Here is a 57,671-nt window from a genome sequence, read left to right as displayed (position 1 = left end):
TTTATGCTTTTCTCTTCAAAAAATCTGAGTTTTATGATATCCTGATAATTGGCATCTAAGGATTCAATTGTTTTAATGATTTTCTTTTGCTCTTCATCAGAAATCATCAGTTCTTCCGGAGATTTGGCAAACTGGTTCTTCACTTCATCCAGGTTTTCTGTCGGATCCTGATTTTCACGGCTTCTCTTCCTCCAAAAATCAATAACCGTATTCTGAGCAATTGTCAGTATCCATGTTTTAAACTGAAAATGAGGATCGTACATATCCAGTTTAGACAAAACCTTTGAAAAAACATTGACCGTAATTTCATCTGTATCATTTTCGTCACGGACTTTTTTCATCACAAAAGAAAAGACATCCACCCAAAAAACATTAATGAGTTTTGTCTGGGCCTTCTGGTCTTTTTCTTTAGCTTTCTGAATAAGTGAAAATAACTGTTCGTCGTTCATTAGTAACAAATATAATTTATTTTCAGGGAAATGACAATAACGCTGAATGGCAAAATCGCAAAATCCAGGTTTAGTAAAACAGTTACTCGACAGCTTTTATATGATAAAATGATTATGCCGTCACCAAGAAATCATGAAAGGTAAATTGACCAATATAGTATGGGATTCTTGTCTTTCAGTTTTTTGGCTTTTCGCTTTTTAGCCCTCACACTTTACCATCCGTACTTCTGAATTTACTATCTTTGCACAGTTAAATTTTAAAGAAAAATTATAATATGAATTCCTTTATTGAAGAATTAAAATGGCGTGGTCTTTTTGCTGATATGATGCCAGGAACCGATGAACAACTGAATAAAGAGGTAACTACTGCGTATATCGGTTTTGATCCAACTGCTGATTCTTTGCATATTGGAAGTCTTATTCAAATTAAAATTTTAGCTCATTTTCAACAGCATGGCCACAAGCCTATTGCATTAGTAGGAGGTGCTACCGGGATGATCGGGGATCCTTCAGGAAAGTCTGCAGAGAGAAATCTTCTGGATGAGGAAACACTTTTACATTATGTCGACTGTTTGAAAAATCAGCTTTCTCAGTTTCTGAATTTTGATGGAGATGGAGCCAATAAGGCTGAGTTGGTAAACAATTACGACTGGATGAAAAACATCTCGTTTTTAGACTTTGCCAAAAATGTGGGAAAAAACATTACTGTAAACTATATGATGGCTAAAGATTCCGTAAAGAAGAGATTCTCAGGGGAAGCCGGAGCTGAAGGGATGAGTTTTACTGAATTTACTTATCAGCTGATTCAGGGGTATGATTTCCTGCACTTGTACCAGAATAATAATGTAAAGTTACAAATGGGAGGTTCTGATCAGTGGGGAAATATCACCACAGGGACAGAACTGATCCGCAGAAAGGCACAAGGAGAAGCTTTTGCATTAACGGTTCCTTTGATCACGAAAGCAGATGGCTCCAAATTCGGAAAATCCGAGAGTGGTGAAAATTACTGGTTAGATAAGAAGAAAACATCACCGTATAAATTCTACCAATTCTGGCTGAATGCAACCGATGCTGATGCCGAAAGATTTATTAAATTTTATACATTTCTGGGTAAAGAAGAAATTGAAGCATTAATAGAAGAGCACAAAACAGCTCCACATGAAAGAAAACTTCAAAAGAAATTAGCAGAAGAAGTAACCGTATGGGTTCATGGAAGAGAAGAATATGAAAAGGCTTTAAAGGCTTCAGAAATTCTTTTCGGCCGCTCCACTGCTGAAGATTTGGTAAGTCTGGATGAGGAAACTTTTCTTGAAGTTTTTGACGGAGTTCCACAAAAAGAAGTAGCAAAAGCAGATGTATTGGGAATCAACATTATTGATCTTCTTTCAGAAAAATCAGGATTTCTAAAATCTAAAAGTGAGGCCCAAAGAGAGATCAAAGGAAATTCAATTTCCGTAAACAAGCAAAAAATAAATGATACCTTTACAGCAAACGAAAGTGACCTGATCGATGGTAAATTTTTATTACTGCAAAAAGGAAAGAAAAGTTACTTCATTATTAAAGTTCAATAATAACATTTCAAATAAAAGAAAAACACTTTGGCTTGCCAAAGTGTTTTTCTTTTACAACAAAATTTTTAAACTTTGACTAGACGTTCCTACGAAAAATTCAACAGAACCTATTACACTTGCCATCAACAGAATATATCAAAAAAAGACCGCCTGGTATAAGCGGTCTTTTCTTTATTTATAATTTATACTTTTATAATTCCAAGAAGCTGTGAAAAACAGCAGCACTTAAAACACCTTTACCAACAACGGTATCACTCTTTGCCACTTCTCCATCAATCCAAATGCTTACAATAAGTTTAGAATCATCGTCAGGCATCGTTGCATTAGCTGAAAGATTTAACTGGGCCTGGCTGGAGTTAACAAAAAATTCACCGCTTGACCAAGGAAGGGTAATGGGAGTCAATGTAGTATTATACATATTATTTACCGTAGTTCCAACCTGAGTAACGATGGTTTTTGAAATAACACCTGTACTCCCCTTTACTTCAAATTGTACGATATGATCTTTAAAGTCTTCATCGTCGTCATCTTTTTTACAAGAATTTAATATAGAAATTACCGAAAATAATACGATGAATAAAAAAGAAAGTCTTAATAAACTTTTTGATTTGTAAAATTGCTTCATTTCTCCAAATAGATTTTTTAATGTTTCAAATATAGGTTTTTTATCAATATAAAAATAACTTTTATGAAAAATTTCCAATAAAGATTTCCAAACAATATCAAATCAACAAAAACAATATTTATGTCTGATTTTAAGCATTATTCATATTTTATAGTTAAAATTAAAGCCGTGATTATTCAAAACATAAAAATTCAGCAATTTGATTTATTACTTATCTTTGTAGTATGAATTTAGATTATATTGTAAGAGAACCAGAACATATTACTTCTTCTACTCCAATACTTTTTATGCTTCATGGCTATGGAAGCAATGAACAGGATCTTTTTAGTTTCAGGGAAACCCTCCCAGCCGACTGGATCATCGTTAGTTTCAGGGCTCCAAAGAATACTCAATTCGAAGGATATTCATGGTATGACATTGATTTTAATAATCCAGAAAACTTTATAGATGTCCATCAGGCAAAAGAATCTCTGAACAGTGTTCTGGAGAATATTCTAAAAATAATTAATCAATACGGAATTACTGAAAGCAGGGCTCATTTATGCGGCTTCAGTCAGGGTGGGATTTTATGCTATGCGCTGGCATTACAATATCCTGATTTGTTTAATTATGTAGCGTGTTTGAGCAGCTATCCTGAAGAGAAAATCTTAGGTGATATCGTTAGAGATAAAAAGAAGTTGGAAAAGCTTAGATTTTTTGTCTCCCATGGAACCGATGACGCTGTAATTCCATTAGAATGGGGAAGAAAGGCTGCAGATCTGCTGTATGAATTGAGTTGTTATTTTACTTTCAGAGAATACATGAGTGGACATGGAGTAAATCAAAAAAATTATATTGACCTCATGGATTTCTTTTCGAAATAATTTACGGATAATAAAACATATCAGACAAAACACTAAAAATTACATAAACATTCTCAAAATAGAGAATGTTTTTTATTTTGCATAGCGATAAATTGCTTATATTCAGTAAATGAAATATCGATGTTTTATCTGGCTTTTATTGATTAGCATTTTTATCAATGCTCAGAACTCTTTTGAGATTAAAGATGCTAAAAAGACGGTAGTTCCATTTAAGCTGATTAATAATCTGATTTTCATTCCGGTCAATATTAATGGAGCAGATCTAACCTTTTTGTTAGATACAGGAGTTGCTGAAACATCAATTTTCAGCCTCGAAAACAAAGAAGTAAAACTAACAACACTTGAAAAGATCAAATTTTCAGGTTTGGGTGGGAACGCAAGTATAGATGGATTTCGTTCTGATAATAATACAGGTACAATAGGAAAAAATTTCATCAATAAATCTCTGAGCCTTTTTATTATCGTTAATCAGGAATTTAATATTTCTTCTCATGTAGGAATCCCTGTTAACGGCATCATAGGATATCATTTTTTTAAAGATCATGCTGTTTCTATAGATTACGTTTCCAAAAAGATTACCATCTACAACGATATTGAACTGCTTAGGAAAAAAACCAAAAGATTTGAGGAGTTTCCCATTTCTATTGAAAAAAATAAACCGTATATTGAAGCAGAGGTTGAAATGACCAATGAAAAAAAGACATCCAAACTCCTTATAGACTTAGGAAACAGCGATCCCATATGGCTCTTTCCTACTCTTATAAAGAATTTTGTGTACAACCGTCCCAATATTGATGATTTTTTAGGCAGAGGATTTAACGGAGATGTATACGGAAAAAGAAGCCGTATTCACAACTTTTATCTGGGGGATTTTAAGTTTGAAAAGCCTCTTACTGCGATGCCGGATGAGTTTTCTATTCAGCATGTAAATCTTGTTGAAAACAGAAGGGGTTCAGTGGGAGGAGAAATTCTCCGCCGATTTACTATCATTTTTGATTATCCTGACCAGAAAATCTACTTAAAGAAAAATAAAAATTATGACGACCCCTTCCACTTTAATATGAGTGGTCTTGATTTTCAACAAGATGGATTATCCTGGGAAAAAGATTTTGTAGCCCTTGAAACCGGTGCAAAAAAGGCAAGTAACGAAATCGAGGTGATTAATAATAACTTACAGTACAAATTTGTACTTAAGCCTTTATTTTCTATTGCAGGTGTACGTAAAGATTCTCCCGCAGATAGAGCAGGACTAAAAAAAGACGACCGGATTATTACAATCAATGGTAGAAAAACCCTTGATATGACTTTGGAATACATTATGGAACTGATGAAATCTGAAGAAGGAAAAACCATTACCATGCTTATAAAAAGGAAAGACCAGCAACTTACACTGAGCTTTACTCTGGAAGACCCAATCCCCTATCAGGAATAATATGAAAACAGAAGAAACCACATTAGATAAGATACGCACACGACCGAGGTTTAAAATGTTTACCCATCTCAGTAAGGAAGAATATGCTGAAAACCTTAACAAATACCTCAAGGAACACAAAGGAGAATTTTCCGGCAATGTCAATAAGGAGGTAGCTACCATCTGTGTAGAAACACCTTATGATAATTACTGGAAACCCAGACTTTCTCTTCGCGTGGAGGCAGAAGATGATGATATTGTGATCCGTGGGGTATTCGGGCCAAGCTCGGCTGTGTGGACCTTCTTTATGTTTCTTTATTTCTCTTTTTCGATTTTATGGATGACCTTTTTCACCATGTACTATGTAGAAAAACAAATCAAAAGCAATGAATTTCCTTGGGCACTCAATGCCTCGTTTATCATGCTGCTTTGTATTGCCGCAACATATGCTGCGGCCAGATTCGGACAAAGTAAAGCTAAAGATGAAATGCAGAAACTCAGAAAATTTGCAGAAGAATCTACTTTACAATTTGAAAAGAAGTCTTAAGGAGCAAGCACTTGTGGCTTCACTGCAGGTTCCTGAATCTCAACAGCCTTCGCCGCCTTGATAGAATCTGCTACTTTTTCCCTGTTCTCCTGCTCTTTTATTATTTTTTCAATATGGGGCTCTATGAGCTTATTCATTTCTTCTACAGAAATATTATTTGCATTAGGATCATCCAACAGATTTCTCCACGGTTTCCTGTGCCCCCATTTGTAATCGCCAAAAACCATTACTGCAGTTCCTTTTGCTTTAGTGGTGGCTCCTCCCGGATTCAGGATCCAGGTATCTGCATAAGAATATAACCATTGGGCATCATTTTTCAATAGCCGTAAGCAAGAATGCGATGCCGGATAGCCGGGTAGGTCATATTGATGCCATCCGATTCCTCCTGTGTTAAAAATATTGAAATTATAAGGTAATTTCCATTCACTACTAACCGTTGAAATGGAAAGCTTCTTTTTCCAGTTGGCAAAAGTTAATCCTCTTGTGGTCTGTGCGGTTTTTTTTCCCATACTGGTTGGCCCCCACTTTACAAGACTCCCGTTGGAATACACTCCATACGCCTGAATCGGATATGAAAAAATAACAAATTTCTTTACATTACTCAATACATCCAATTGCATTGGAAAAGGTGAATAAGCCATCAATGTGGTATCTATTTTGGCAGGAACTACCAATGTATCAGAATTCCATTTATTTTTAGAATCCAATCTGTTCAGTGCTAAAATAGCATACCGTTCTCTTTCATTATATTTTTTGCTGAATGCAGCATATACAGAATCTCTAAGCTTTTTATCTTTTGGAAGTACAAAAGCATTATAAAAGCCGGTTTCCTGCATTGCCGGAGGTACAGATTCCTTTTTAACCACTGAATCTTTTTTTATTGAATCAGTTTTTTCCTTTGGACTTTCTGTGGTAGTTGTATCGGTTCCTAAAGTATCATTTATTTTTTCAATTTCCTTTTTACATGATACTAAAAATAAAACCAGTATAAGACTGTATAAAAAAGATTTTTTCACAATTACGTTCATAAATTTAAAAGGTCGATTAGTTTTGCTACTCAGTACAAATATCAGACCTAAAACGGAATAATCATAATGATGGTTAAAAATATCGTAAAAATACGGTTAAGAACGATTAAAGTATCAGTATAAAAGCTGAGTGACACTATTATTATCTATGAAAAATCAATTTGTTTTCATTAATAAAAACAAACCTACCGGGTTTGAGAAATGAATTCAACATAAAAACAGATATAAAAAAAATACATTACTGTGATATTGCTACCACAAAACTTATTTTTACTAATATTGCATTATTAAATATTTAACAAAAGACACAAAACCTATGATTAAAAAACTAATTATTCCGTTTCTAGCCTTGCTATGTACAATATCCTGCAGCAGAGATAATGAATTCAGCAATGATTCATCAGATTACAACCACACACGTCCTGTTGGAGCGTCAGCCAACGACCTTTTAAGCAATAACCGGTATAATTCATTATTGATCGAAATTCAGTATATGCCGGGATATGCCCCGAATTCGCAAGCTGTTGATCATTTGAAAAATTTCCTATCCACTTTTCTCCGCAAAGATGGTGGTATAACCGTTATTCAAAGAGAAATTCCAGGAACGTCCTCCTCCACTTTATCTGCGGATGATATAAGACAAATTGAGAATACAAACCGAACTGTATTTACCAACGGATCAACTCTTGCAGTAAACATTCTATATACCAACGGGAAATATAGCGGCAATTCTAATACGTTAGGAATTGCATACCGCAATACCTCAATTGCTTTATTCGGAAAAACAATTCAGGAAAATTCCGGAGGATTTGGGCAGACCAGCAGAACAAAACTTGAAGCTACAGTGCTTGAGCATGAACTGGGACATTTGATGGGATTAGTAAATCTAGGATCACCGATGCAGACAGATCACAAAGATTCTTCCAATGGAAACCATTGTAATAATCAAAATTGTCTGATGTACTACGCTTCTGAAACCACAGATATTTTAGGCTTTATTATAAATGGAAATGTTCCTCAACTGGATAATAATTGTAAAGCTGACCTTAAGGCAAATGGCGGAAAGTAAATAACAAAAGGATAACATTATATAAATACATTGTATAGTATAAGAATATACCATACAATGTATTTTATTTCTCTAATAATTAAGCTAATATCCTTATAATTCCATTATAGATCTTAAATTAAATGATAAGAATGCATTTCAGCTAAAATACTATACTTTAATGATTCAATTCTTACACAGATTTTTTTCTTGTTATCTATTTTTATTATTTCACAGTCATAATTTTCAAAAGGCCCTGAAGTGATTCTCCTCTTCTCCCCAACTTTAATATCTAATGAATTTCTAAGTTCAACATCTGAGAATTCATTAAGAAATACTCTTATTCTATCTATTTCTTCATCAAGAACACGAACCAGTCGGTTTCCAAACTTGATAAATATGACCACACCTTCAATCGCAAGAGCTCGTAAGTAATCTTTTATTGTTTCTAAATAAATAAAAACGTAAGAACTAAAAAGCGGTTTTTCAACCTTCTTTTTACGATCACTCCATTGAGAGATTGTTTTATTGAGAGGTAAATACACTTTGAAATTTTGCTCAGTTAGGATTTGAGCAGTTTTTTTTTCGTAACGTGATTTGGTATAAATAACATACCATCCTTTCATGAAATTCATTTCTATATAATTATAATCATTTTACATCTTCTCCTTTCAAGTCACACCTGTTAACTTAAATTTTTCTTGAAAACTATAAGGGACATGAAATAACAGAAAAAGACATTTGCAGTACTTCTACTTTTCCTTACCATGAAAAATAAAACGTTAGTAGATATGGTCACAATTCTTCTATCTGTAGAGCAAAGATGCATTAGCTTTACACAGGTAACAACTAAAGCATATCTAGATTTATAAATCTGGGGTAAGTTATTATAAGAAATTTATACGTACGGATAATGCGATAAAGATTTAGCCATATGATTATCAATAATTTATAAACACAAACTAATCATATAATTAGGAAGGAGTTTAAAATATGTATTTTGCTTTTTAAAGCATAAAGTTCAAAAGAAACTGTTACTTATCTCCTGATTTATTTCAATATTTTTTGTTTTTCGCACCGTATAAAATAGGTTTCATTTACATGATTCTTTATAAACGGAATTGAATGATAAAAAAACTTTACATAAATAAAGTAAGGCTGAAATTTATGCTAATACTATCCTTTAAAAAGAAAAGTAAAAAAATGCTCATGTATATTTGATATTACTTCGAGTAAGGATAAATTAAAAAGTAATTATACTTAGATAGCATGATCAATCTATCACAAAAGATGAAATTTCTGATTATTGACAGGGAAGTAGTTTTTGTGTGTAGAACTCCATTATAAGCTCACATTCTTTCTTTATGCCAACCACAAATATCTATAAAGTAAATCAAAAGTAAAAAGGAAATCTTTCCGATTATATTTACTTTAAAAACAAAAAATGCTGTAAATAATATTTACAGCATTTTATATTGCGATCCGGACGGGACTCGAACCCGCGACCTCCGCCGTGACAGGGCGGCATTCTAACCAGCTGAACTACCGGATCAGTAGTTCTGAGTTTTTTAATCAAATTTGATATGCGATCCGGACGGGACTCGAACCCGCGACCTCCGCCGTGACAGGGCGGCATTCTAACCAGCTGAACTACCGGATCAGTAGTTCTATAATTTCAAATAAATTTGATTGCGATCCGGACGGGACTCGAACCCGCGACCTCCGCCGTGACAGGGCGGCATTCTAACCAACTGAACTACCGGATCAAATTTTGTTAAAGAACTTGTTTCTTTTTTGTGATTGCAAAATTACACCTTTTTTAATTACCTGCAAATTATTTGTTAAAAAAATGCCTCCCAAAAGCGGAAGGCATTCATTATCAAAGTTATTTTTTTTATAAGTGTGCGCTTAATTTTTCTGCGATCACTTCTTTTGGTGTTACTCCAACTAATTTATCAACAACTTCACCATTCTTAAAAATAAGAACTGTAGGGATATTTCTGATGCCATACTGCATAGAAATTTCCTGGTTGTTGTCTACATCTACTTTTCCTACTACAGCTTTTCCTTCAAAATCTGTTGCTACTTCTTCAATGATTGGTCCCAGTGTTCTACAAGGTCCACACCATACCGCCCAAAAGTCTACCAATACTGGTTTATCAGATTTCAAAACCGTTTCCTGAAATGAGCTATCCGTAATTTCTAAAGCCATTTTTTTTATTTTATTTAAATTAATATTCTATTGTTTTTTTAATCCTTAATTGGATCATCAAAATTACTACTTTTCAGCAATAAGGTTATCTATGCTGAACATTTGTTTTTTCTATAACCAAATCATCTGAAATTTCTTTCAGGGCATTTACGAAAACATCAATATCCGCTTTTGTGGTCATATGGCTAAATGAAATACGTAAAGGTGTACAATTATCCATTTCATCTTCTGAAAGAACCATCATCATAACCATTGAAGGTTTTGATGCTCCTGACGAGCAAGCACTACCCTGAGAAATGGCGATCCCTTTCATATCCAACTGCAAACCTATTAGCGGATTTTTATATGGTAAAAGGGCACTTAAAACAGTGTATAAACTATTTTCAGTTTCAGCACTTCTTCCATTGAACTTAATCCCTGCTATTTCAGCAGATAATCTTTCAATGGTATAATTTTTTATTTCCTGAATATGATGGGTATATGCTTCCATATGATTAAGAGAAAGCTCTAAAGCTTTTCCAAGCCCCACAATACCCGCAACATTCTCAGTACCTGCTCTAAGACTTCTTTCCTGAGGTCCTCCTGTGATAATCCCCTTAAGACCTGTCGCTTTTCTGATAAAGGCAAAACCTACTCCTTTTGGTCCATGGAATTTATGTGCACTGCATGAAGCAAAATCAACCGGAATGTCAGAGAAATCAAGATCGATATGCGCCATGGTCTGAACAGTATCAGAATGTAGAAGTGCATTATTTACTTTGCATATTTCAGCCATCTTTTTAAGGTTGGTGATATTTCCGATCTCATTATTGGCATGCATTAAGCTTACAAGGGTCTTTTTATCTGATGCCTTTAAAAGTTCTTCCAATTTATTAAGATCGATATCTCCTTTTTCATTCGGACGGATATAAACAACCTCTACCCCTTTTCTTGCCTTCATATCGATTATACTCTCTGAAACACATTTGTGTTCCAGTGGAGAGCTGATGATTCTTTGTACTCCAAGGTGTTCCACACTGGATTTAATGATCATATTGTTGGACTCTGTCCCACATGATGTAAAAATAATCTCAGCGGGCGTTACATGAAGATAATCAGCCACCTGCCTTCTCACATTTTCGATCAGGATTTTAGCTTCCTGCCCAAAGCTATGTGTAGAAGAAGGATTTCCAAAGTTTACCTTCATGGTACCTACCATTGCATCAATAACTTCTTCTGAAAGGGGTGTTGTTGCTGCGTTATCTAAATATACTTTATTCATTTTATTTTGAATATTTTAATACGACGGAATTGAATTGATAATTGGAAGGAACTGTAAAAACCACCCAAGGATTGGATATCACCTGGATCTCCATTCCTCCGGACTCACGCTGTGGAACTTCTACATACAAAATATTATCCTTCACAGAAAGACTTTTTATCTCACTGATCTTATGGTCTCCTGACCTAAAAGTTCCAAGGTTGTATAAAACAGCTTTTTGATTTTTTGGAAAGGCAGGGTATTTAATTGCTGCATCCTGTCCTAGTTCAGCAAGGCTGGAATTACCTTTTATAATTTTCTGAAGCTCTTCTTCACTTTTAAGAATTTTGAAGCCAGCGGTTTCAGTGCCACCCTGAGATTCAGAAACAAGGATTTCACCTCCTTTTTGTGTATCATTAGATACTGAAGACGGTGCACTTGTACAGCTCATGAAAAAAGCAAGGAACCAAATAAACAGTTTATTCATTGTTACATTTTTACCTCCCAAAATTAGTGAAAAAATTGGTAATGTCCTTCATTTGCCCATTTCAGCATTTGCTTATCTCCTGAAGTATCGCCAAAAGCGATTATTTTATCGTATTTTGAATTGTTGATCTGCTCCTGGATTCTTATGAGTTTTTCTTTTCCGTTACAGTTTTTCCCTATAAAATTCCCTGTAAAAATACCGTTTTTAAACTCTGCACGCGTGGAAACCAGCTGCATTTTCAATTCCTCTGCAAATGGTTTTACCCAGATATCCAGAGAAGCCGTAACTAATAGACTCTGAGTATTATTACGATCTATATTTTTAATAAAGTCGAGTGCATTTTCACGCACAATCTTAGGATAGTGCTGCTCAAAAAACTGTCTCGATTTTCGTTCTATTTTTTCTTGTGATTGTCCTTTCAGTATTGAACCGATGAAGCTTTTTTTGACCTTTTCCGTTTCCGCCAGTTTTAATTTCAATAAAATAAACAGAGGAACATGTCTCAAAAATTGTATATGGTATTTCGTAGAATCATAAAATTTCAGATACATAAACATTGTATCCTTATAGGTAATCGTTCCATCAAAATCAAAACAATACAATTTTTTCATTTTATCAGAGCTTTAATTTTTTAAATACAAATTCAGGAATATTCCTGATAATCATCATAATAATCCCCCAGACAGGCAATACATAAGCTACATTTTTTTGTTTTTTATACGCATTGTAAATGGAAGCTGCAGCCTGTTTTGGCTTGGCCGTTAACCTTGGATTTAACGGAAGCCCTTCTGTCATTTTAGTTTCCATAAACCCTGGTTTAATCGTCAGCACATGCACTTTCTTATCAAACAGATAATTCCGTAGCCCGCTTAAATAGGCTGTAAAAGCTGCTTTTGCACTTCCATAAATGAAGTTACTCTGCCTCCCTCGATCTCCTGCCACAGATGACAATCCTATGATTGTACCTGATCTTCTGCTTTCAAATTTCTGGGCAAAATAATTCATCACAGGAACCAGTTTTGAATAATTGATATTAATTATTCTTTCCGTATTTTTATTATCATACAAACCTTCTTCTGTTCCATCTCCTAAATATCCCGTTGCACAAAATAATACATTTGAATTGACATGATCAAATCGGGTGTAATCTATTTCTTTCATTAAATCCAACTCAATCACCTCAGCCTGTTGCAGAAATTTAACATCAATATGTCTTGCGAACCTTTCCGTGGTTTCCTTATTTGAGGTCAGAAGATAGATTTTCTCATATTTTTCACCTTCCTGCAGAGCCTTTTCAACAAAGGCTTGTGCTACTTCAGAGGTACTTCCCAGAACTATCATTTATGAATTATTATTTATGATTCTTTTGTGCTGTAACGACACAAATTTAGGATTTTGAATATTTTTAAGGTAATTCGTCAAAGAAGATTTACTCATGCTGTCTTTGGTCAAATAAATTCTACCTCCGAATTCCTGAACAATATCATCAAGCTGTTTTACCAACTTTTTAAGTTTCGAATTTACTTTAAAATCAAGTGCCAAAGTGTACCCTTCTATAGGAAATGAGTTGTAAGCTTCCTCGTTATTCTTTCCAAAGAGTTTTAAAACAGCCAGAAAGGATCCGTTTCCGCTATTGGCAATGGTTTCCAGGATCTTCTTCATCCCCTCCTTTCCGGAGTCTTTAGGAATTACCATCTGATATTGGATAAAACCTGATTTACCATAAATTTTATTCCAATCAGTAACAAAATCCAGAGGGTAAAAGTATGTTTCATAATCTATAAAGCTTTTAACTTCTTTTTTAGACTGCTTTTTATAATACAGCAGATTAAATATTTTTACCGTTAAAGCATTCAGAACAAAGCCCGGAAAATAAAAAGGGACAGTTGGTTGAAACTTTTTCTTAAGCCGTAGAGGGCTTTTTGCCATATTCTGAGGAAGTTCATGCTGAAAAGCATGTTCTCCCCTCATCAAAATGCTCCTTCCAATATTTTTACCCTTTTGTAAGCAATCGATCCAGGCAACAGTATATGTCCAGTTTTCACTTTCTTCAAAAAGCCTGAATATTTCATCAAGGTTTTCAGCTTTAATACTTTCCTGGCGAATATAAGCTGATTCTATATTTTTAAGCTTAAACTTTGCCGTCAGAATAATGCCCGTAAGTCCCATTCCGCCGATAGTTGCCCAGAATTTATCTGAATTCGTCTCTCTTGAACATGTTATGATCTCCCCATTTTCATTCATGAGTTTAAACTCAATGACATATTCTGAAAAACAACCTTCTGAATGATGGTTTTTACCATGTACATCTGATGCGATGGCACCTCCAACAGTAACAAACTTGGTTCCCGGAGTTACATAAAGAAAGTATCCTTGCGGAACAGCTATTTCCAAAACATCTGAAAGCAGCACTCCGGATTCGCATTCTATAATACCATTCAACCGGTCAAAGCTGATAAATTTATTGAGTTTTTTTGTCGAAAATATATGTTCCCCTAATGAAGCATCTCCATAACATCTCCCATTCCCTCTCGCGATCACTTCATTATGGTTCAATACAAATTCCCTTATATTTCTGAAGCTGTCTTCAGACTTCATTTCTTTTTCCACTACAGGAAAATTGCCCCAATTGGTAACTTTTTGTATGAAATTCGGCTTCATTTTTTAAAATAAATTTGAATTAAAAATGTTGCAACCCACAATAGTAAGGTAACCTGTATATACCTGTCCCTGTACACTATTTTTGTAGGGGATTCCGTTCTGTTATACACTAGAGTCTGCTGCAGGTATCTGAGAAAGGCAAATACTACAAAAATAACGGTATAAAAAACCCTTTCATGAAATTTTGCCTGTACCTCCGGTGACAGTGTAAACATTAAATAACACATAATGGCCAATGTAACAGAAATAGACAGTGCTATATCGGCAAACTGTACGTTATAACCGTCCAGAGCACGTCTCGTCTTACCCGAAACCTGCGCATTGATTAATTCACCTCTTCTTTTTCCTATCGCCAATACCAATGCCAGAACAAATGTAAGCAGTATAGCCCACTGTGAAATACTGATTCCGGTAATGTAACCTCCTGCAAGAACCCTTAATACAAACCCTGTGGCTATGATAAAAATATCAATAATAGGAACATGCTTCAACCTGAATGTATAAGCAAGATTCATTACAAAATAAAATGCAATAATGGTTGCAAATTTCCAGAGAAGCTGCTCGAAATAGAACTGAGCAAAAAGAACAAGGAAAATATCTGTGATTGCGAGCCCTATTAAAATTCCTATAGCTTTTGATTTAGAGATAGCACCACTCGCCAGCGGTCTTCTTCTTTTTTCAGGATGCCTTCGATCTGCCTCTATATCATTGTAATCATTCAGAATATAAACCATGCTGGCAGCAAGGGAAAAGATAACAAAAGCAAAAATACTCTTGGTAAGCAGGTCAAGGTTTTTGATATTGCCGGAAAAAAATAATGGCACAAAAACAAATAAATTTTTTACCCATTGTTCTACACGCAGCAGTTTAAGATATTTCTTCATTTATGTTATTTCAATTGCAAAAATAGTAATTTCAAGATGAGCAGCATAAAAATACAAAAAAAACCGCCGTGGCGGTCTTTTAAGAAAATATTTATATAATAAATTAATTACTTGCCTTGTTTGGCTTCATTAATCATTTTTTCATTGGCTGTAATGGCAAACTCTACCCTTCTGTTTTTAGCTCTTCCTTCTTCTGTATCATTGCTAGCTACAGGCATATTTTTACCTTCTCCTTTCGTAAACATTCTGCCTGAAGCGATTCCTTTACCTGCTAAATATGCTTTAACCGCATCTGCTCTTCTCTGAGAAAGGGCCATATTATAAGCATCTTTACCAACGCTATCTGTGTGTCCGTAGATATTGATGTTCGTGTCTGGGTTATTGGCCAATACCTGAGCTAATTTATCAAGGTTGGTCTGAGCTACAGAGGTAAGGTTAGATGAATCGAATGCAAAGTTTACTATACTTTCATTCATCGTCACTTTAATACCATCTCCTACTCTTTCTACTTCAGCACCAGGTAAAGTTTCTTTAATTTCTTTAGCCTGCTTATCCATTTTGTTACCGATAACGTTACCTGCAACACCACCAATAATACCACCTAATACAGCTCCTAAAGCTCCGTTTCCTCCTTTACCTACGTTGTTACCTAAGATACCTCCAAGTACAGCTCCCGATGCAACACCTACTGCTGTACCTCTTTGCTGGTGGTTAGAATTCTGAACTGCTTCACAACTAGACAACAATAATGTTGATGATAGGAAAAGACCTGCGATATATGTTTTATTAAATTTCATCTTTTTATTTTTTTTGTTACTTAAATTATTTTACTCCTGTTCTCTGGAAATTATACACAACTCTTACTGTGCTTCCGTCAAAAGGAACATTCTGTTCAAGGGAAAACTGATCTGTTGATTGGTTGATCAGGTTTAAAGAATATCCTACTGTATTTTGCTTAGCTTTTGTTCCTGTAGCAATCTTTTTGAACATAAAGGTATTTCCGTTCTTTACTTCAAACTTAATTGGCTGTGTAAGGCTAGGGCATGAACCACCTCCGCTTAGAGTATACGCTCCGGTATAGTTATTGGGAATCAATCTCCAATGACTTCCTACGAAACATTGTGCATCTGCTCCTTCATCAAACGGTTTAATTTTAAATCCTTTATCATAATCGATACTAACAATCTCCCAATCTCCTTTAATCTTTAAAAAATCAGATTTTTGGTTTTGTGATGTTTGTGCATTTTTCACTGAGGAACAAGACACTGCAAAAAGTGATGTTCCCAACATTCCTGCAAGTAGTAACTTTTTCATTTTGTCGTTTATTTTTTGTTACATTAAAGTTACAAAAAACCGTGCCAAAATTGAAAAATAAAAACAAAAAAGTCCGAAAAATTCGGACTTTTTATCACATACACTGTAATACAGTGAAATATATTATTTTTTAACGGCCTTTTTTACGGATTTCGTAGCCTTTTTTACAGATGATATCTTACCGTTATAGAAGTTAGTATAAGCATATTCAGCAGCCTTCTTTAGATCGATAACACCTCCGGCTTGAGAAAGATCAGCAAATCCATTTTCCGTACTTGGATTACTTGACTTTACAAGAGCTTCAATAATCTGGTCAGGTCTTAAATTAGGCATATAAGCTAATAAAACCGCAGCAGCACCGGCAACAACAGGTGATGCCATTGAAGTTCCCTGAAGATATTCATATTCACTTGTTGGAACCGTAGAATAAATCTCTTCACCCGGAGCAAAAACATTTACCATTTTCTTATTAAAGTTAGAGAAGCTCGCTCTCAACTCATTGTTTCTATTAGTACTTGCTCCTACAACAATCACGTTATTTACGAAAGGTTTTTCGTCTGTAATATTTTTAAAGTTGGTAGGATATGCAAGGTGCTCAGCAACATCTTCATTTTCATTTCCGGCTGCCTTTACAAGGAGAACTCCTTTATCTTCGGCATATTTGAATGCATCCCAAACAACATTTTTACCCGGAGACACTGGTTTTCCAAAGCTCATATTTAATACTTTAGCTCCATTATCTACAGCATATCTGATGGCGTTAGCAACATCCTTATCTCTCTCATCTCCATTAGGAACAGTTCTCACAGACATAATTTTTGCTACTCTTGAAGCTACCCCGTACTGAACTTCTTTCCCTTGAGGTAATCCAGCAATAATACCGGCAACGTGAGTGCCGTGTTCTGCATCAGGCCCCTCATAATGATTATTACCGTAATTTTTTTGAGAATAATCATCATAGTTATCTCCAACAATTTCGGCTCTTGTATCATAGCTTAGATCATATTGTTTTGCTGCGGGAGCAAAATGATCGATAGCGCCTTTCATTTCTTTCTTCATTGAAGTTTCGAAATCTGCAGAAGATTTCCCTGCAAATTCAGGACTATGGGCAACCTGAGTCAGAATATTAAGTGCAATTGCATCTTTTTGTTCTGTTGGAGCCTTTATAGCAGCAATATTTTCAGAAGTCACTGATTTCCCTCCTAACAATTTAATCATGTTCGGAATCAGATCATTGATCATTGTGTATTGCTGGAGACTTTGCTTAGCTTCAACACTTTTCTTTGTGAAAAGTTCTTTAGCCTTCATATACATGGCAAACTCTTCAGGCATTTTAGCTTGATTGGCTTTATTCTTAGTAGAATCATCTCCTTCGAATACAGGCTTATATTTAGCTACGACCCTTGTCACCTCCATATTATCAACGTCTACATCACCATTCTTTCCTCCGATAAAATTCCATCCGTGAACATCATCGATATAGCCATTACCGTCATCATCTTTTCCGTTACCCGGAACTTCATTCGGGTTTGACCAGATATTTTTGATCAGTCCCGGATGATCCACCTGCACTCCACTGTCCAGAACACCTACAACAACAGTCTTAGGCTTCAGACCTTTAGATTCTAAATATTTATATGCATTTTCTGTATTGACACCATATACTTTGGTTGTTCCAAAATCTTTATGGTACCAGGTCATTAAATCTTTATTTTCTTTCGGGTCAACGCTCTTCGCCTGTGCTTCCTGTGCAAAAGCAGAATTAAAGCCTGCTAAAAAGACAGCAGCTAATAATACCTTTTTCATGCTAGTATGATTGTTTAATATTTTTTATATAAGTCAAAGATTCAGGCCCTTTGTTACAAATAAGGTCCAAAATTGACAGATCACTTAAAAATCCCATTTTATCAGAAAATGTCTGATAGTAATCATCCATTTTATATTCGGAAGCAAATTTTGCAGAAAATTTTTCTCTGAAATTTACTTCTTCAGGATTTTTGATATACTCTTCATTCAAAGAGTATGCCTTTTCCGTTTTTAGGATTTGTTGTATGATCTCTAAACCTTTAAGATTGAAATCCAAAAGATAGTTTTCTTTTAATTCAAATAATCTGATCAGTTTATCTTCATAAAATTCGAAATAAGGAGAACTTTGATAAGCTGTCTTGATAGATTTCCAGTGGAGCTTTCTCCAATCTTCCCTGTTGGAGATCTCTATTTCTTTGAATTGTCTTTTACCCGTATGACTGATCGGGATGATCAAAGAAAGTTTTCCGTTTGCCCCATAAATATTCGCCCGGTTTCGGTACGTCTGTTTGGGAAAATTTTCGAATTGTTCAAAAGTAACCTCATTTTCAGGATCTAAAAACACTGAAAACCAGGAAATCGGTGGTAAATAAAACACCGGTAATAATACATTCTTCATATTCATAATACAAAAATGAAGTATTTTTTCAAATACTTCATTCTATTTTAAAATTTATTTTACTTTATAAATCCTCCTCAGTTTTTTTCTTTCTGAATAGTTTAACAAAATAGTCCCATCCGAAGAATAGAATAAGAATCATCGCTGCAATCCACCAGTATGAAGTTTTATTGGCTTCTCCTGTATTTGTAGCTTTAAACATTCTCTCCCATCGGATCTTGAAAGGCGCCTGATATGTAGAGCTGGCATCTTTGAAAACACCTTGCAGACTCATCCATGTAAACATTGGCTTTCCTACAATATTTTCTTCAGGAACAAAACCAAAGAATCTTGCATCAAGTGAAGCATCTCTGTTATCTCCAACCATCATATAATAATCCTGTTGGATTGTATACTGATTGGCTTCTTTACCATTGATTAGAATTTTTCCGTCTTTATTTTCCAGGCTATTGTGTTCATACTCCGAAATAATCCACTGATACATCGGAAGCGTTTCTTTATTAATTGCGACCACATCACCTTTCTTAGGTATTCTAAGAGGTCCGTACCAGTCCTGATTCCAAGGCTTATTGATAGGAAATATAGATTGAGTGGTATCGATACTTTTTGTGTAAGCCGTTCTGTCGGCGTTAAGCTTGTGCTGAACCGTAGCTGAATCCTTAGGAAAAATACTTTCTTCCATATCAATTACGTTCGGCAATGCTTTGATCTCTTTAGCCGTTTTATCGGTTAATCCCTGGAACATGTATACAAATCCTTTATCCGTCTGCATTTCTCTTACGGGCAAGAATCCATATGTATTGTATAATCCTGGAATATCCAATTGAGTACCTGTGTTAACTGTATATGCGTGCTGAACTTCCTGATCCCCTAAAACCGTTTCTGGTTTTCCGTTTACAAAAAGTCTTCCAGCTCTCATTTCAAAAGTATCGCCGGCAGTTGCCACACATCTTTTTACATAAGGGTCTTTCCTGTCAATAGCTGTATGCACTGAATCCTGAGGATAGTTGAAAACAAGAACATCATTTTTCTGAGGTTTGCTGAATTGCATTATTCTGGCGTAAGGTAGCTTCACTCCATCAACATAAGATTTGGGATCATCCTTCGGGTTTCCTTTTTCTCCGGAATCAAAGATTGTTCCCTGTAAGAAAGGAATTGCAAGCGGACGCATCGGCAATCTGTATCCATAGCTCCATTTATTTACAAAAAGGAAATCTCCTACTAAAAGGGTTCTTTCCATGGATCCTGTAGGGATACCGAAAGGTTGTGTTACAAAAACGTGAATAATCGTTGCAAATACAACAGCAAAAGTCACTGAACCTATGAAGGAATCTTTCTTTTTAGCATTTTTCTCTTCATCCGTAAGGAATAGCTCATTTTCGTCTTCTACCTCTGTATCTTTAGAATAATTGACCGTAGCCATGTATATGAACGGCAAAATAACAGTTAGAAGCTGGTGCTGGAAAAGATTTTTTCCAAACTTTTTCATAAGATAAATATGAAAAACCGACATCATAATCGGACCTACGATCGGCAAATATGATAAAATAGCCCACCATTTAGGGTGTTTGGTCTCTTTTAAAACAATAAAATAATTGTAAAAAGGTATAAAAGCAAATAAAGGGCTATACCCTAATTTTTTGAACAGCTTCCATGTTGAGATCCCCATTAATACGGATAAAATGAGAACGTATACTGTATAAGTTAAAAAATAATTCATAAATTTCGTGCCTTATTCTATTGATTTGTGTTGAGCAACTGTTTTTATTAGTTTACTATTTGGAGCATTTGTTACAAGTTAAAGCCCTAAAACATCTTTCATTGTAAAGTTTCCTTTCTTGTCTTTAATCCATTCCGCAGCTACTACGGCCCCTAATGCAAAACCGTTTCTGTTAAATGCGGTATGCTTTATTTCAATTTCATCCACTTCACTTCTGTAAAAGACACTGTGCGTTCCCGGAACTTCATCTTCACGAATAGCGAAAATACCCAGCTGATTCCCCTGAGTTTCTTCAAGCTTCCAGGCATCAAATTTGGGATTATTTCTAAAAATTCCTTCTGCCAGAGAAATTGCCGTTCCGCTTGGAGCATCCAGTTTATGAATGTGGTGAATTTCTTCCAACTGACAAGAATATTCGTTAACATTTTTCATCAGATCAGCCAGCTTTTCATTTAAAGCAAAGAATAAATTAACGCCTAAACTAAAATTGGAACCATATAAAAATGCCGTCTGATTTTCCACCGCAATTCTTTCTACTTCAGCCTTTTTCTCTAACCATCCTGTTGTACCGCAAATCACCGGAATTTTATTTTCCAGACATGCTTTTATATTATTAAAAGCTACTTCAGGTAACGAAAACTCGATAACAACATCGGGATTATTAAGGTTTTCAGCAGTTGGAGTTTCTTTAAGGCGGGCAACTACTTCATGTCCTCTATTTGTTGCAATCTCATCAATGATCTTGCCCATTTTTCCATATCCAACTAATGCTATTTTCATGTAATTTATTTTAGATATACCTACTTACGATCTAGAACCTGTAGCTCAGACTTAATCCGGTCTTTGGAGGTTCTGTACTAAACTGGTCCTGAATAACTGTAGGTTTAAAAGTTAAATCAGGGTCATGGCGGCTTTCATAAAGGTGTGCATCTACAACAGCATCTACTATACTCAGGATATAGATCAGCCCGGTAATTGCGATTGCATAGTCCCTTTGTCTTTTCGCTCTGTCCTGAACGTTCGCCAGTGCAACTTTATCAAGCCATGGACGACTATCGATAAATTCATTGGGAGTTCCGTTCAATTTAGCAATATAGTACTCTCTGTACTTCTTGTATTGTTTATCATTCCACATGGCTATTCCTACTCCGGTACCTACAGCACCCCAAACGATAGGAATTTTCCAGTATTTTTTGTTGTAAAATTGCCCTAGTCCAGGGAAAACAGCTGAGTATAAACCCGCTTTTGTTGGATTTAATTTTAATGTTTTTGCTGTGGGACCGTTGGCCTTTTCCAGATCAGCCACCACTTTAGCTTCAGACTTTTGAGGCTTTGCGGCAGGGATACTATCCTTCGGGTAGTGCTCTACCCGAATGGTATCATTAGGATTTACTTGTGAGTAAGCAGCAGCATACAGGCACAAGAAAAAAGTGAACAATAATTTCTTCATTTATTTAATGTGGGATAGAATATATTCCAATTCATCCTCATTCTTAAAGTCAAGAACAATTTTACCTTTTTTACCATTTCCGGTGGTTTTGATCTCCACTTTTACATCTAAAATGTCAGCAATTGTTTTCTGAGCTCTTTTATAGTTATTGGAAAGTTCAGCTTTTACCTTTTTGGCAGCAGGTGATTTTGGATTTTTTAAAGCTGTAGCAGCCTGTTCAGCCTGACGTACATTCAACTGTTCTTTAATGATAAGGTCAAACAAAATTTGTTGTAGCTCCTCATTTTCCATACTGATAATAGCACGGCCATGTCCTGCAGAAATCTCACCACTTCTGATAGCATTCTGAATATCCGGGCTTAGTCTCAATAATCTGATAGAATTGGTAATCGTACTTCTGTCTTTTCCTACTCTCTGGCTAAGGTTTTCCTGAGTCATTCCGATTTCGTCCAAAAGTCTTTGATACGTCAATGCAATCTCAATAGAATCAAGATCTTCCCTCTGGATATTTTCAACAAGAGCCATTTCTAAAAGCTCCTGATCGTTTACCAAACGGATATAAGCAGGAACAGAAGTTAGTCCGGCAATTTTACTCGCTCTGAAACGTCTTTCCCCTGATATAATTTCAAATCTCTCGCCTTCTTTTCTAAGAGTGATCGGTTGGATCACCCCTAAATTTTCTATAGACTGAGCGAGTTCATTGAGTGCTTTTTCGTCAAAATAAGTTCTTGGCTGGGTTGGGTTGGGATAAATATCTTCAATCGCTACTTCTACGATATTTCCAACAAACTTATCTGCTCCTTCATCAGTAGCAGAGTTCACTGTAGCTTTGGATTCAGCACTTAAAATAGCCCCCAAACCACGTCCCATAGCTCTTTTTTTGTCCTTCATAGATATTTTTGATAAATGATGACAATTACAACCAAGATCAGCTGATCCACATTGCAATTATCTATTATTTACTCTTAATTAATTCTTTACTAAATTTTCATTTTTCAACAGAACTTCTTCTGCTAACTGAATATACTGAATTGCTCCTTTACTTTCGGCATCATAATTCAGGATGCTTTCTCCGAAACTTGGTGCTTCACTTAATCTCACATTTCTGCTGATGATGGTTTCAAAAACCATTTCCGGGAAGTGTGCATTTACTTCTTCTACCACCTGATTGGATAATCTTAACCTGCTATCATACATCGTTAGAAGTAAACCTTCAATGTCCAGATCTTTGTTATGAATCTTTTGAACATTTTTGATGGTATTCAAAAGTTTTCCTAAACCTTCCAATGCAAAATATTCACATTGGATCGGAATGATTACAGAATCAGCGGCTGTAAGCGCATTTACAGTAATCAATCCCAAACTCGGAGCACAGTCAATAATGATAAAATCATACTCATTTTTTACGCTTTCCAATGCTTTTTTCAGCATATACTCACGATCTTCCTTGTCTACCAATTCAATTTCAGCTGCTACAAGGTCTATATGAGACGGTACGATATCTAGATTTGGTGTTGCTGTCTTTTTAATACAAGTGGCAGTATCCACACTGTGTTCTAAAAGATTGTACGTAGAATACTGGACATCTTCCACACCCAATCCTGAAGTAGCATTAGCCTGAGGATCGGCATCGATGATTAATATTTTCTTTTCCAATACCCCTAATGCCGCAGCAAGATTTACAGCTGTTGTCGTTTTTCCAACTCCCCCTTTCTGATTAGCGATACCTATGATTTTTCCCATTATTAGAACTTTAAGCCTCAAAAATACACATTTTTCTTTGCTCTGAATGAATGATGAAAAGTAAAAATGAGTTAAAATATTGTTAATAAGGAAATTAACCCTAAAAAAAATTATCCACAAAAAATAGTATTTTGTGGATAACTGTCAAGATTTGTTTGATATAGATTATTCAAACTTCATAGAAATCGGAAATTTGAAATAACTTCTTACGGCTTCACCTTTTTTATTTTTTCCAGGAATCCATTTTCCTCTGATCGATTTTACTGTTCTGATTGCTTCACTATTGAAATCTGCATTTCCTCCATTGGCTTTGATACCGGAAATAGTTCCATCAATTTCAACAATAAAAGTGATCGTTGTTTTTACTACTCCGTCGCTCTCAAATCCGGAACTATCAAAGTTATTCATTACTTTATTTCTGAAGGAATCGATTCCACCTACGAAATTAGCTTCAACGCTAAGTTCTCCAGAATCCAAAACTGAATTCGCTGGTTTCTCTGCAGGAATTTCAGATTTTACCTGTGGTATAGTTCCTGTCCCAATATTCTGAGGAAGAGCCGGAATATACTTTGTATTCTCAATTTCTTTACCAGGAGAGGTCTGTGTACTTGCTAACGCATTCTCCTTGTCTATTATTTCTTTTTTCTCATTTCTAACAATTGCTTTTGGCTCTGGTAGTCTATCATCATAAGTTTTTACCTTTTCACCCCGAGGAGGTTCTGGCTTAATTTGAGCTGGTGGGTCTTTTACTGGAGGATCATTTGGAATATCCATAGGATGATAAACTGGTGCAATAGGCGCTTTTATCGGTGCCTCACTTTTAAAAGCCGATATAACTATCGGAGTAATTGAAATAGCTGCCAACAAACTTACACCTACGAACAGTGCTTTTGTTAGTATTTTGTCTGACTCATTTCTTAAAACATAAGCGCCATATTCCTTGTTACGATGCTCGAAAAGAACTTCATTGAAGCGAAATTCCTGATTAGTGTGTAGGTGTTTCATCACTTAAAAGATTTAAACGGTTAATAAAAAATCTGATTATTAGTTTTTATAGCACTTATCGATAAGTAATGTTACACCATCAAAACATTTGCCATTTTATTAACAAAACACTAATATTTTAAAAAAATTTATGACAATCGATAAAATTAACTACGCAAGCAATAGTAAAGTATTAAAAACACCATTATAGATATTAAAATTATTCAACAATATTATATTTTTAACTAATTAAATTCATTAATATTTTAAAAATAGTAAAAACCACATCTTAAAACAGGAAAAATACTGAGATATTGAACCCAGAGTCAAAATACATTTGTACCATACCAAACCGGGGATGCTGAAAACCGAAAAGAGTAAGCAAAAAAACAAAAACTTAATAATTATGCCAACTTTAACTCAAGAAGCAAAATCAAACTCATTAATGAGCATGCTTTTAAAACAAGTGTATGACACCGTAACCAATGGTGGAGACCCCGACTCTCTGGGACCTAATGATTTCATTTCATTTGACCCGGTAGGGATTACTCTATCGGAAGACACCTTTGATTACGCACTCAACGGACTATTTGGGGACGCCCCGTCACCAAAACCAATGCTGGACGCTAAAGGAGAACCTATCCTGGATGCTAACGGAAATCCGAAAATTGACATGGAGGCTTACCAGAACGCCCTGTCAAACAGTAAATTCAGAAAATATCTTCAAATGGAGCAATTTGCTGCAATGGTGGATGTCATTCCTTCTCAGCTTCCTCCACTTACCAGTTCAGGCAACGGAAGGGTAATGTCGATCATGAGCATTATGAACGATTCCCAGAAAAGAGTATCTAAAGTATATGAAGATCTTTTACAATGGTCCGTAGTCGTTGATACTCAATTCGATGAAAAAGTTGAAAAAAAGCTGAATACGTTAAGGGATAAGCTTTTCAAAATTAAGAAGGTAAAAAACACAGACTTTGATCCTAATTCACCTATAGACGACACAAACAAACCTGAGATCTTCCACACTTTCGTTTCTCCGATGTATTCTAAATATGTAGAATATCAGATGAAATATTACGATATCGTAGACGCCAATAATGAAATCAGAACTGCTGCCGATAACGGAGATGCGGAAGCAATGGCCAAATTATCGATCGATGGCAAGAACATGAAAAAAAGAGAAGATGCATCCCTTAAAGCGTGGCAATCTCTTGGATACAAAGAAGCCGTCGAGAAAATACAAAATTATTTAAGTGAAGTAGAGCAGAAAAACATGCTCGTCATCAAAAAAAGGATGGAATCTGAGTTCAGAAACAGTCAGAGAACAAGGGTTCTGGACTATACAAATTATTCACCATCCGTTCCGGTTGCCGCTAATGCATTAAAAGAGTCTAAAGGATGGCCCACAGTTACCATCGTAGAAGGTGAATCTAATTATGATTATTCAAAATCAGTTCACAACTGGGGTGCAGCCGCAGGATTTAGCATGGGCATTTTCTCTATCGGTGCAAAAGGTGGCGGAAAGCACGAAAAAACAAAGATCAATACAGATTATACGAATATGAAGGTCTCTTTCAAGCTTGGAAAAGTAAGAGTGGAAAGAGGATGGCTTAATCAGAACTTTATTGAATCCAAATACTGGAAATTACATGAGCAATCTCCTCAAACTTTAAGTGGCGATGTCATCAGCGACGGAAAAGGAAAAGGATTAATGCCTTCTATCATTACCGAGCTTATCATTGCTAAAGACGTTTGCCTTGATTTTACAAACAACAGTACTGCTTTTACAGATGTTAAAAACTCTGTCAGTGCGGGGGCTGCAGTTGGAATAGGACCGTTCGTTTTCGGCGGAAGCTATAGTTACGATAACCAGGATGTACAATCCAATGCCAAATGGAATGGAAAGAAACTGAATTCTGACGGAATCTACATTATCGGTTATAAATGCCATGTGATTCCGAAATCACCGGATCCAAATCCGGAGATCAAAAAATGGACTGACGGAAAATCATAATATCTTCTCATCAAGAATAGCCGGCAGATTTTTTCTGTCGGTTATTTAAAAAACAAAAACTAATGCCATGAAATATTTTATTGCCGTCTACCAGAAACTTAAAAACACTTATCTATCCCAAAGCTCGATGGAAAATGACCTTCCCATGATATGTCCTTCCCTCAGGGTATATGAAAATGAAGAACTTGAGCTTTTAAAGCCACAAAACCAGCTCAACGATGATCAGAAAAAAGCCCTTTCTATTATTAAAAAGCAGAATATGGCCTACGAACTTAATTCAGTTCCTATATCTTCTCAGTTCTGGGACCTGAATCCTAACAATTCCCTGTTTGACATTTATCGTGATATTCTAGATAAAAACAATTTAAAAAATCTTGAAGAAAGCCTTGATAAGACATTGGCAATTGAAAGTTCCATCCTTTTCGATGCTAAAAAGAATGACACTAAAGAATTTAAAGCTTACAAAAAATACAGACTGGCTCATGAGCAGGTAATTGATAAGATCACAGCTCATCTCGAGCTTTTTGACGGTCTGGACAGCGATGAGGAAAGAAACAATTGGAATGATCAGCTTACTCATTTAAACGGAACAAAAGAGATCGCCTTTTCAGATTGGAAAATAAAAGGAAATAAAGATAACATCGATAAAGAATTGACAAGAATCAACAAAGCTTCTGATGCAGATGTCTATCTCGCAATGGCCCAAAATGCTAAAAACACCTTTGAAGCTGCTGAGAAAACCGACGTAATCACTAATGCCTCTATTCATGATATTAATTTTATCCCGTATGATTTCATGGAAAATGAATCAGGATGGAACAATATAAGAATTGAAAAAAAGGAACTCGAAACCTTATATACGGAAGCAAAAAGCTCCCACGAAAACCTCCCCTCAGAAATTCTTTCGATTGACTATGACGAGGGCGTTATTCAGGCGGTCGAACTGGATTATTCTTTTGTGCATTTAAAAAGAAACTGGTTCAGCAAAAACTTTATGCTTTCGCAACTATTTGAATGGAATGAGCCAAAAAAAATATCGGACGGACAAACAATTTCCAGTGATTTTAAACTACCCGCTTTTCCCAAGACCATGATTTTAATAAAGAATCTGAAAATAATTTTAGATCCTTCAATTACAAATGATGCAATCAACAACCCGGATCAACTTATTTATTTTGGTCCTCTGATCATGAAGCAGCAGCTTTTTGTCAATAAAAACAATAATCAAAAGTTCTTAAAGGCCATTACAAATGTAAAAACCATTAAATCCGACCAGCTCAGCAACTTAACCAGAAAAACAGCCCTTTATGAAAACTCAAAGATTACTGCCACAGAATTCATAACAAAACCTGAATCTGAACCTGTTGCGGAAACAGCCAAAGTACATCCGATCCCTGCATTCAACAGGATTAATATGAATGTTCTCAATAGTGTAAGGAATGTAAGATCGGTTACTCCCGTTTCAACACCACAACCCGTAACTCCGGCTCCACCAGTAAAACCTGTAATCCCCATTAGAAATACAGGAATCTTTGTCCCCATAAAATACCCTATTCAGGTTCCATCATCAGGAGCAAATATACAATTCAGGGTCCTGGATAAAATCAATAACGATCCTGTTTATAAATGTTCAATCTCCATTAAAGGAACCAACAACAGCAGGATTTATGAAATAGAAACAAACGAAGCAGGAATTGTCAATCAGGTTATCGCATTAGGCGAATACAGTATTGAGCTGAGAATAGATGATTACTCAGTTTTGAACCAAAACTTCAGTGTAACAAGTACAACTCCTATTAATTTACAATACAAACTTCAGAGAGAGGAAGTTAAATTCAAGTCATTTTTTCTTATCGGAATGATTTGTGAGAAGATGCCAAAGATTCCCGTTAGCTAACTTTCGTGAATATATGGACGAACCCTACTCAAAAATAGTTTAATCTTTTAATAAACAAAAAGCACCATGAAACTCTTAAAATACAATACGAAAGCGCCTGAAGTTCTCACATTATGTGAACTTCTTTATAAGCTGGGATATCCAATTAAAATTTCAGATTCTTTCAGCCTGGAAGTAGATGCGGCAGTTAAAGATTTCCAAAGCAAAAATGCTTTAGTAATAGACGGAATTGTCGGAATAAAAACATGGGCAGTATTACTGCAGAAAAATTCTAATCCGATTATCTCAACGGATAAATTCCTTAAAGAAAGTGACCTTATCTCGTTTGCTGACCAGTACGATCTTGAATTAGCAGCTGTAAAAGCCGTTAATGAAATTGAAAGCAGTGGAAAAGGTTTTTTAATCAACAATAAACCTAAAATTCTTTTTGAAGGGCATATTTTCTGGAATGAACTCGAAAAGCGAGGAATTAATCCAAACTCTTATTACAACGACTCAAGTAAAGACATTCTTTATCCTAAATGGACCAGAACCTATTACCTGGGTGGGGTGAGAGAATATGACCGATTAAATGAGGCTATAAGTTTAGGGACTGATGTTAAATTTAAAGACGCCGCATTATCTTCAGCATCCTGGGGAAGCTTTCAGATCATGGGATTCCATGCTAAAAATTTAGGTTATACCGATGTTAATGATTTTGTGTCCAAAATGGAGATCAATGAAGGAGAACACCTGAAAGCTTTTGGAAAGTTTTTAGAAAAGAATGGACTTTTGGTTCATTTGAGAAATAAAAACTGGGGCAATTTTGCAAAAGGCTATAATGGTACGGGTTATAAGCAAAATAAATACGATGAAAAGCTTGCTAAGGCTTATACAAAATATTTGAATTAGAGGGTTAAAAGCAGTGCACTGATTTCAAAAGTTCCCTTTGTTCTGCAATTAAGACTCTCACAGAAAAAAAATTGGATTAATCGATGAAATCTGTGGGAGTTTTTTTAATATATAGCCCAATTTACATTAATACATGGATTGACTAACTATTTTTACCACAAATAATCCTCACAGCGAGAAGAATAAACCTTATGGATCAAAAAAAGAGACCATCACATCTGACAGTCTCTTTTTTTATAAATGATATTCTATAATATTAGAATAATTCTTTTCTGATAATGTTCTGACTTCTTTCCGGTCCAACAGAAACCAAGTACACATTGATTCCTAAATACTGCTCGATAAATTCGATATATTTCTGAGCATTATCAGGAAGTTCATCATAGCTTCTTACCTTCGTAAGATCTTCACTCCATCCTGGTAAATCCTGGTAGATAGGCTCATAATTGTATAACTTTTCTGTAGAAGAAGTGAAGTAATCGATTACTTTACCATCTTCTGTTTTATACTGAGTTACAATTTTTAGGTTTTCAATTCCTGTAAGAACGTCAAGTTTAGTAATTACAAGGTTATTGATACCATTGATCATACAAGCATGTTTCAACGAAACAAGATCCAACCATCCGGTTCTTCTTGGTCTTCCGGTAGTCGCTCCGAATTCACCACCGATCTGTCTGATTTTTTCTCCTAATTCGTTATCCAATTCAGATGGGAAAGGTCCGTTTCCAACCCTTGTGCAGTATGCTTTGGCAACTCCAATAAGGTTCTGAAGTGAAGTTGGCGGAACACCAGCTCCCGTACAAACTCCTCCTGTAGATGGAGAAGATGAAGTAACGTATGGATACGTTCCGAAATCAATATCCAACATCAATGCCTGAGCCCCTTCAAAAAGAACGTTTTTACCATCTCTGATCGCCTCATTCAATTCAACTTCTGTATCTACAATTCTGTCCTGAAGCTGTTTTCCTATCTCTAAAAATTCGTTGTAAATTTCTTCTACGTCTAAAGTCGGTTTTCCGTAGTATTTTTCAAAAAGAGAATTTTTAATTTTAAGGTTTTTCTCTATTTTCTCTCTTAAAATCTCAGGATTCAGAAGATCAATCATTCTGATTCCAACTCTTGCAATTTTATCTTCGTAACAAGGGCCGATTCCTTTTTTAGTGGTCCCGATCTGAGTTCCTCCATGCTCTTCTTCACGGTAAGTATCCAAAAGAATGTGGTAAGGCATGATCACATGCGCTCTTCTGCTGATAAAGATGTGGTCGGTTCTTAAACCTTTGCTCTCAATCTGGCTAACTTCTTTGATGAAAGATTTAGGATTCACCACTACTCCATTGGCAATGATGCATTTTCCTTTGCACTGCAAAACTCCTGAAGGAAGAAGGTGTAAAACAAATTTTTCATCACCCACATAAACCGTATGACCTGCATTGTCTCCACCCTGGAAACGTACTACATAATCCGATTTAGCGGATAAAACATCCGTGATTTTCCCTTTACCTTCATCTCCGTACTGAAGACCTACAACTACGTAAGTTGACATATTTTACTATTGTTTTTAGATTCATGCAAAATTACTCTGAAAAAATAGGGTGGGCAAATTATGTGGAAAATTTATTTTCATTCTAGTTTAAAATCATAGAATTACAGGCATTTTTTACGACATCATTGATCTATCATCAAACCAAAAATCTTTTATTTATGTGTATATTTGAGTAGCGTTTGAGAATAATAAAGATAGTTTATGATATGAGAACATTACATCAAACAGGATACTTGTCTAAAAATACCAGCGATCAGCCTAAACTTTTTTACAATGTATTTACCCCTGAGACGAATGAGATAAAGGCAAGTCTTTTAATTATCCATGGAATGCAGGAACATAGCGGAAGGTATAAAGAAATAGCAGAATATTTTGCCGGTCACGGATTAGCCGTAATCACTTACGATCATCTGGGACATGGAAAATCAGTGAAAGAAAAAAAAGATATCGGATTTTTTCAATTGAACCGACCGGATAAAAAATTGATCGATGATGCGGAAATGATGAGTGATCACTTGAGCGATCAATATCCTGATGTCCCCCATTTTGTCCTCGGTCATTCGATGGGTTCTTTTGTTACACGGTGTCTTCTTCAAAGAATTAGCAACCGGCTTACAGGAGCTGTCATCGTTGGCACCGGAGGTACTTTAGCGGGTATCTGTCTTTTGAATACCTATTTTTCAATCGCCAATAAAATAGCACCCAAACAAAAAACATTTTTCAATTCACTTTTTAATTTTGTAAACAACAACCATTTCAGAAAAGATAAAAATTTTGGCGACACAAGCTGGCTAAGCCTCAATGAAGCCAATAGAGATGCTTTTACTCAGGATGAACTTTCTGGAATTCCTTTTACCAACAATGCATTTTATGCATTATTCAAACTGTATAAAAAAGCAACTAAAAGAAACTGGGCAAATCCCATTTCCAAATCCTTCCCTTTTTTATTTGTTAGTGGAAAAAACGATCCTATCGGGAATTTTGGAAAAGGAGTTATGCAAACAGTAAATAATTTAAAACAGGATGGATTCATTAAGGTGGATTACAGTATCTACCCTGAAATGAGGCATGAAATTATGAATGAGGAAATCCGGGAAGAGGTTCTGGATCACATTTACAAGTGGATTGAGAAACTTTTGTAACAAATATCCTTATAACTCTTTCATTTTAGGCATTTTGATTATTGTATATTTGATCATCAATACCAACACAAAAATTAAAAGCAAACATGTCTAAAAAATCACTCCTTCTTATTATCCTGTTTCTATTCCCTTCCCTTTCTTTAGACGCACAAAATAAAATTAATGAGTATCTGAGTATTCCCGGACCTATTAAAATTGATAATACATTCTATAATCTAATCTGGAGCTCTCATCCTAATGAGAATTACTACAAACAAGAATACCTAAGCCCAACCGAGAAAATCGAAAAATACGGCACATTAGTTATGATCGATTATATTCAGGGAACTCTTAAAATTGAAGATGCAATTAATCGAAAAGTAACTGAACTTGAGAACCTGAAAAAATCCAATCCGGTCGTCAATTATAAAATCTATGAAAACGGCGAAGAATATATCTTAGATTTTTTCATTACTGAGAATTCGAAAGATGGGAAAGAAATACTCATCGCAGAAAGAAATGTTTACCGTTATAAACTTATTTCAAACAATAAAAGTAAAGGAGTCCTACTTTTCGGCGTTAGTGAAAGGGGATATAAAGAAAATATAGAAAGTTTCTTCAATAATTTGAAAAATAACTCTTCCAAATTAATAGAAGTAGTTGGAAATTATCAATTACCGAACATTGAAATAAAATAGGTGCTAAATAATCATTCCGAAGGATTCCAAAGCCATTATTCACATTTAACAGTTAGATTCCTTCGGAATGATTATTCCAAAATATTATCGACCCTAAAATCCCCGCAACTCAAAAAGTATCATTCTTAAAATACTTATCGCTGCATTAATCCAGCACAATTTCACTTTCTATACCAATCTCATCCAGGAAGATTTCATCATGAGAAATCACTAATAACGTCCCCTTATAATCTTTAATGGAATTGGTAAGAATCTCTACATTTTGCAAATCCAGATTATTTGTGGGCTCATCGAGAACAATGATATCGGGAGCCTTATTACTGATGGAAAGCCCACACAATAAAAGCCTAAGGCGCTCTCCTCCACTTAACATTTCTCCTTTTTTATCCCATGTTTCTTTTCCAAATAAAAATCTGGACAATATGGTTTTTACTTCGGACTCCTGTAACGCATTATCATTAAACCTTTGGGCAAATTCATAAATGGTTGCCTCCTGAGCAATTAACGAATATTCCTGATCAATATAAATACTATTAAAATCAGTTCTTGAAATAGTTCCAATGGAAGCATCCAAATCACCAATTAAAAGTTTAATTAAAGTCGTTTTTCCGGAGCCGTTCGGTCCTTTCACACAAATACGATCCCCACTTCTGATTTCGAGATCCAGATTTTTAGCCCATAAGAGTTTTTCATGATATCTGAAATTAATATCATCCGCTGTCATAAGAATTTTCCCTGTGTGAAGATCAGAATCGTTGAAATTTACTTTCATTTGTTCTGTATTTTTCACAGATGAACGCAATCCCCTAAGTCCTGCGGAAAGATCACTAATCTTTTCGGCATGAATATTCTTGAGTTTGGAGGTATTCTTTTCAGCATTATTCCGGAGGGTATTCATCATAATTCTTGCAACTCCTGATTTTTCCTGCTTTTTCTTTCCCCGGGCATCTAATTTTTGTTTTCTTTCCAAGGTCTCCCTTTCTTTTTCCTTTGCCTTTTTCAAAGCCCGCTCCTTGGCATGAATATCATGATGCAATGCCTCCTCCTCTACTTCCTTTTGTTCAACATAAAAATCAAAATTTCCACCATACGTTGAAATGCCCTGATTGCTCAATTCGTAAATTATATCAACCAGATTTAATAAAGTTCTGTCGTGACTCACAATAACTATTGTAGCACTTGTTTTCGCGATATAGTCATATAACAGACTCCGTCCTTCAAGATCGAGGTGGTTAGTGGGTTCATCCAGCAATATGATATCCGGCTGATGAATCTGTAAACATGCAAGAAAGACTTTTGTCTTCTGTCCTCCGCTCAGGCCCTCTAGTTTTTGATTTAAATCCAGGTTCTCAAGCTGCCAGTATTGTAAAGCCATTTGGCAACGATCTTCAATATCCCAATCATCGTTGAGAATATCAAAATAAATGTCGTCTACTTCGCCACTGCTAATCTTCTGTAAAGCATTTAGTTTTTGGTCAATTTTCAGGCTTTCTGCAATGGTAAGATGATTAAAGTTTCCAAACATTTGCGGAACGTAATATAAATTTCCTTCAATATGTAAGTTCCCTTCCAAAGGTTGGATTTCATTTGCTATAATTTTAAGCAGGGTAGATTTTCCCATGCCATTACTTCCGACCAAAGCCGTTTTTGAAGATGTTGGGATCGTTACATTGATATGATTAAAAAGCAGGTCTCTGTTGGGAAACCTATAGGATATATTTTGTAGAAAAATCATGATTTCTTTCTAATTAAAGTTAAACATCAATAATCCAAGGGGATTATCATCTGATCAAATCTGAAAGAAATTATATCCTACATGAGCGTATTTTTAGGTTTTGTGTATGCAAATATAATGCAAATAATAGATTAAACATAAAAACATTTTAATCAAAAATCAAAAATCCGTAACTTTGCCAACTACTAAATTTTTTTATGGAAAGCATTAAAGTTCACGACAAAACTTTTGTTCCTTATCTAAAGGACGCGGAAATTCAGGAAATAGTAAAAGCGACAGCGCTGAAAATTTATGAGGATTACAAAGATGAAGTTCCTGTCTTCATAGGAGTTTTGAACGGAGTTATCATGTTCTTCTCAGATCTTTTAAAGCATTATCCGGGAAACTGTGAGATTGCTTTTATCCAGATGAGTTCTTATGTAGGAACGGAATCTACGGGAATTGTTTACCAGAAGATGGAGCTGACGAAAGATGTTAAGGACCGTCATATTATTCTGGTTGAAGATATCGTAGATACAGGAAATACTGTTGAAAGCCTTTTCAAATATTTCAAAGAAACACAACGACCAAAATCTGTAAAACTGGCTTCTTTCTTACTAAAACCTGAGGTTTACAAGAAGGATTTTAAACTGGATTATATTGGAAAGGAAATTCCAAATAAATTTGTTCTGGGTTACGGATTAGATTACGATGAATTGGGAAGAAATCTTTCGGATTTATATCAGTTAGAAGAAGGTAAAATCAACCATTAATTTCAAAACCTGAAATTTAAACTTAAAATATCTAATTAAATAAAAATGATAAACATTGTTCTGTTCGGGCCTCCAGGAAGTGGAAAAGGAACACAAGCTCAGAATCTCATCGAAAAATTTAACTTAAAGCAAATCTCTACAGGTGATCTATTCAGATTCAATATGAAGAACGACACGGAGCTTGGGAAATTAGCTAAATCTTACATCGATAAGGGAGAATTGGTTCCGGACCAGGTGACAATCGACATGTTGGTGGACGAATTGAGAAAACCAACCGATGCGGCAGGGTTTATTTTCGATGGATATCCAAGAACAGCTGTACAGACAGCGGCTTTGGAAAAAATCGTTAAAGAGGAACTGAATGACGAGATTGATGTTTGTCTTTCATTAATCGTTGAAGATAAAATTTTGGTTGAAAGATTGCTGAAAAGAGGAGAAACCAGTGGAAGATCTGATGACAGCAACGAAGAAATCATCCAGAACAGGATTAAAGAATATTATGCGAAAACAGCTGAAGTAGCTGAATTATATAAGCAACAAGGAAAATATGTAGAGGTAAACGGAGTTGGTGAGATCAATGAGATTTCTGAGAAATTGTTTGCTGAAGTAGAAAAAATTCAAAAATAAATTTTTGATTCAAGGTTCAAAGTTAAATATTCAAGGTTTAAACTTTGGACCTTACACATTAAACCTTGAATTAAAATTATGTCAAATTTTGTAGATTACGTAAAGATTCATTGTAAAAGCGGTCATGGAGGTGCAGGTTCTGCGCATCTTCGCCGTGAAAAATACATTCCCAAAGGTGGCCCTGATGGTGGAGACGGAGGTCGTGGAGGCCACGTTATTATGAAGGGGAATGCTCAGGAATGGACTTTACTTCCACTTCGTTATACCCGTCACGTGAAAGCGGAGCGTGGAGAAAACGGAGGAAAAAATCAGTTAACAGGAGCTTATGGTGCCGATGTTTATATAGAGGTACCTATCGGAACCATTGCCAAAAATGAAGAGGGTGAAATCATCGGGGAAATTTTAGAAGATGGTCAGGAAATCATCCTGATGGAAGGAGGAAAAGGAGGACTTGGTAACGAGCACTTTAAATCTTCAACGAACCAGACCCCACGTTACGCACAGCCGGGAATGGAGGGACAGGAAGGTTATGTGGTTTTTGAGCTTAAAATTTTAGCTGACGTAGGGCTTGTAGGTTTCCCGAATGCCGGAAAATCCACATTGTTGGCTTCCGTATCCGCGGCAAAACCTAAAATTGCCAATTACGCATTTACAACATTGACGCCTAACCTGGGAATCGTAGACTACAGAAATTACAAATCATTTGTAATGGCTGATATCCCGGGGATTATAGAAGGAGCCGCTGAAGGAAAAGGCCTTGGCCATAGATTCCTAAGACATATTGAGAGAAATTCAATTTTGTTATTCCTTATTCCGGCAGATTCCGAAGCTCATTTCCAGGAGTTTAAAATTCTTGAAAATGAGCTTAAAGAATACAATCCGGAATTATTGGATAAAGACTTTATTATTTCCATTTCAAAAGCAGACCTTCTGGACGATGAACTGAAAAAAGAAATTTCAGCAGAATTTCCTGAAAACAGGCAGCCGCTGTTCTTCTCGGGTGTAACCGGTGAAGGACTTACGGAACTTAAGGATGTTATCTGGAAAAAACTACATGGATAGAACACTGTTCTTCATATTAGTTTTATTTTACCAATCCTGTTTTTCACAAAGCAGTAAGACTTTATCAAAAATTGACAGCCTCAAAACAGACATTGAGGCTGTCAATTTTATACGGTCATGTTCACAATCAAAAGATGATTTTTTATCTGAGTTTAGGTTAAAAACGATCAGGAGCTTTGAAGATGATAATTTGTCACCCCTTATAAAAAGGACTGCTGATAGTCTGGGTGTTGACAAAAGTTTTTATAAAGGAGACTTTGATCATAATGGAAAAACGGATTTATTATTTATCGGGGATGACAACAGCTGTCAATCATCCAGAGGCAGTTGTAGTGCAGTTGTAAAGGTTATTTTCGATATAGACAATAAGTATATGACCAGGAGTTTACTTCTGAATCATTTTGATTTTGTAATCCCGAAATTGTCTACTATAAATGGCAAAGATTATATCTCTGTTTTCTACGATGAAGTTACCGAAGATTTTAATTCTGAGAAATACAATTTTTACCACAAAATCGTCAATAAGATTCTGACTTATAAATTTGATAATTTCATAGAGTATAATCCGGAACCTCAAAAGTATACTATTGAAAAAATATTTTTTGAAACAGAACCCTGTTTTGGAACCTGTCCGGTGTTTACGCTTGAATTGAGTAAAAACGGCACCTCTCAATTTATTGCCAAGACTTACAATTTCATCAACCGTAATGATTCCTTTGAAAAAATAGAAAGGAAATCCCGTAAAACTTTTGAAAAAGGTGAAGGAAAATTTACAACCCAAATAAAAGCATCGGATTTTCAAAAAATTGAAACAATTCTTGGCTATATTAATTTTCCGGAGCTTAAAGATGATTATTCCGTAAGTTGGACCGATGATCAGTTGTCAACTTTAACAATTACCTATGACAACGGGAAGATCAAAAAGATTAAAGATTATGGTTTAGTTGGAAGTTATGGATTAACAACTCTTTATAAAACCCTGTTCGACCTAAGATTCAATCAGGAATGGAAGAAGATAAAACATTAAGTCCCATGATCATCTGATACTCGTTGATCCTATTTCTGTGCATTTCACAGATTAAAAATATCGATAACAGACCTTAATTGCGCAGGTATGGAAGTAAAATAATAAACTTCAAATATTTTAACTACCTTTGTAGCATATTTCGCGGCATTCTCAGCCCTTTCGGTAATTAATTTTACTTAAAAATTCTGTTAATCAATTTTAGCAGATTCGCTAAAAATGATGAAGTATACTACTTCGACCGCATTATTTTTAATACGCAATATATTTTGTTATTTACAGATTTAAAAATCATCAAGCCCATTTTAGATGCGCTTCAACAGGAAGGTTATGAAAAACCAACTCCTATACAGCAAAAGGCTATTCCCTCTATTTTAGAGAAAAAAGATCTACTGGGAACGGCGCAGACCGGAACCGGTAAAACTGCAGCTTTTGCTATTCCCATTCTCCAGAACCTTTCGGAACGTCCAAAGACTAATCAGATCAAAGCTTTGGTTTTAACGCCTACAAGGGAACTGGCTATTCAGATTGAAGAAAGCTTTAATGCTTACGGAAGAAATCTTCCATTAAGAAAATTAGTTATTTTCGGAGGTGTAAAACAGGGCTCACAAGAAGCAGCTTTAAGAAAAGGAGTAGACATTCTTGTAGCAACACCGGGGAGACTCCTTGACTTCATTGCACAAGGAATTATCAGTCTTAAAAACCTGGAGATATTTGTTCTGGATGAAGCTGACAGAATGCTGGATATGGGATTTGTACATGACGTTAAAAGAATTATTAAGCTTTTACCTCAGAGAAGGCAAACTTTATTTTTCTCTGCAACTATGCCTCCTGAAATACAAAAGCTTGCCAATTCCATCCTTAGCAATCCGGTACAGGTAGAAGTAACGCCTGTTTCTTCGACAGCTGAAACCATTAAACAATCTGTCTATTTTGTTCAGAAAGAAGATAAATTGGGATTACTTACACATATTCTTAAAAATCATATCTCTGAATCTGTTTTGGTTTTTTCAAGAACCAAGCACGGAGCTGATAAGATTGCAAGAACATTACAAAAAAATGGCATTTCAACGGAAGCGATTCATGGGAATAAATCTCAAAATGCACGTCAAAATGCGCTAAACAACTTCAAATCCGGAAAGACCAGAGTATTGGTTGCTACAGATATTGCAGCAAGAGGAATTGATATTGATGAGCTGAAATATGTAATTAATTACGAGCTTTCTGATGTTTCCGAAACCTATGTTCACAGAATCGGAAGAACAGGAAGAGCGGGTTCGGAAGGGACTTCTTTATCTTTTGTAGATGGTCTGGACTTACTGAACCTTAGAAATACGGAAAAACTTATCGGACTTAAAATTCCGGTGGTTAAAGACCACCCGTTCCACACCGAAAATCTGGTTGCACAAAAAAGGGATTCAAATAATAAACCTATGAATCCGGGACAGGGAAAACCTAAACCTACTCAGAAGAAAGACATTGGTTTCAAAAAGCCAAAAAATAAAAGTTTCTTTAGGAAAAAATAAAAAAAAAGCTTTCAGGGTTATTCCTGAAAGCTTTTTTATTCTCGTTATTTTTCTTTTAGCTTATAAATCGTCACCGAGTCATACTGCGCCTGCCAGGTCTTTGCAGGATTTAAATACGTTTTCACTTTAATTAACTCATTTTCATCAAGACTGTCTATGACCTTCTTACTTAAAGTATTCCTAAAGTAAAACATATTACGATTATTTTTCTTTTTAACATCCATGCCCATAAAAGTGATTGAATCCCTTCCTTTTTCCAGTTGACTTGGAAAGAGCATATAGTTAATTTTATTTTTTTTGAGATAATCTTTAAAACGGAGCGTATTTATTTCATTAAAAAAAGTAGAGTTGGCTACCAAAGCATCTGCCGGTATAAAATTAAAATCTGAGTAGAAAGCAAATTTACCCGGAAAATCATAAACATATATTCGAGACTTTCGGGGAACTACTTTAACCAGATCTTCTGCCAAATTCTTTACCAGATCCTTTGTTTTCTTTTCAAATTTTGACTTGTCATCAAAAACGTTATGAAATATGCTTAGGTTGGTCTTGAGCTTCAAAATCCCGATTGTACATAAGAAAAATGTTGAACCCAAAGAATAAATTATAAACTTGGATCTCGCAGGTACTATTCTCAATTGAAATTTTTCAACAATATCATTGATAAAAAAGCCACAAAAAATAAATTGTGATACAAAATACCACTGTCCTGTATATGACTGGAAAAATACATTATACAATAAATGAATAAAGCTTCCGCTAATAAATAAAATTTTGACAGAGCGGTAGTGTATATTTTTAGTAAAAATCAAAAATATCAAATATGCGGAACCCACAAATAAGAATAAATCAGGGAGTAAACCAAAAGGATCATCCAGATTAGCTTTAGGAAAGGAACTTTTTATTCTGCCACTGACAGGAACCATATCTCCGAACAAATACTGATTGGAAAATAAATAAGGTCCCGCCAAAAGTAAAAATCCTAAAATTACTTTAGAAATGCTTTGAAAATTCCAGTCCCGGTGTTTCCAATAAAGAAAGCCTAAAGGAATAATGATAAAAATATGATCCAGCCTTGCCAGAAAAACGAGGCTACAAATGAATCCGAACAGAAAATCGTTGGTGTATCTTTTACAAAGAAAATAAAGCAGCCAGGCAATGGTGAAAAAGGTAAGATGCGCTTCCGTTAAATATAATGATCCAAGGCTGAAAAAAATTAAGCAATACAATGCTAAGCTCAATACTTTTCCACTTACTGAATCTTTGAATAAGGTTTTTTCAAAAAATCTGTATCCCGCAATGATAAAGATAACCTGAAAAAACCATAGAATGTATACTGAGAAACTTTTACCCAAAAAATTGATCGCTTCAGCAATAACACAGAATACCATCCATAAAGGATGGAAGCCATTGGTAAGGTATAAATCATTAAACCCCATAAAGCCATTTCTGACTATATTATAGGCTATCTGTGGATAAAAATAACCATCATCAACCGGAAATTTCGCCGGATTCCATAGAAAAAACACAGCAGAAAGGAAAAGAAGATAATGGATATTTTCTTTTAAAAGCTTCATATAGGCCTAGTAATTGTAAATGTGTTTTGCATTCTGGCTTGTGATTCTGTCAATTTCAGAAAAATCTTTATTGTAGATATTCACCAGCTTTCCTACCACCAGATCAAGATAAGAACTTTCATTTCTTTTACCCCTGTGAGGAACCGGAGCCAGGTAAGGAGAGTCTGTTTCCAGAACAATCTTTTCTAATGGGATTTCTTGCAGGAACTGATCTATTTTCCCGTTTTTAAAGGTCACTACTCCACCAATTCCTAATAAAAAATTAAGATCAATAGCATGTTTTGCTTGTTCAAGGTTACCGGAAAAACAATGAAATATTCCTCTCAATTTCGGATTCTTTTTTCTTTCCAAGACTTCAAAAGTTTCATCAAAACTTTCCCTTGTATGGATTACAATAGGCAGATCCATCTCAATAGCCCAGTCGATTTGTTGTTCAAAAGCCTTTACCTGGATATCTAGAGTTGATTGATCCCAATAGAGATCAATTCCTATTTCCCCGATGGCAGGAAATGCTCTTTTATCAAGATATTCTTTAACAATTGCCAGTTCTTTTTCCCAGGATTCGGGTTTTACGTAGCAAGGGTGCAATCCCATCATTGAAAAAACCTGTCCAGGATATTCAGCTTCCAATTGAAGCATTTTTTCATGAGACTCAGAGTCAATAGCAGGAAGATAAAATTCCGTAATTCCTTTGTCTAAAGCCCTTTGAATAGCCTCTTTTCTATCTTCATCAAATTCTTCAGCGTATAAATGTGTATGGGTGTCAATCATAATTTTAAAATTTTAATAGATCTTCATAAGGGTTTTCTAAATTCATTAATACACCGAAAGCCGGTTCCGTTTTTATCCCTTTCTTCTTAAGCTCTATAATCTGTTGTTTAAATTCCTCTCCTTTCTCCTGTAATATTGTGTACTCTGCTATCATATGGCGATAAGCATTTTGTTGCGTCGTCGGTTTATCTTGACCAAAAATCTCTATGGGAAACTCTTCGAGATTAAAATTGATCACAATAGATTTTTCCCCTTTTATCTTAATCTTTTCTACTTTGGAATGAATTCCTGGTGGAATAAGTTGAGAAAGGCGGATCGTTTCCAAAAAGAAATCTTCATCTTTAACTTCACAAATGATATCCAGATCGCTTCCGTCAATATCAATTTCAATAGGAATAGTTCCTGCAAGCAAGGGTGAGAAATCTTTTAGTTTTTCCAGAATCTGATATTTTGTAAGCAATACGTGAGCCCTTTGCTGCCTCTGGTTACCGCTTTCCAAATAATCCATCTTTGTAAAGTCTGTTATCATTACTGGAATATCTTATGTTTTACCTTTTTCTGTTGAGCTTCAATTCTTTGCTTTAATTTTTCTCTAAAATCAACATATTTAGGATCTTTTTCATCTGCTGTCCTGTGCTGCAGCGCTTTATGGATTTTAAAATTTTCTTTGATAAACTCCTTTGTGTCTTCCGCAAAATAAGCAGCTCCAAATTTATCAAAGATATACTGAACAGCCTGAGAATTGGGATGAATCATATCTTCTTTATAAAAACGATAATCCCTTAAATCATCCATCAATATTTCATAAACGGGTAAATAATGACAGTTCTCAATCCCTGAAATAGCTTCATGTACTGCAGATATCAATTTTGATTTGCTTAACTGATTTTCCATCATACCGTCTTTGGTATGTCTTACGGGAGAAACCGTAAACAAAATCTGAACATCTTCTTTACAGATATCTTTCAGGCTAAAAATGGTCTGATAAATAGAATCTGTGATTTCCTGATGGGTTAGCAACCTTTTGTTAAAGAATTTTTGTGGAATTTTGTGACAATTGGCTACCAGCTTGTTTTTAGGCTGAAATTCATAAATAAAGGAGGTTCCATAGGTTATAATAACCCAATTAGTATCCTGCAAAAAGAGATTCCCTTCTTCTAAATGGCCATTGATCTTATCCAGTGTCTGATGAATATACCTTGTATCGAATTTCGTATGATGGTCAAGGGAAATAAATTCGTCATTAAACGTGATTAAATCTTCTTCTTCATAAAAGTGTGAATCATGAAGCCTTTGTATTGCGTTATTGATCGAAAACGGATTAAACAGGGTTCCAAACGGATTATTGACCGTCTGAAGCTGTCCCTGGTGAAGCAGATCCGACATCTCTGAGGCAAAACAGGAACCTATTGAAAATATTTTATCTTCAATTTCAATCTTTTTTGCAGATTCTTTGATGTCAACTTCGGTTCTGAATTTCATTGTAAATATAAGAGGCTAAAGCTAAAGGTGGAAGAAGAAGCCTAAACAACTCCTTAGCAAAACCTTTAATAATCAGAAACTCATTAGCTTTCCCTTCTTAAAAGATAATTAGCGAGTTCTATGAATGGCTTTTTCTTTTCTTCAGGAATATTAATTTTTTTAAGATAACTCTGCCCTATTTCATTGTGCTTTTCAATTAAACGCAATGCTTTTTCATCTACTTTTGTTCTTCTGAAGATTTTTTCTACTCCGTACACCTTATCGATATTATCGGTTTTTTTAGAGTACCAGTGATCCAATTCTTTTCTTTCTTCCTCCGTGGCGTGTTCTCTTGCCAAAAGATAAAGAACAGTCTTTTTATTTTCATAAATGTCACCTGCATGTTTTTTTCCAAACTGAGCCTGATCTCCAAAAACGTCCAGGTAATCATCCATGATCTGGAAAGCAATTCCTATATGTTTTCCAAAATTAAAAATAGACTTGGCATCTTTAAAATTAGCTTTAGCAATTAAAGCTCCGATCTCAAAAGATGAAGCACTTAATACTCCGGTCTTATAAGTAATCATTCTGATGTAATCATCGAAAGTCACATCTTCCTGTGTTTCGAAATTAATGTCGTACTGCTGCCCTTCACATAATAGGAGCCCGGTATGGGTAAATATTCGGATACAGGCTTTAAATATTTCAGGTTCAAGATCTTCAAAAAATTTATATGCCTTCAGCATCAGCCCGTCTCCGGATAAGATCCCTACATTAATTCCATGTAAAGTATGAATAGTAGGCTTATTTCTTCTCAGAGGAGCTTCATCCATAATATCATCATGAATCAATGTGAAGTTATGGAAAAATTCAATCGCCAAAGCCGGCTTAATAGCCTGTTTAAGATCACCACCAAATAAGTCACAAGCCATCAGAACCATAATAGGTCGCAGACGTTTTCCACCATGTGAAATGATGTAATTCATCGGTTCATATAATTCCGCAGGTTTGTCTTTAAAAGTGTACTTGGTAATAGCGTCAGCAACCAGCTGTTGGTACTTGTCTAAAAATTCCATAAAATCCAATAATTTCCAACAAAAATACGATTTTTCAAATCTTTATAAAACAAAAAACTTTGCCCATTTGGACAAAGTTCAGTATTGTAATTTTAAATTAATATCTAGGAAAGAAAAGCGACCAAAAGATAAGTAACTGCCGCTACAATAGCAGAGATAGGAATCGTTAATACCCAAGCCCAAAGCAAGCTTACTGTAATCCCCCATCTTACCGCTGAAATCCTCTTCGTTAATCCAACTCCAATAATAGACCCTGTAATCGTATGTGTGGTAGATACCGGAATACCAAAATGATCGGTAATAAATAAGGTAATAGCTCCTGCAGTTTCAGCACTTACACCTTCCAGCGGAGTTACCTTTGTAATCTTGGTTCCCATTGTTTTGATGATCTTCCATCCACCACTCATTGTTCCCAGACCTATCGCCAGGAAAGAAACCAGAGGTACCCAAAGATAATGTTCTGCAAAATAATCAAATCGTCCGGCAGAAGGTATATTTAAGTATACAGGATCCTGTAAAATCTGTACATGGTAATAAATTAAAGCCGCACCGATAATTCCCATTACTTTTTGTGCATCATTCAGACCATGTCCTAGACTAAATAGGGCTGAAGAAACAAGCTGTAATCTTTTAAAGGACTTATCTGCTTTATGAGGGTTTGATCTCTTATAAAGATGAACGATAATCAATGTGATAATGATTGAAATGACCATCCCGATAACGGGTGCCATAAAAATAAACAGGAAGATAGGAATTACTTTATCAAATTTAACCACACTTTGTGTTGTAACCTGATAAAATGCCTGTTTGAAAGTATCTATAAAACCCAGATTGGGCTGAGCAGCTGCTACATCATGATAATCCAGGATGAAAGCATGCATTAAAGCCGCACCTAAGAAACCACCAATTAGGGTATGTGATGAAGAAGATGGTATACCAAACCACCATGTTAAAAGGTTCCAGGCAATAGCTGCCACAAGACCTGAAAATATTACCTCCAGGGTAATAAAGTTTTCATTAACGGTTTTGGCAATCGTATTACCAATTTTAAATTCTCCAATGATGTATGCTGCGATAAAAAAGGCTGCAAAATTCCATAGTGCCGCCCAAAGCACAGCCTGAAAAGGAGTTAAAACTTTTGTAGAAACAATAGTAGCAATTGAATTGGCCGCATCATGAAAACCATTAATATAATCGAAAATTAAAGCTAAAGCAATAATAACCGTAAGTAAAATCGGAAATTCCATTTTTTGTTATATTGTTTATGCGTATTTGATCATAATGTTTTCAATAGTATTAGCTACATCTTCAGCTTTGTCGGTTACTATTTCAAGATAATTAAGTACAGATGAAACTTTGATGATATTGATAGCGTCGTTTGTTTCAAACAATTCTACCATTGAATTGGAAAGTAAGTCGTCAGCAATATTCTCAATAGAGTTTACTTTGATACAAGCTTCTTTCACCTGATCCATATTTTTGAATCCTTTCAGGTTTTTCATTGCATTCTGAATTTCAAGACATGCTTTATGAATCAACAATGAGAAGTCTGCATATGCCTTCATTAAAGGCGATTTATATAAGAAAATATATTTTGTTGAAGCGTAGATATAATCTGCGATATCATCTAAACCTGTGGCCAAAGTGTGAATATCTTCACGGTCAAAAGGAGTTATAAAGTTTTTTCCAAGCTCAATAAAGATTTCGTGCGTAAGCTCATCATTTTTGTGTTCGTAGTCGCTCATTTTCTTCAACATAGAGTCGTCATTAAGGTCAAAATCTTTCACCCCGTTGTTGAACTCTTCAGACATTGCTACTAGATTTTCAGTTACTTTTTCGAAAAGCACGAAGAAGATTTTATCTTTAGGCTGAAAAGCGTGGAAAATATTACCAATTCCCATTTTTAAGTATTTATAATTCGTCTGCAAATTTCCTAAAAAAGCACCTTACCAAAAAGTATATAACATTAAGTTTTGTTAACATTGGTTTAAGTGCTGATTATCAAACAAAAAAACCGGCTATAAGCCGGTTTATATTATATAAAAATGAGTTTTAATTAGCTTCTTCAGCTCTCATATCTTTTCCTCTGAATTTCATTGAAGAAATATTATTCAAAAGCTCTCCCTTAAATGATTTCTCAATTTCAAAGAATGAGAATTTCTCTAAAATTTCAATATCACCAATTTCAGCTCTCTTTTTACCATTTCCGGCAGTTGCTTTATTGATAATATCCAAAACATCCAGTTTTTTCAATTGATCTTTCTTTCCAAGGTTGAAGAAGAATCTTACCATATCTTCATTCTTTCTTCTAGGTTTTCCTCCACGATCTCTTCTGTCTCCACCTCTGCTATCACGGTCTCTTCCTCTGTCTCGGTCACGATCTCTTCCTCTGTCTCTTCTTGAGTAATCATCATCTCTGGTACTGAATTTCTGTTCAGCAAGATCATGCTTATCTTTATAGTACAATGCAAGATCTTTCAACTGGAACTGCAGTAACTGATGTACCAATTCTTCTTTCGTGAATTTGCTAAGATCCGGAATCAAGCTGTCGTCAAACTCAAATAAGTCTTCATGCTCCGTAAATAGCTTTTCGAAAACGCCTCCTACCTGCGCTTTGATGATATCATCACCTGTAGGGATTGTTTTTTCAACAATATCAATCTTTGTTGTTGATTTAATCTGTTTTAGCTTTCTGCTTTCTTCAGGCTTAATCAAAGCCATAGAAATACCGTCTTTTCCAGCTCTACCCGTTCTACCACTTCTGTGAACGAATACTTCAGGATCATCAGGTAGAGAGTAATGGATAACGTGAGTTAGTGAGTTCACATCCAAACCTCTTGCTGCTACATCGGTAGCCACCAAAATGTCGATATTTTTCAATCTGAATTTCTTCATTACCGTATCTCTCTGCGCCTGAGAAAGATCACCATGAAGTGCATCAGCTGCATAACCGTTCTGCATTAAGAAATCTGCCACTTCCTGAGTTTCCATTCTTGTTCTACAGAAAATAATGGAATACTGATTAGGGTTTGCGTCAATTAATCTTTTTAGAGCTTCTTTTTTATTACGATATCCTACCACATAGTATTCGTGCTTAATGTTCTTTTTAACTTCGTTAATAGAACCCACTGAAATACGGTGAGGTTTTGTAAGATAATTTTTAGAAATTCTTTCCACTTCTTTATTCATCGTTGCAGAGAATAAGAAAGTTTGTTTTGTTTCAGGAGTTTCACTTAAAATTGTTTCCAATTCATCTTTGAAACCCATTGAAAGCATTTCGTCAGCTTCATCTAAAACCAACCAATGGATCGCAGAAAAATCAAGTGCTTTTCTGTTAATCAAATCAATTACTCTTCCAGGAGTACCTACAATAATTTGTGGTTTTTCCTTCAAAGAACGTATTTGGTCCATAATACTGCTACCTCCGTACACTGCTGTAGATTTGATATTCTGCATGTACTTAGAGTAATTCTTTATGTCTTTAGAAATCTGAAGACATAATTCCCGTGTCGGACAAAGCACCAATAGTTGGATTTTGCGACTCGTATCGTCAATCATATCCAAAATCGGAAGCGAAAAAGCTGCTGTTTTGCCTGTCCCAGTTTGCGCAAGTGCGATCAAGTCGCGTATATCTGAAAGAATAAAAGGGATAGTCTGTTTTTGGATTTCTGTCGGGCTTTCATAACCCATTTCGCCAATAGCCTTAAGGATGTCAGGACTTAAATTGGACTCCGTAAATAAATTCATTAAATATTTTAAAATTTTTGCAAAGATACAATTAATATTTGACTTTATTTTGAATAAAGTGTTAAATAACGAATCTTAATTTCAGAATACTTTAATATATTTTTAATTTTTAAAAAATTAACCGCAAAAAATAAACCGTTATGTTAAAAAAATATTAAACAATATTTTTTTTTGTTAAATTGGATTGATTTTTTCGTGGAGATTAATGAATTTTCAAAAATAAAATCAGGAATTATAATTTTTTTATTTTAATATTCCCGAAAATTGCATGAAATATGTAAAAGAAAGATCTTCAATTATTGTTGTGACACTTTCTGTTATGCAAACACCATTAGCCATTTCACAACAGGATTTTTTATCGTATTTGCTGTCTTGCCATAAAAAATATAGTTTCTGGACATCATCCTGTTTTAATGCTTCAAATCCTGATCGGATTGAGGCATTGACATATGAATAGATTTACTTAAATTTGGTTAAAATTAAAAAACATGTCCGCCACCATTTCTACAAAAACCTTTGATTTTCTCAAAAAATTATCCAAAAATAACAACCGCGAGTGGTTTAATGAAAATAAACATCTTTACACCGAATCGCAGGAAAATGTGGTTGCATTTCTGGAAGACCTTATAAAAGAAATGTCGGCGTTCGATGGAGAGCTTGCTAAAATAGATGCTAAAAAAGCTCTATTCCGGATTTACAGGGACACCCGTTTTTCAAAAGATAAAATACCTTATAAAACAAACTTTGGAGCGTCATTAGGAATGGGAAAAGGAAGCCAGAAAGGAGGTTACTATCTTCACCTGGAACCAGGAAAGTCTTTTTTGGCAGGCGGTATTTATATGCCTGAATCATCAGTTTTAAAAGAAGTACGAAAAGAGATCTCCTTATATGCTGATGACTTTATTAAAATTGTTAATAACAAAGATTTTAAAAAGCATTTTCCTGAACTGGATCAAAGTGACCAATTAAAAAAGATACCCCAGGGATTCGAGAAAGAAGATCCGATGGCAGAATATTTAAAACTGAAAAATTTTATTGTTGTGTACAACATCAAGGATGAAACAGTTTTGGATAAAAATGCCGTTAAGGAGCTAACCAAAGTTTTCAAACTTATGAAGCCATTCAATGATTTTCTGAATACCCCTTTTCTGTAACTACAAGAATCTATTTTAAACATGCCTGAAATAAAAGAATTACAACCAGTTACATATTCTTTTAAAATAAAACAGACATGTATATATTAATTGAAAATCAATGCGTTAGATTTAAACAAAATTAACATGAGTTTAACATTTTTGATTATCTTTGCTTTCTGTCAAATAATCAAGGATGTCTTTATACCAAAGAATTGCAGAAAACTTACAGTACATCAGTCCAAGTTTTTATAAAAGCAGATATTTTAAAAGTTTACATCACCTTTCAAAGGATAACTTTTCAGCACGAAATGTAGAACCGGAGCTGGTGTGGATCAAAGAATATCTGTCAGAAGACGATGTGATTCTTGATATTGGTGCCAATGTAGGTACATTTTTATACCAGCTGGAACATAAACTCAAACCTCAGCATATTTATGCTTTTGAGCCTAACCATAAATTGTATACCCGCTTAAAAAGGTTGTTTCCTTCTATGAATCTTCTTTCTTTAGCCCTTTCGGATGAAAATACAGTTGCTGAATTTAAAGTTCCCATCATCAATGGAAAAATGGTAGCTTCAAGGGGGACACTGAATACTTCCTATAAGGAAAAAGGTGAGGAAAAGAGTTACACAGAAAAAGTAACAGTCACAAAATTGGACGACTGGGCAGAAAAAGAAGGTCTTAAAAAACTGGATTTCATCAAGATAGATGTTGAAGGAAATGAGATAAAAACCCTATTCGGCGGAAAGAAAACCATTCTAAAGTTCCTACCAACCCTTATGGTGGAAATGGAACAAAGACATCATGACAAGCCTATTTGGGGAGAGATTTCCCATGTAGAAAGCTGGGGTTATGAAGCGCATTATTTAGACCGATCCCTTTTCAGCCTTGAAAAGCTTACGGAGGAAATTTTGGTCCGAAATACAAGTGACGAAAAAAACAAAACGGAATATATCAACAACATTATTTTTATACCCAAAACCTTTTAAAATATCTTTATGAGTGTAGTAGCAAGACAAGGATTCAAATATTCCATTATCGGTTATATAGGTTTCTTGTTAGGTACCGTATCAGCCATATTCATCTTTCCGAGCAATTTTGAATTTTACGGAAAGCTTCGCTACATTTTGCCTACTGCAGAAATGCTTGTTCCCTTTGTTGTATTGGGAATTTCTTATTCTAACGTTAAATTTTTCCACAGGGTAGAAAAGGATGGCAAAAAGCAAAATATGCTTTCCATCTCACTGCTCACCATTCTGATTAATTTTGCGGTATTTGCTATTGTTTTCTTCATCATTCCGTTGATTTATCCCAAGTTTACAAAGCTTGAAGCCTGGAAAAGTAAGGAAATTATTTTACCTATGGTTTTGATTTTATCACTCTGCGCCCTATTCAATAAATACACTTCAAATTATAAGAGAATTGTTGTCTCCAATATCTTCGACAATATTTTCCCTAAAATAGCAAACCTAGGAGCCTTCTGCCTTTTTTCATATTTACTTCTGTCTCAGCAGATCGCTTTTGCCTTTTTCTTTGGTATGTTCGCATTGATGCTCTTAGGGTATATTTATTATACGAACAGGTTAGAAAAGATCAAACTCGACTTCAGTACCGACTATTTCAAAAAAAATAATTTCTGGAAAGAATTTACGAACTACAGTTTCTTCGGTTTTTTAGGAACCTTTGGAAATTATCTGGCGATTAACAGTTTTATGATCGGCGAATTCATGGGAATGGAAGAGAATGGGATCTATGCTGTCCTGTACGCGCTGATTTCGCTCATCTCTATTCCACAACTGGGATTATTTAATATTTCTGCTCCGATCATCAGCAAAACATTAGCGGAAGGGAATATGGAAGAACTGGACAGATTTCATAAAAAAACCTCATTATCATTATATTTTCTAGGGGCCATATTATTTTCCTGCATTATGGTAGGATTCCCCTTTCTTACTCAGTTCATGCCCAAGAACGGAACAATGCTCAGGGAATATGAACCCGTAGTCTGGATCTGGGGTTCAGCGGTTTTAATAGATCTCGCAACAGGATTCAACGGAAATATTATTTCTCTTTCAAAATACTATCGTTTCAACATCGTAGTTATGCTTCTTCTCGCAGGCTTAACAATAGGACTTAACTATTATTTCATTAAGCATACCGATTTGAAATTGATTGGAATTGCCTTGTCGACGGCCATTTCATTAACTACTTATAATGTCATTAAAATAGCCTTTAATTATTTCGTGTTTAAGGTTTCACCCTTATCTATTGAGATGATCTTTGTGTCTATTATCTGTACGTTAGCAATTACCGTGGCTATTGTATTGCCTACTTTCAATAATAATTTCATTAACCTGATCTACAAACCAAGCGTAGTTTTGGTGCTTATTTATATCGGAAATTATTTCACAAAAATATTCCCTGTTGAGGATTATTTGAATGCAGCTTTCATCAAAGGGATATTTAAGTTTAAATAAGACCATTTAAAACATCCCCGAGCTTTTTCCGGATACTTTCTTTGCTATAGTTCTTCTGAAAGTCAAAACTCTGTCTTTTAAGCTGTTGAAACTGCTCGGCAATGTTCTCATTTTCCGGAATGATAAAATCCAATTGCGAGGAATAGTTTTTAGGAAAAACAGCCAATTTTCCATATTTGATCGCATCTCCTACATTTCCGGTCATTTTGGTTTTTCCATAAATCTCTATCTGACTGAAAAATTCAGTTTGCTGCTGAACAGGACACCATAATACATCTGCTTTTGCCATCCATAGGTCATAATCTTCTGCCGAAACCCTTTCTTTAAAATAATGTATGGTAATATTGGCAGGTAAATTCCCGGATAATTTTTCAAGCGCTTTTAATTCTTCACCCTGAGCTTTCCCAAGAAATATAAAAGTGAATCTTTGATCTGTTTTTAAAGTCCGGATTGTTTTAAAAATATGATCATAATCCCTTCTTTTCTGAGAGACTCCTCCGGGAATTACAATATTAACATCATCCTGTTGAACCCTATTAAAATTGGAAGTATAAAAAAGGGGAAGAAACTGATATTTACCCGTACAGAGTGCATTATCCAGCACAAGAAGATAACCTGCATCCTGGTAAACTTTTGAAGAATAGAAAAGACCTTCTTTCCACCATAATTTAAGCCTGTAAATAAAGTCTTCTTTGAAAATGCTTTTGATTAAGCTTAATTTTGAGGATTGAGGAAAATTCAGGTTATGGGTGATAACAGCAGCTTTATATTTCTGAACAATCGCGAGGAAAGTACTGAAATAACGATGTGCCGTCCCGATGATAATGATATCATACTTTTTTGCTTTCAGCTGATCACTGATCATGGAACTGTCAGACAAAAAAATCGTTTCGCCATCTTCCTTAATTTGATCTTTGATTTTTTTTGAAAAATAATAGTCTACCGTAAACTCTTCCGAACCTTTTATAATATCCATGAAAGCACGGGCAATTTCAGCATGTGTATCTATTTCTATGTAAGCTATGTTTTTCAAAATGTTTTTATTTATTTTATCCTCAAAGCCATTTCTTTTTTAAAGTCTCCCATCGTTTATTGTTAATAACCTTTTGTTCTTCTTTGCTGATTTTCAGTTCCAGTTTTTTAGACCTGCAGCTTTCATAGGCTTTAATGATAGAGAAAAAAAATGAAACAGATCTGATTTTCATCGCTTCCTTTAAGGATGCAACATATGCCAGAAATCTGTTTAGCCCAAGAAAGTAAAAATAACGTCCGTAATAATCCGATTCCCTGACTGTATAATCAGCTCCTTTTACTTTAATCAATTTTACTTTTAATTCCGGTAGAACGACTTCTTTCCATCCTAAATGCTCCAATAGTATAGAGTCTATATTATCCCAGCCCAATGTTTCCCTTAATCCACCGATCTCAAGAAAGCATTCTTTGCGGTACGCCTTCAGCGGGCCCCTTACATGATTTTTATTTGAATTTCCCTCATACACCCAATCTCCTTCTTTTTCTACATACAGCAGACCACCTACCAAACCGTATTTGGGGTTATTGCTGAAAGATTTTTCTATTGTTTCAAGATAATTTTCGTCCAAAATAATATCCGCATCAAACTTGCAGATTATATCAAAATGATCCAAATCCTGAGTCTCCAATCCTTTTTTAAAAGCATTAACTACTTTGGAACCTGGCTGATGAGTCGACTTCTGCAGGTTAACTGTTTCAAAACGGGAATCTGTATCCGTATATCGTTTAATAATTTCAGGGGTATGGTCTGTGGAACCATCATTGGTAACCACAACTTTGAAATCCTTATAACGTTGTTGCTGTAAAGAATCCAGGGTAAATGGAAGATGATCCTCTTCGTTGTGTGCAGGAATTATTATTAAAAACCTCAATGTTCGGGTTGTATTAAACAGATCCCCACCTGAATATTTTCAGATGAAGATCTTATATTATTTTATTCTTAGGTAATAACTAATTTTACTTGTTATGCGGCATCAGCATGTTCTTAGGATCAAGAATTTCATCCAGCTTCTCCTGAGTAAGCACTCCTTTTTCGAGTACAAGGTTGTATACACTTTTTCCTGTCTCCAATGCTTCTTTAGCGATTTGTGTCGATTGTTTGTATCCAATATAAGGATTAAGTGCAGTCACAATACCAATGCTGTGTTTTACCATATTCAAACAAACTTCCTTATTAGCGGTAATGCCAACTATACATTTTGTACGAAGTGTATCCAAAGCGTTGGAAAGGAAATTAATGTTTTCCATAATCGCATGCGAAAGTACCGGCTCCATTACATTAAGCTGCAACTGTCCTGCTTCGGCAGCAAAAGTTACCGTAAGATCATTTCCTATTACCTTAAAGCACACCTGGTTTACCACTTCAGGAATCACAGGGTTTACTTTCCCCGGCATGATCGATGATCCCGGCTGCATCGGAGGTAGATTAATTTCAAAAAGACCCGCTCTCGGACCTGAAGTCAGCAACCTTAAATCATTACATATCTTGGATAGTTTTACCGCAAGACGTTTCATAGCAGAAGAATAAATCACATAAGATCCTGTATCCGGAGTTGCCTCCACAAGATTTGGTGCGGAAACAATCGGAAAACCGGTCAGCTGAGCCAGATTTTTAGCACAAAGAGAGGCATAGCCGATCGGAGCATTAATCCCTGTTCCAATAGCAGTCGCTCCCATATTGACCTCAACAAAGAGATCGGCATTATTATTCAGTTTAGAAATATCTTCTTCCAGATTAGCAGCAAATGCTTCAAATTCCTGTCCTAAAGTCATAGGAACCGCATCCTGAAGCTGAGTTCTACCCATTTTAATAACATCGTGAAACTCCTCGCCTTTAGCACGAAAAGCAGCTACTATTTTTTCCAGTTTTTCAACCAATCGTACATTCATACGTAAAAGCCCAACTTTAATAGCTGTAGGATAAGCATCGTTGGTAGATTGGGAAAGATTGATATGATCGTTTGGCGAACAATACTGATATTCTCCTTTATTCTTTCCTAACTTTTCTAAAACCCTGTTGGCGATTACCTCATTCGCATTCATATTGATCGAAGTACCGGCTCCTCCCTGAATCATGTCCACAGGGAACTGTTCATGAAGTTGTCCATCAATGATCTCATCACATGTTTCTGCAATCTTGAAATAAAGATCTTCTTCCAAAAGCCCTAATTCATAATTAGTCTTAGCCGCAGCTTTTTTTACAAAAGCCAATCCTTTAATAAAATCAGGATATGAAGACAGAAGCTGTCCCGAAATTTTGAAGTTATCGATCGCTCTCTGGGTTTGCACTCCATAATAAGCGTCCACCGGCACGTTAAGTTCTCCCAGCAAATCGCTTTCTTGTCTGAAATTTTCCATTACAGATTTTCTATTTTTTTATCGTTTAAATATAGCAAAAACGCATCGTTAACAGATGCGCTTTTTTTCATTTTATTTTACCGGATACTTCTGATTGAGAGCCTGCAATATGGCCCAGGTCTCGGCATCCATTATTCCATCATAATTCTGAGGGCGGAAATGATATTGAAAAGCCTCAATGGTTTTCTTTGTTGCATCATCCCATTTTCCGCTCGGCTCAATCCCATACCCGAACTTCTGAAGTGCTGTCTGAATTAAAAAGATAAACGACGGCTCATTATATCGGGTTGTAAAATCGGTTTGTGCCAGTTCAAAGATACTTTGTTTTGCTGCTTCATCGTACCACATTCCTATCTGATATTCGTCATATAATTTTTTCCATGGAAACATTGGTCCCGGATCCTGTTTTCTGGTTGGTGCAATATCGGAGTGGGCCAAAACATTGGTCGCCGGAATCTGGTATCTGGTGGCAATATCTTTTGCTAATGCAGCTACCTTTCTTACTTGTTCATCACTAAACGGGGCAAAAATCCTTTTTCCGGTCCCATCAGTAGTATATCCGGTATTTACAATTTCAATTCCAATCGAATTATCATTAAGGTTTTTATCATTCCTCCAAGAGCTTATCCCTGCATGATACGCCCGTTTATTTTCATCTACCAGTTGATAAATCTGATTATCCCCTATATTATTAACAAGATAATGTGCACTCACCGCTTGCTGGGTAAGCACAGTTATGGATTTATCATCCGGTAAAGCAGTATAGTGTAATATTAAATATCTCTGTCTGAAATTTTGCGCTATCGCAGGAAAATAGGTTTTTACTACTTTATATCCGGCCGGTTTTGCGGAGACAATGGAGCCGTAACTTGCTGTATTATCATTTTTGGTAGGATCTGCAATATTGGTTGTAAAAAACTCTACTCCATGATCACTTGTAATTTGTGGTTTCGGCTTATCTGCAACAGGAGTTTTAACTACGGTTTTTGGCTGTGTCACTGGATTTTTCGGCTTATATGTTGTTTTCACAACTTTCTTCTGAGGGGCACAAGAAAAAACAAAAGCGGTTAATCCGATGATATATAATGTTTTACGCATTAGTCTAATTTTTTAATCATTTATTAGCTCAAAAATACGCAAAATTTTCTTGAAATTTATTTGGTAAATAAAGAAATCTATTCTATATTTGCACTCGCAATAACGGAATAACGATCATTAAAAAATAAAGATAAAAGGAGGGTTGCCGGAGTGGTTAACGGAGCAGTTTGCTAAACTGTCGACGCGAAAGTGTCGCAAGGGTTCGAATCCCTTACCCTCCGCTTTTCTTTTTCTTACAATATACTCGGGGCGTAGCGTAGTCCGGTCATCGCGCCTGGTTTGGGACCAGGAGGTCGCAGGTTCGAATCCTGCCGCCCCGACTTTTTTTAATGCGCTTGTAAAACTAAGCGGGAATCAACTTTTTATGGGTGCGTAGCTCAGCTGGATAGAGCATCTGCCTTCTAAGCAGACGGTCAAAGGTTCGAATCCTTTCGCGCTCACTTTAAAACTCACAATTTGTATTGTGAGTTTTTTTGTGTTCTATAACTTCAATTAATACATCAGACAGGATAGAGCATCCCGGTTTTTAATCGGGACGATCAAAGGTTCGAATCCTTTCGCGTTTACTTAATTCGTTGCTTGTTCCGTTGGGAAAGTTCAACCTGAAGGAATTATCATAACGCTTCCGCCGCCGAAATTCCGCAGGAAATAAAAGAAAAGCTCTTACTACCAGTTCTTTATTATCATTTCTTCCCAACAATTACTTTTCGATGTTCGATTCCCCAATCAGCCAAAGTATCAATAATTTTTTTCAGCGTTAAACCATATTCTGTCAGCTGATATTGCACCGTCACGGGTTGAGTATCCTTAACTATTCTTTTTACAAGCTGGTTCATTTCCAGTTCTTTCAGCTCTTTACTGAGCATTTTATTGGAAATACCCTTCACGTCATTCAAAATATCAGAAAAACGCCGTTTGTTGTAATAACAAACCGATGATATTATTGAAATTTTCCACTTGCCGTTCAATACGTCCATTGCATCGTGAACAGCCATGATTTGTTTTCTGTTTGTCTCGTTATCAGAGCATTCAATTTCCGCCATAAGTTACTTTGTTACTCAAAAGTTACTGTTACTTTTAGTTACAAAGTTACTAAAATAAATTTATTCATTATAACTTTGCATCGTTAAAGAAATCGATTTCAAACACAAAAAAGTCTTAGACTTAAAATTAATTTTCCAATCATTCAAAATTTAAAAAATGGATTTTAAAAATAAAAATATAATAATCACCGGCGGAAGCGCAGGAATTGGATTGGCAACTGCCCAAACATTTATCACAAAAGGAGCAAACGTTTTAATAACAGGAAGAAATAGTGATAGCCTGAATGCAGCATCACTAAAAATTAATAGCCAAAATTTAAAAACCCTCGCGTCGGATATTT

At 35.4% G+C, this 57,671-nt stretch carries 55 protein-coding genes and 6 tRNA genes (2 of these 61 cut by a window edge); 22 read left to right on the top strand and 39 right to left on the bottom strand.

Annotated elements, in window-relative coordinates; translation table 11 throughout:
- Nucleotides 1-449, bottom strand: partial view of a sigma-70 family RNA polymerase sigma factor gene (locus PFY10_18890; GenBank protein ID WBV56259.1) — the 5' portion only. It extends 112 nt beyond the left edge of the window; only the first 449 of its 561 coding nucleotides appear in the window; the start codon lies at nucleotides 447-449; its stop codon lies off the left edge, out of view.
- 275 nt (nucleotides 450-724) lie between these two features.
- Between PFY10_18890 and tyrS the strand changes: the two genes are divergently transcribed.
- Nucleotides 725-2,020 carry a tyrosine--tRNA ligase gene (tyrS, locus tag PFY10_18885; GenBank protein ID WBV56258.1) on the top strand — a complete coding sequence of 432 codons (1,296 nt, stop codon included), beginning with the start codon at nucleotides 725-727 and terminating at the stop codon, nucleotides 2,018-2,020.
- A 190-nt stretch (nucleotides 2,021-2,210) separates the two neighbouring features.
- On the opposite strand, the gene PFY10_18880 is transcribed toward tyrS, so the two are convergent.
- A complete protein-coding gene (locus PFY10_18880; protein ID WBV56257.1) occupies nucleotides 2,211-2,645 on the bottom strand; it encodes a hypothetical protein in 435 nt (144 codons plus the stop codon).
- 224 nt (nucleotides 2,646-2,869) lie between these two features.
- On the opposite strand from PFY10_18880, the gene PFY10_18875 reads away from it, so the two are divergent.
- The 3 genes from PFY10_18875 (at nucleotide 2,870) to PFY10_18865 (ending at nucleotide 5,466) form a co-directional block, all read left to right on the top strand.
- Nucleotides 2,870-3,508, top strand: coding sequence for an alpha/beta hydrolase-fold protein (locus PFY10_18875; GenBank protein ID WBV56256.1), 639 nt, complete (start codon nucleotides 2,870-2,872; stop codon nucleotides 3,506-3,508).
- Between the two features lie 109 nt (nucleotides 3,509-3,617).
- Nucleotides 3,618-4,940, top strand: a complete 1,323-nt coding sequence (locus PFY10_18870; GenBank protein ID WBV56255.1) for a PDZ domain-containing protein — start codon at nucleotides 3,618-3,620, stop codon at nucleotides 4,938-4,940.
- A 1-nt stretch (nucleotide 4,941) separates the two neighbouring features.
- The gene (locus tag PFY10_18865; GenBank protein WBV56254.1) at nucleotides 4,942-5,466 is read left to right on the top strand and encodes a hypothetical protein; all 525 of its coding nucleotides are present in this window, start codon (nucleotides 4,942-4,944) and stop codon (nucleotides 5,464-5,466) included.
- Here the strand turns inward: PFY10_18865 and PFY10_18860 are convergent.
- On the bottom strand, nucleotides 5,463-6,482 hold the full coding sequence (locus PFY10_18860; GenBank protein WBV56253.1) for a L,D-transpeptidase: 1,020 nt from the start codon (nucleotides 6,480-6,482) through the stop codon (nucleotides 5,463-5,465). The genes PFY10_18865 and PFY10_18860 overlap by 4 nt on opposite strands.
- 328 nt (nucleotides 6,483-6,810) lie before the next feature.
- Between PFY10_18860 and PFY10_18855 the strand changes: the two genes are divergently transcribed.
- Nucleotides 6,811-7,563, top strand: coding sequence for a hypothetical protein (locus tag PFY10_18855; protein ID WBV56252.1), 753 nt, complete (start codon nucleotides 6,811-6,813; stop codon nucleotides 7,561-7,563).
- A 113-nt stretch (nucleotides 7,564-7,676) separates the two neighbouring features.
- Here PFY10_18855 and PFY10_18850 read toward each other — a convergent pair whose 3' ends face one another.
- The 21 genes from PFY10_18850 to PFY10_18750 all read right to left on the bottom strand — a co-directional run bounded on the left by PFY10_18850 (nucleotide 7,677) and on the right by PFY10_18750 (nucleotide 24,683).
- Entirely contained in the window at nucleotides 7,677-8,168 is a 492-nt protein-coding gene (locus PFY10_18850; GenBank protein ID WBV56251.1) for a UpxY family transcription antiterminator, read from the bottom strand.
- Between the two features lie 852 nt (nucleotides 8,169-9,020).
- Nucleotides 9,021-9,094 (bottom strand) — tRNA-Asp (locus PFY10_18845).
- A gap of 34 nt (nucleotides 9,095-9,128) precedes the next feature.
- Nucleotides 9,129-9,202 (bottom strand) — tRNA-Asp (locus tag PFY10_18840).
- Between the two features lie 32 nt (nucleotides 9,203-9,234).
- Nucleotides 9,235-9,308: transfer RNA gene (locus tag PFY10_18835), tRNA-Asp, on the bottom strand.
- A gap of 128 nt (nucleotides 9,309-9,436) precedes the next feature.
- On the bottom strand, nucleotides 9,437-9,754 hold the full coding sequence (gene trxA, locus PFY10_18830) for a thioredoxin (GenBank protein ID WBV56250.1): 318 nt from the start codon (nucleotides 9,752-9,754) through the stop codon (nucleotides 9,437-9,439).
- Between the two features lie 85 nt (nucleotides 9,755-9,839).
- On the bottom strand, nucleotides 9,840-11,015 hold the full coding sequence (locus PFY10_18825; protein ID WBV56249.1) for a cysteine desulfurase family protein: 1,176 nt from the start codon (nucleotides 11,013-11,015) through the stop codon (nucleotides 9,840-9,842).
- 1 nt (nucleotide 11,016) lies between these two features.
- Nucleotides 11,017-11,481: a hypothetical protein gene (locus PFY10_18820; GenBank protein ID WBV56248.1), complete on the bottom strand. Its 465-nt coding sequence runs from the start codon at nucleotides 11,479-11,481 to the stop codon at nucleotides 11,017-11,019.
- Between the two features lie 23 nt (nucleotides 11,482-11,504).
- Nucleotides 11,505-12,092: an HAD family hydrolase gene (locus tag PFY10_18815; GenBank protein WBV56247.1), complete on the bottom strand. Its 588-nt coding sequence runs from the start codon at nucleotides 12,090-12,092 to the stop codon at nucleotides 11,505-11,507.
- 4 nt (nucleotides 12,093-12,096) lie between these two features.
- Complete coding sequence (locus PFY10_18810) at nucleotides 12,097-12,822, bottom strand: SDR family NAD(P)-dependent oxidoreductase (protein WBV56246.1); 726 nt, start codon at nucleotides 12,820-12,822, stop codon at nucleotides 12,097-12,099.
- Nucleotides 12,823-14,142: an FAD-binding oxidoreductase gene (locus PFY10_18805; protein ID WBV56245.1), complete on the bottom strand. Its 1,320-nt coding sequence runs from the start codon at nucleotides 14,140-14,142 to the stop codon at nucleotides 12,823-12,825.
- The gene (locus tag PFY10_18800) at nucleotides 14,139-15,026 is read right to left on the bottom strand and encodes a decaprenyl-phosphate phosphoribosyltransferase (GenBank protein WBV56244.1); all 888 of its coding nucleotides are present in this window, start codon (nucleotides 15,024-15,026) and stop codon (nucleotides 14,139-14,141) included. Before PFY10_18800 ends, PFY10_18805 begins: the two co-directional genes overlap by 4 nt.
- A 107-nt stretch (nucleotides 15,027-15,133) precedes the next feature.
- Entirely contained in the window at nucleotides 15,134-15,823 is a 690-nt protein-coding gene (locus PFY10_18795) for an OmpA family protein (GenBank protein ID WBV56243.1), read from the bottom strand.
- Between the two features lie 25 nt (nucleotides 15,824-15,848).
- On the bottom strand, nucleotides 15,849-16,340 hold the full coding sequence (locus PFY10_18790; protein WBV56242.1) for a lipocalin family protein: 492 nt from the start codon (nucleotides 16,338-16,340) through the stop codon (nucleotides 15,849-15,851).
- 123 nt (nucleotides 16,341-16,463) lie between these two features.
- Nucleotides 16,464-18,146, bottom strand: a complete 1,683-nt coding sequence (locus PFY10_18785; protein ID WBV56241.1) for a S8 family serine peptidase — start codon at nucleotides 18,144-18,146, stop codon at nucleotides 16,464-16,466.
- Between the two features lies 1 nt (nucleotide 18,147).
- Entirely contained in the window at nucleotides 18,148-18,765 is a 618-nt protein-coding gene (locus PFY10_18780; protein ID WBV56240.1) for a WbqC family protein, read from the bottom strand.
- A gap of 64 nt (nucleotides 18,766-18,829) precedes the next feature.
- Nucleotides 18,830-20,485, bottom strand: coding sequence for a signal peptidase I (lepB, locus tag PFY10_18775; protein WBV56239.1), 1,656 nt, complete (start codon nucleotides 20,483-20,485; stop codon nucleotides 18,830-18,832).
- A gap of 78 nt (nucleotides 20,486-20,563) precedes the next feature.
- Complete coding sequence (gene dapB, locus PFY10_18770) at nucleotides 20,564-21,265, bottom strand: 4-hydroxy-tetrahydrodipicolinate reductase (protein WBV56238.1); 702 nt, start codon at nucleotides 21,263-21,265, stop codon at nucleotides 20,564-20,566.
- A 31-nt stretch (nucleotides 21,266-21,296) separates the two neighbouring features.
- Complete coding sequence (locus tag PFY10_18765) at nucleotides 21,297-21,935, bottom strand: DUF5683 domain-containing protein (protein ID WBV56237.1); 639 nt, start codon at nucleotides 21,933-21,935, stop codon at nucleotides 21,297-21,299.
- On the bottom strand, nucleotides 21,936-22,826 hold the full coding sequence (locus tag PFY10_18760; GenBank protein WBV56236.1) for a ParB/RepB/Spo0J family partition protein: 891 nt from the start codon (nucleotides 22,824-22,826) through the stop codon (nucleotides 21,936-21,938).
- A gap of 78 nt (nucleotides 22,827-22,904) precedes the next feature.
- Nucleotides 22,905-23,678 carry an AAA family ATPase gene (locus PFY10_18755; GenBank protein WBV56235.1) on the bottom strand — a complete coding sequence of 258 codons (774 nt, stop codon included), beginning with the start codon at nucleotides 23,676-23,678 and terminating at the stop codon, nucleotides 22,905-22,907.
- Nucleotides 23,679-23,843: 165 nt separating this feature from the next.
- Nucleotides 23,844-24,683: an energy transducer TonB gene (locus PFY10_18750; protein WBV56234.1), complete on the bottom strand. Its 840-nt coding sequence runs from the start codon at nucleotides 24,681-24,683 to the stop codon at nucleotides 23,844-23,846.
- A gap of 385 nt (nucleotides 24,684-25,068) precedes the next feature.
- Between PFY10_18750 and PFY10_18745 the strand changes: the two genes are divergently transcribed.
- From PFY10_18745 to PFY10_18735, 3 genes are all read left to right on the top strand, one after another.
- A complete protein-coding gene (locus tag PFY10_18745; GenBank protein ID WBV56233.1) occupies nucleotides 25,069-26,679 on the top strand; it encodes a hypothetical protein in 1,611 nt (536 codons plus the stop codon).
- 67 nt (nucleotides 26,680-26,746) lie between these two features.
- A complete protein-coding gene (locus tag PFY10_18740; protein WBV56232.1) occupies nucleotides 26,747-28,576 on the top strand; it encodes a hypothetical protein in 1,830 nt (609 codons plus the stop codon).
- 66 nt (nucleotides 28,577-28,642) lie between these two features.
- A complete protein-coding gene (locus PFY10_18735; protein ID WBV56231.1) occupies nucleotides 28,643-29,467 on the top strand; it encodes an N-acetylmuramidase family protein in 825 nt (274 codons plus the stop codon).
- A 256-nt stretch (nucleotides 29,468-29,723) separates the two neighbouring features.
- Here PFY10_18735 and PFY10_18730 read toward each other — a convergent pair whose 3' ends face one another.
- Complete coding sequence (locus PFY10_18730; GenBank protein WBV56230.1) at nucleotides 29,724-31,010, bottom strand: adenylosuccinate synthase; 1,287 nt, start codon at nucleotides 31,008-31,010, stop codon at nucleotides 29,724-29,726.
- 206 nt (nucleotides 31,011-31,216) lie between these two features.
- On the opposite strand from PFY10_18730, the gene PFY10_18725 reads away from it, so the two are divergent.
- Both PFY10_18725 and PFY10_18720 read left to right on the top strand, forming a co-directional pair.
- On the top strand, nucleotides 31,217-32,152 hold the full coding sequence (locus PFY10_18725) for an alpha/beta fold hydrolase (protein WBV56229.1): 936 nt from the start codon (nucleotides 31,217-31,219) through the stop codon (nucleotides 32,150-32,152).
- Nucleotides 32,153-32,238: 86 nt separating this feature from the next.
- The gene (locus PFY10_18720; GenBank protein WBV56228.1) at nucleotides 32,239-32,829 is read left to right on the top strand and encodes a hypothetical protein; all 591 of its coding nucleotides are present in this window, start codon (nucleotides 32,239-32,241) and stop codon (nucleotides 32,827-32,829) included.
- A gap of 145 nt (nucleotides 32,830-32,974) precedes the next feature.
- Here the strand turns inward: PFY10_18720 and PFY10_18715 are convergent, their stop codons facing one another.
- On the bottom strand, nucleotides 32,975-34,564 hold the full coding sequence (locus tag PFY10_18715; protein ID WBV56227.1) for an ABC-F family ATP-binding cassette domain-containing protein: 1,590 nt from the start codon (nucleotides 34,562-34,564) through the stop codon (nucleotides 32,975-32,977).
- A gap of 197 nt (nucleotides 34,565-34,761) precedes the next feature.
- On the opposite strand from PFY10_18715, the gene PFY10_18710 reads away from it, so the two are divergent.
- From PFY10_18710 to PFY10_18690, 5 genes are all read left to right on the top strand, one after another.
- Nucleotides 34,762-35,316 carry a phosphoribosyltransferase family protein gene (locus tag PFY10_18710; GenBank protein ID WBV56226.1) on the top strand — a complete coding sequence of 185 codons (555 nt, stop codon included), beginning with the start codon at nucleotides 34,762-34,764 and terminating at the stop codon, nucleotides 35,314-35,316.
- Between the two features lie 45 nt (nucleotides 35,317-35,361).
- Nucleotides 35,362-35,943 carry an adenylate kinase gene (locus PFY10_18705; GenBank protein WBV56225.1) on the top strand — a complete coding sequence of 194 codons (582 nt, stop codon included), beginning with the start codon at nucleotides 35,362-35,364 and terminating at the stop codon, nucleotides 35,941-35,943.
- Between the two features lie 78 nt (nucleotides 35,944-36,021).
- Nucleotides 36,022-37,005: a GTPase ObgE gene (gene obgE, locus PFY10_18700; GenBank protein ID WBV56224.1), complete on the top strand. Its 984-nt coding sequence runs from the start codon at nucleotides 36,022-36,024 to the stop codon at nucleotides 37,003-37,005.
- On the top strand, nucleotides 36,998-38,032 hold the full coding sequence (locus tag PFY10_18695; GenBank protein WBV56223.1) for a DUF6438 domain-containing protein: 1,035 nt from the start codon (nucleotides 36,998-37,000) through the stop codon (nucleotides 38,030-38,032). Before obgE ends, PFY10_18695 begins: the two co-directional genes overlap by 8 nt.
- Before the next feature lie 266 nt (nucleotides 38,033-38,298).
- Entirely contained in the window at nucleotides 38,299-39,555 is a 1,257-nt protein-coding gene (locus PFY10_18690; protein ID WBV56222.1) for a DEAD/DEAH box helicase, read from the top strand.
- Nucleotides 39,556-39,599: 44 nt separating this feature from the next.
- Here the strand turns inward: PFY10_18690 and PFY10_18685 are convergent, their stop codons facing one another.
- The 8 genes from PFY10_18685 to PFY10_18650 form a co-directional block, all read right to left on the bottom strand.
- A complete protein-coding gene (locus tag PFY10_18685) occupies nucleotides 39,600-41,132 on the bottom strand; it encodes a hypothetical protein (GenBank protein ID WBV56221.1) in 1,533 nt (510 codons plus the stop codon).
- 6 nt (nucleotides 41,133-41,138) lie between these two features.
- Nucleotides 41,139-41,903 carry a TatD family hydrolase gene (locus tag PFY10_18680; protein ID WBV56220.1) on the bottom strand — a complete coding sequence of 255 codons (765 nt, stop codon included), beginning with the start codon at nucleotides 41,901-41,903 and terminating at the stop codon, nucleotides 41,139-41,141.
- Between the two features lie 4 nt (nucleotides 41,904-41,907).
- Nucleotides 41,908-42,432 (bottom strand): DUF4269 domain-containing protein, encoded by a 525-nt coding sequence (locus tag PFY10_18675; protein WBV56219.1) that lies wholly within the window; start codon nucleotides 42,430-42,432, stop codon nucleotides 41,908-41,910.
- The gene (locus PFY10_18670) at nucleotides 42,432-43,385 is read right to left on the bottom strand and encodes a GSCFA domain-containing protein (protein ID WBV56218.1); all 954 of its coding nucleotides are present in this window, start codon (nucleotides 43,383-43,385) and stop codon (nucleotides 42,432-42,434) included. Before PFY10_18670 ends, PFY10_18675 begins: the two co-directional genes overlap by 1 nt.
- Nucleotides 43,386-43,468: 83 nt before the next feature.
- Nucleotides 43,469-44,440, bottom strand: coding sequence for a polyprenyl synthetase family protein (locus tag PFY10_18665; protein WBV56217.1), 972 nt, complete (start codon nucleotides 44,438-44,440; stop codon nucleotides 43,469-43,471).
- 104 nt (nucleotides 44,441-44,544) lie between these two features.
- Complete coding sequence (locus PFY10_18660; protein WBV56216.1) at nucleotides 44,545-45,687, bottom strand: inorganic phosphate transporter; 1,143 nt, start codon at nucleotides 45,685-45,687, stop codon at nucleotides 44,545-44,547.
- Nucleotides 45,688-45,702: 15 nt separating this feature from the next.
- Nucleotides 45,703-46,341 carry a DUF47 family protein gene (locus tag PFY10_18655; protein WBV56215.1) on the bottom strand — a complete coding sequence of 213 codons (639 nt, stop codon included), beginning with the start codon at nucleotides 46,339-46,341 and terminating at the stop codon, nucleotides 45,703-45,705.
- Nucleotides 46,342-46,492: 151 nt separating this feature from the next.
- Nucleotides 46,493-48,187 (bottom strand): DEAD/DEAH box helicase, encoded by a 1,695-nt coding sequence (locus tag PFY10_18650; GenBank protein WBV56214.1) that lies wholly within the window; start codon nucleotides 48,185-48,187, stop codon nucleotides 46,493-46,495.
- A 488-nt stretch (nucleotides 48,188-48,675) separates the two neighbouring features.
- Between PFY10_18650 and PFY10_18645 the strand changes: the two genes are divergently transcribed.
- The 3 genes from PFY10_18645 to PFY10_18635 all read left to right on the top strand — a co-directional run bounded on the left by PFY10_18645 (nucleotide 48,676) and on the right by PFY10_18635 (nucleotide 51,799).
- On the top strand, nucleotides 48,676-49,341 hold the full coding sequence (locus PFY10_18645; GenBank protein ID WBV56213.1) for a DUF2461 domain-containing protein: 666 nt from the start codon (nucleotides 48,676-48,678) through the stop codon (nucleotides 49,339-49,341).
- 175 nt (nucleotides 49,342-49,516) lie between these two features.
- Entirely contained in the window at nucleotides 49,517-50,311 is a 795-nt protein-coding gene (locus PFY10_18640; GenBank protein ID WBV56212.1) for an FkbM family methyltransferase, read from the top strand.
- Between the two features lie 9 nt (nucleotides 50,312-50,320).
- Nucleotides 50,321-51,799, top strand: coding sequence for a polysaccharide biosynthesis protein (locus PFY10_18635; protein WBV56211.1), 1,479 nt, complete (start codon nucleotides 50,321-50,323; stop codon nucleotides 51,797-51,799).
- Here the strand turns inward: PFY10_18635 and PFY10_18630 are convergent.
- From PFY10_18630 to PFY10_18615, 4 genes are all read right to left on the bottom strand, one after another.
- Nucleotides 51,792-52,832 carry a hypothetical protein gene (locus PFY10_18630; GenBank protein WBV56210.1) on the bottom strand — a complete coding sequence of 347 codons (1,041 nt, stop codon included), beginning with the start codon at nucleotides 52,830-52,832 and terminating at the stop codon, nucleotides 51,792-51,794. The genes PFY10_18635 and PFY10_18630 overlap by 8 nt on opposite strands.
- A 22-nt stretch (nucleotides 52,833-52,854) precedes the next feature.
- The gene (locus PFY10_18625; protein ID WBV56209.1) at nucleotides 52,855-53,703 is read right to left on the bottom strand and encodes a glycosyltransferase family 2 protein; all 849 of its coding nucleotides are present in this window, start codon (nucleotides 53,701-53,703) and stop codon (nucleotides 52,855-52,857) included.
- Between the two features lie 85 nt (nucleotides 53,704-53,788).
- On the bottom strand, nucleotides 53,789-55,189 hold the full coding sequence (gene aspA / locus PFY10_18620) for an aspartate ammonia-lyase (GenBank protein ID WBV56208.1): 1,401 nt from the start codon (nucleotides 55,187-55,189) through the stop codon (nucleotides 53,789-53,791).
- 72 nt (nucleotides 55,190-55,261) lie between these two features.
- Nucleotides 55,262-56,287, bottom strand: a complete 1,026-nt coding sequence (locus PFY10_18615; GenBank protein ID WBV56207.1) for an N-acetylmuramoyl-L-alanine amidase — start codon at nucleotides 56,285-56,287, stop codon at nucleotides 55,262-55,264.
- Between the two features lie 136 nt (nucleotides 56,288-56,423).
- Between PFY10_18615 and PFY10_18610 the strand changes: the two genes are divergently transcribed.
- The 3 genes from PFY10_18610 (at nucleotide 56,424) to PFY10_18600 (ending at nucleotide 56,727) form a co-directional block, all read left to right on the top strand.
- Nucleotides 56,424-56,508, top strand: a tRNA-Ser gene (locus tag PFY10_18610).
- A 24-nt stretch (nucleotides 56,509-56,532) separates the two neighbouring features.
- A tRNA-Pro gene (locus tag PFY10_18605) sits at nucleotides 56,533-56,607 on the top strand.
- 46 nt (nucleotides 56,608-56,653) lie between these two features.
- A tRNA-Arg gene (locus PFY10_18600) sits at nucleotides 56,654-56,727 on the top strand.
- Nucleotides 56,728-56,970: 243 nt separating this feature from the next.
- Here PFY10_18600 and PFY10_18595 read toward each other — a convergent pair.
- A complete protein-coding gene (locus PFY10_18595) occupies nucleotides 56,971-57,330 on the bottom strand; it encodes a helix-turn-helix domain-containing protein (protein ID WBV56206.1) in 360 nt (119 codons plus the stop codon).
- A 157-nt stretch (nucleotides 57,331-57,487) separates the two neighbouring features.
- Here PFY10_18595 and PFY10_18590 point away from each other — a divergent pair, with 157 nt between their 5' ends.
- On the top strand, nucleotides 57,488-57,671 hold the 5' portion of the coding sequence (locus tag PFY10_18590; protein ID WBV56205.1) for an SDR family oxidoreductase. 551 nt of this gene lie beyond the right edge of the window; the window shows 184 of its 735 coding nt (coding positions 1-184); its start codon is at nucleotides 57,488-57,490; its stop codon lies beyond the right edge, outside the window.

Origin of the sequence: Chryseobacterium daecheongense, assembly GCA_027920525.1 — a bacterium.
Taxonomy (GTDB): domain Bacteria; phylum Bacteroidota; class Bacteroidia; order Flavobacteriales; family Weeksellaceae; genus Chryseobacterium; species Chryseobacterium proteolyticum.
The sequence above is the reverse complement of the archived record's forward strand: the minus strand, read 5'-3'. Positions and strand labels throughout refer to the sequence as shown.

Coding starts and splice junctions, on each gene's coding strand:
- PFY10_18870 (WBV56255.1), top strand. CDS start 3,618: ATGAAATATCGATGTTTTATCTGGCTTTTATTGATTAGCATTTTTATC.
- PFY10_18635 (WBV56211.1), top strand. CDS start 50,321: ATGAGTGTAGTAGCAAGACAAGGATTCAAATATTCCATTATCGGTTAT.
- PFY10_18795 (WBV56243.1), bottom strand. CDS start 15,823: ATGAAATTTAATAAAACATATATCGCAGGTCTTTTCCTATCATCAACA.
- PFY10_18865 (WBV56254.1), top strand. CDS start 4,942: ATGAAAACAGAAGAAACCACATTAGATAAGATACGCACACGACCGAGG.
- PFY10_18695 (WBV56223.1), top strand. CDS start 36,998: ATGGATAGAACACTGTTCTTCATATTAGTTTTATTTTACCAATCCTGT.
- PFY10_18740 (WBV56232.1), top strand. CDS start 26,747: ATGAAATATTTTATTGCCGTCTACCAGAAACTTAAAAACACTTATCTA.
- PFY10_18810 (WBV56246.1), bottom strand. CDS start 12,822: ATGATAGTTCTGGGAAGTACCTCTGAAGTAGCACAAGCCTTTGTTGAA.
- PFY10_18735 (WBV56231.1), top strand. CDS start 28,643: ATGAAACTCTTAAAATACAATACGAAAGCGCCTGAAGTTCTCACATTA.
- PFY10_18760 (WBV56236.1), bottom strand. CDS start 22,826: ATGAAGGACAAAAAAAGAGCTATGGGACGTGGTTTGGGGGCTATTTTA.
- PFY10_18875 (WBV56256.1), top strand. CDS start 2,870: ATGAATTTAGATTATATTGTAAGAGAACCAGAACATATTACTTCTTCT.
- PFY10_18710 (WBV56226.1), top strand. CDS start 34,762: ATGGAAAGCATTAAAGTTCACGACAAAACTTTTGTTCCTTATCTAAAG.
- PFY10_18645 (WBV56213.1), top strand. CDS start 48,676: ATGTCCGCCACCATTTCTACAAAAACCTTTGATTTTCTCAAAAAATTA.
- PFY10_18705 (WBV56225.1), top strand. CDS start 35,362: ATGATAAACATTGTTCTGTTCGGGCCTCCAGGAAGTGGAAAAGGAACA.
- PFY10_18815 (WBV56247.1), bottom strand. CDS start 12,092: ATGAAAAAATTGTATTGTTTTGATTTTGATGGAACGATTACCTATAAG.
- PFY10_18805 (WBV56245.1), bottom strand. CDS start 14,142: ATGAAGCCGAATTTCATACAAAAAGTTACCAATTGGGGCAATTTTCCT.
- PFY10_18715 (WBV56227.1), bottom strand. CDS start 34,564: ATGATTTTTCTACAAAATATATCCTATAGGTTTCCCAACAGAGACCTG.
- PFY10_18745 (WBV56233.1), top strand. CDS start 25,069: ATGCCAACTTTAACTCAAGAAGCAAAATCAAACTCATTAATGAGCATG.
- PFY10_18785 (WBV56241.1), bottom strand. CDS start 18,146: ATGAAAAAGGTATTATTAGCTGCTGTCTTTTTAGCAGGCTTTAATTCT.
- PFY10_18670 (WBV56218.1), bottom strand. CDS start 43,385: ATGAAATTCAGAACCGAAGTTGACATCAAAGAATCTGCAAAAAAGATT.
- trxA (WBV56250.1), bottom strand. CDS start 9,754: ATGGCTTTAGAAATTACGGATAGCTCATTTCAGGAAACGGTTTTGAAA.
- PFY10_18720 (WBV56228.1), top strand. CDS start 32,239: ATGTCTAAAAAATCACTCCTTCTTATTATCCTGTTTCTATTCCCTTCC.
- dapB (WBV56238.1), bottom strand. CDS start 21,265: ATGAAAATAGCATTAGTTGGATATGGAAAAATGGGCAAGATCATTGAT.
- PFY10_18650 (WBV56214.1), bottom strand. CDS start 48,187: ATGAATTTATTTACGGAGTCCAATTTAAGTCCTGACATCCTTAAGGCT.
- lepB (WBV56239.1), bottom strand. CDS start 20,485: ATGAATTATTTTTTAACTTATACAGTATACGTTCTCATTTTATCCGTA.
- PFY10_18685 (WBV56221.1), bottom strand. CDS start 41,132: ATGAAGCTTTTAAAAGAAAATATCCATTATCTTCTTTTCCTTTCTGCT.
- PFY10_18640 (WBV56212.1), top strand. CDS start 49,517: ATGTCTTTATACCAAAGAATTGCAGAAAACTTACAGTACATCAGTCCA.
- PFY10_18675 (WBV56219.1), bottom strand. CDS start 42,432: ATGATAACAGACTTTACAAAGATGGATTATTTGGAAAGCGGTAACCAG.
- PFY10_18855 (WBV56252.1), top strand. CDS start 6,811: ATGATTAAAAAACTAATTATTCCGTTTCTAGCCTTGCTATGTACAATA.
- PFY10_18595 (WBV56206.1), bottom strand. CDS start 57,330: ATGGCGGAAATTGAATGCTCTGATAACGAGACAAACAGAAAACAAATC.
- PFY10_18820 (WBV56248.1), bottom strand. CDS start 11,481: ATGAATAAACTGTTTATTTGGTTCCTTGCTTTTTTCATGAGCTGTACA.
- PFY10_18850 (WBV56251.1), bottom strand. CDS start 8,168: ATGAAAGGATGGTATGTTATTTATACCAAATCACGTTACGAAAAAAAA.
- aspA (WBV56208.1), bottom strand. CDS start 55,189: ATGGAAAATTTCAGACAAGAAAGCGATTTGCTGGGAGAACTTAACGTG.
- PFY10_18665 (WBV56217.1), bottom strand. CDS start 44,440: ATGGAATTTTTAGACAAGTACCAACAGCTGGTTGCTGACGCTATTACC.
- PFY10_18800 (WBV56244.1), bottom strand. CDS start 15,026: ATGAAGAAATATCTTAAACTGCTGCGTGTAGAACAATGGGTAAAAAAT.
- PFY10_18680 (WBV56220.1), bottom strand. CDS start 41,903: ATGATTGACACCCATACACATTTATACGCTGAAGAATTTGATGAAGAT.
- PFY10_18730 (WBV56230.1), bottom strand. CDS start 31,010: ATGTCAACTTACGTAGTTGTAGGTCTTCAGTACGGAGATGAAGGTAAA.
- PFY10_18790 (WBV56242.1), bottom strand. CDS start 16,340: ATGAAAAAGTTACTACTTGCAGGAATGTTGGGAACATCACTTTTTGCA.
- PFY10_18755 (WBV56235.1), bottom strand. CDS start 23,678: ATGGGAAAAATCATAGGTATCGCTAATCAGAAAGGGGGAGTTGGAAAA.
- PFY10_18660 (WBV56216.1), bottom strand. CDS start 45,687: ATGGAATTTCCGATTTTACTTACGGTTATTATTGCTTTAGCTTTAATT.
- PFY10_18615 (WBV56207.1), bottom strand. CDS start 56,287: ATGCGTAAAACATTATATATCATCGGATTAACCGCTTTTGTTTTTTCT.
- PFY10_18750 (WBV56234.1), bottom strand. CDS start 24,683: ATGAAACACCTACACACTAATCAGGAATTTCGCTTCAATGAAGTTCTT.
- PFY10_18655 (WBV56215.1), bottom strand. CDS start 46,341: ATGGGAATTGGTAATATTTTCCACGCTTTTCAGCCTAAAGATAAAATC.
- PFY10_18765 (WBV56237.1), bottom strand. CDS start 21,935: ATGAAGAAATTATTGTTCACTTTTTTCTTGTGCCTGTATGCTGCTGCT.
- obgE (WBV56224.1), top strand. CDS start 36,022: ATGTCAAATTTTGTAGATTACGTAAAGATTCATTGTAAAAGCGGTCAT.
- PFY10_18725 (WBV56229.1), top strand. CDS start 31,217: ATGAGAACATTACATCAAACAGGATACTTGTCTAAAAATACCAGCGAT.
- PFY10_18825 (WBV56249.1), bottom strand. CDS start 11,015: ATGAATAAAGTATATTTAGATAACGCAGCAACAACACCCCTTTCAGAA.
- PFY10_18780 (WBV56240.1), bottom strand. CDS start 18,765: ATGAAGAATGTATTATTACCGGTGTTTTATTTACCACCGATTTCCTGG.
- PFY10_18880 (WBV56257.1), bottom strand. CDS start 2,645: ATGAAGCAATTTTACAAATCAAAAAGTTTATTAAGACTTTCTTTTTTA.
- tyrS (WBV56258.1), top strand. CDS start 725: ATGAATTCCTTTATTGAAGAATTAAAATGGCGTGGTCTTTTTGCTGAT.